A 45,824-nucleotide genomic window follows, 5' to 3' on the forward strand; every position below is an offset into this window, starting at 1 on the left:
AAACCAGGAAAAACCCATGTCGCGCTGCTGCGCCCAGTCCAGAATGGTGTTGGAAATCGCAGCCGACTGGGAAATAAATGCCAGCTTGCCGCGCTTGATGGGGACGGGGGAAAAGCTGGCGTTAAGCCCCTGCCAGGGCGCGAGAAGTCCCAGACTGTTGGGCCCCAGCAGACGTATGTTGTAGCGTGATGCACAGGCCAGCAGCTCCGCGTGTTGCGCCGTGGGAGCCGAGAGAATAATGCAGGTTTTGCAGCCTTTCTCGCCAAGTGCTTCGAGCAACGTCAGGTTGCGGCTGGCATTGGTGCACAACACGGCGAGATCGGGGCTAAAAGGCAGGCTGCTGATATTGGGCCACGCCAGTACGCCCAACACGGCTTTCCAGGCGGGGGTCACTGGTAAAACGGGGCCGTTGAACCCTCCTGCCAGCAGGTTACGCATCATCAGGTATCCTGCTCGATTGGGCTTCATTGACGCCCCAATCACGGCAATGGATTTCGGTCGCAGTAGCGCTTCCAGACCACGTTGACTCATATCGGCTTCCTTAATGACTCCAGTGACCGAATGATTTTAAACGCTTTCTGTTGAGTCTGCTGTGACGCTTCCCTGATGTTGAGTTTTTCCTGCCAGGTAGCGTGTTTTAAAGCGCGTGAAGTGCTCACCTAATCCTTCGGCTGCCTGCGTATCACCTGCCAGATCCAGTAAAGCAATTGCCACTTCGGCAGTGCAATATTGCCCCTCGGCATGGACTTCGCGCAGATGGTAAGCGGAGAGGCGTGATAAATCGACGGAGATCACCGGCAGGTTATCAAGGTACGGGCTTTTGCGGAACATTTTGCGTGCTTCTGGCCAGGTGCCATCAAGCATAATGAATAGCGGTGGTTTACCGGCTGGTGGTGTGAAAATGACCTCACGCCCCTCGTCGGCATAAGATGCCGGGAATACGACCATCGGCTGATAATCCGGATTTTTCACCAGTTCAAGCAGCGCCTGCGGTGGCTCGGTGCGTGACCACTGAAAAGCCGTTGTTTCGGGCAGGATATCGGCAATTAAACGCCCGGTATTGCTGGGCTTCATCGGTTCGGTATCAAACATCACCAGGCAAAAACAGCTTTTCGCCTGAGCTGGCGTCAGCGTTTCACACAGGCACAGTTTCAGCGGCAGCAGGCAGCGCTGACAGCGACGGATGCGATTACCTCGGGCAAGAAAAGGGCGCGTGGCGCGCGCAAGACGCTCGGCACGTAACTGGAGAACGGCGTTATTGGTCATCGGGAAGCACGTTGAAAAATGCTATTGTCTCAGAGGACAAAACGGGGCACAAGATGTGCCCCGCAGAGTTTATAATGATTCGTTAAGCCAGCTATCAAACGGAGCCTTAGGTACGGCACCATTAAGCATGTCGACGATTTCACCTTTTCTGAAGATCATGATGGTCGGGATGCTGCGGATACCGAAGCGGGCGCTGAGCTCACGTTCGGCTTCCGTATTCACTTTAACAAAACGTACTTTACCGCTACGTTCTTCCGCGACATCTTCAAAAATCGGAGCGAAGTTGCGGCATGGACCACACCAGGGGGCCCAAAAATCAACCACCACCGGGAGATCGTCTTTTAACAGTTTATCCAGTGTTTCACCGGTCGCATTGATCACCTCCCCATCAAACAGGTCGTGACCACAGCGTCCGCATTTAGCCGCTTCCTGGACACGATCGTCGGGGATGCGGTTGATAGCCTGGCAGCTGGTACAAACGGTATTCATAACTAACCTCTGGATGAGTGGAGTGGACTTCACGGCAGTAACGCCAGTATGTTTCTATTATGTTACATATTATCGGGGAGTCTGTTCTAAACAACAATGCGTTTTATTCAATGAGTACAATAGTCCTTAGCTTTTAAATGAAATAATGGCTAACGACGTGCACATCGGGTAATCTGCGCGCTTCGCGCAGAGCAGGTGGAGAAAAACATGAGCGACGAACTGAAGAACAAAAACGGCAAGGTCAAAGTGATGTACGTCCGCAGTGACGATGACTCGGATAAACGCACCCAAAATCCACGTACTGGTAAAGGCGGCGGTCGCCCCGGTACTTCCCGAGCCGAAGGCGGTCGTCGCCCTGCCCGTGATGACAGAAAGGGTCCGAACAGCGAACGAGGCCGTGAACGTGGTCGTGACCGCGATGTTGAACGCGATCGTAAACGTGAGGATTCGCCATGGCGTACCGTGTCCCGCGCCCCGAGTGATGACGCAGCGGAAAAAGCCGATCACGGCGGTATCAGCGGCAAAAGCTTTATCGATCCGGAAGTATTACGTCGCCAGCGCGCGGAAGAAACTCGCGTTTACGGTGAGAATGCCTGTCAGGCTCTGTTCCAGAGTCGTCCGGACGCTATCGTCCGCGCCTGGTTTGTTCAGAGCGTCACCCCGCGCTTTAAAGAAGCATTACGCTGGATGGCGGCAAACCGCAAAGCCTACCACGTGGTTGACGAAGCCGAACTGGCGAAGGCCTCTGGCACTGAACACCACGGTGGTGTCTGTTTCCTGATTAAAAAACGTAACGGTACCACCGTTAAGCAGTGGGTTGGTCAGGCGGGCGCGCAGGATTGCGTACTGGCGCTGGAAGATATCGCCAACCCGCATAACCTGGGCGGTATGATGCGTAGCTGCGCACACTTCGGTGTGAAAGGCGTGGTGGTGCAGGATGCGGCGCTGCTGGAATCGGGTGCGGCTATCCGTACCGCTGAAGGGGGGGCTGAGCACGTTCAGCCGATTACCGGTGACAGTATTGTCGACGTGCTGGACGATTTCCGTAACGCGGGTTACACGATAGTGATGACCTCAAGCGTGAAAGGTAAACCGCTGTTTACGACCACGCTGCCGGAAAAAATGGTGCTGGTATTAGGGCGTGAGCGTGAAGCTCTGCCGGAAGCGGCATGCTCAGCCGACGATTTGTGCGTGGCGATTGACGGTACCGGCAATGTAGAAACGCTTAACGTTTCTGTTGCGACCGGCGTGCTACTCGCGGAGTGGTGGCGTCAGAACAAAGCCTGATAATAAAAATGCCAGCGAATCGCTGGCATTTTTTTACTCGCTTTCTGCGGGTAATATCGGCATCCAGTCAATCGGTTTTTCACCTCGTTGTTCCAGCCATTCATTAGCCAGTACAAAGTGATTGCAGCCAAAGAAACCGCGATGCGCAGAGAGCGGTGATGGGTGTGGCGCTTTCAACACATGGTGACGCTGCGCATCAATAATCGCGCCTTTCTTCTGAGCATGTGAACCCCAGAGCAGGAAAACCACACCTTCCCGATGTTGGTTAATCAGGCTGATGACTTTATCAGTAAACGTTTCCCATCCCAGACTGGCATGCGAATGCGCCTGACCCGCCCGAACGGTGAGAACGGTGTTGAGTAACAATACGCCCTGGCGTGCCCAGCTTTCCAGGTATCCATGTGTCGGACGGGTAAATCCCGGGATGGTGGCTTCCAGCTCTTTATACATGTTCAGTAGTGACGGCGGAGTGGCGATGCCAGGGCGTACAGAGAAGGCGAGACCGTGTGCCTGGCCTGGGCCGTGGTAGGGATCTTGCCCCAGAATGACAACTTTAACGTCGCCAAGCTCAGTAAAGCGAAACGCGTTAAACACATCTTTTTGCGGTGGATAGATTGTCATACCCGACTGACGCTCGCCGGCAACGGTATGCAGCGTGTTAACAAAGTAAGGCTGCTGTTTCTCTTCAGCCAGCACATCGTGCCAGGTTAATTCGGTGGCCATCTCGCTCTCCTGCGATTTTTTCAATCCCCATAGCTTAACTGCTTCTTTCAACGGCGCAAAATTCTGCACGTTTCTCAAAGCGCTACCTCTTAAAGATAGTTGAAAATTTATGTAAAAAGTTTAGCTGTGTATATGGCGTAAGTTGATGTAAAACAATAAAATCCACCTATCACCACTTTTCATGTGTGGTTTTTATTGATTTAAATCAAAGATTCAAGGGTGTGTGAGGGGTATATATACACTCAAGCAACAATGGTTTTACCAATTGGCCGGATGACGGCCAACCGAGATCAAATAATTTTGCCGGGGAGGCATCAAATGATTACAGGTATCCAGATTACTAAAGCTGCAAACGACGACCTGCTGAACTCTTTCTGGCTGCTGGACAGCGAAAAAGGCGAAGCACGCTGCATCGTTGCCAAAGCAGGTTTCAATGCTGATGAAGTCGTTGCTGTCAGCAAACTGGGCGAAATCGAATACCGTGAAGTACCGGTAGACGTACAGCCGGAAGTCCGCGTGGAAGGTGGTCAGCACCTGAACGTGAACGTTCTGCGTCGCGAAACGCTGGAAGATGCAGTTAAGCATCCGGAAAAATATCCGCAGCTGACCATCCGTGTTTCTGGTTATGCAGTGCGTTTCAACTCTCTGACCCCAGAACAGCAGCGCGACGTTATTGCTCGTACCTTTACTGAGAGCCTGTAAGGGTCACGGGGAATAACCCCGTTTAGCAAAGAATCAAAAAGCGGAAGATGCCAGTGTCTCTTCCGCTTTTTTGCATCCGTTAGTAAAAGATCCTCACCGCGCAATACACCAACAGCAGCGCCAGAATGATATTCAACTGCCGGCCGTAACGGCGAAAAACGCGCTGAAAAAGATGGCCCGCCAGCGCCCAGCAGGCATTTCCGAAGGTGCCGATCAGCGCCAACAGAATACTCACTCCAATCAACCAGTGCGCGTCCTGTGTATACGGCAATACAAATGTGGATAACGCGGTAATGCCGTACAAAATGATTTTGACGTTCACAAACTGCAAACCAAAACTCGCCCAAAAGCTAATCGGTTCCGCCTGCAGCCTATCGTTTGAGGCTGGGCTGGTGGCGATTTTCAGCGCCAGCCATAAAATGTAGGCTGCCCCTGCCCAACTCAGCCAATGAATAATAGCCGGATCCATGACCGCCAGCGAAAACGAGATCCCGGCGCACAGCAGCATGACGATTAAAAAGCCCAGACTCATTCCGGCCAGAACACGCGTGCTTTGACGTAAGCCATGTGATGTCGCCGCACTCAGCGCGAGGATATTATTCGGGCCGGGTGTTAGCGCAGTAATCAGTGTATAGGTCCAGAATGCACTTAAAAGCATGGGGGTCACTTGTTATCTCCTCTGTTTTGGTAGACAGTACCCGAGACAAAACATTTAAAAAAATGAATGTTTTTGCATTCTGAATTCGATATTTTCGATGGGTTGGTGCGAATGGATTTACGTCGGTTTATTACGTTAAAAACAGTGGTGGAAGAGGGCTCATTCCTTCGGGCTTCACAAAAGCTTTGCTGTACGCAATCAACCGTAACGTTTCATATTCAACAGCTTGAACAAGAACTCTCAGTACAGCTATTCGAAAAAATTGGCCGGCGGATGTGTCTCACCAGTGAGGGCAAACGGCTGATGCCGCATATACATGACCTGACGCGTGTGATGGCATCGATCCGACAGTCAGCACATCAGGATGCGCAGCCGAGCGGCGATCTCCGCGTCGCAACCGGAGAAACGTTACTGGCCTATAAAATGCCGCAGGTTTTACAGCGCTTTAAACAACGCGCTCCCAATGTTCGGTTGTCCCTACAGTCGCTCAATTGTTATGTCATTCGTGATGCCCTGCTGGACGATGAGGTTGATCTGGGGGTGTTTTATCGGGTTGGGAATGATGAGGCGCTTGAGATGCTGTCACTGGGTGAACAGTCACTGGCGCTGGTCGCCTCTCCGGCTCTTCAGGATGTTGATTTCACTCAGCATAATCAGCATATTCCCTGCAGTTTTATCATTAATGAACCGCAATGTATTTTTAGACAGCGTTTTGAAAGTCTGCTGCGTAAGCGGCAGATAACGCTGGAAAATACTATTGAGCTATGGAGTATCGAAAGCATCAAGCAGTGTGTCTCTGCGAATCTTGGTGTCAGTTTTTTACCGCGGTTTACCGTTGAGAAGGAATTACACTCAGGAGAATTAATCGAGTTGCCGTTCAGTGAAAAGCCTGAATTGATTACCGCATTGTGCGCACATCATGCCGGAAAAGTCGTTAGCCCGGCGATACGGGTTTTTATGGAATGTATTACAGAGAGCTTTGCTGCGCATGAAAAAATGCCGGGCTAAACGGCCCGGCATTCGGTTTACTCTTTGTCAGACTGCTGGGTAGCAGCTCCGCTCGGCTTACGACGTTTGCCGATATTTTTGGCGTCGCGGTGACGTTTTTTCACCCGCGGCTTCTCTTTCTCTTTCGCTTTTTTCTCGGCGCGCTTCGCCAGCACTTTCTTGGATGGCTTACCGTTGGATTTCTCACTTGGCGCGCGCGTGGTTGGACGCAGTTCGTCGATGACGCGTGCTTTCAGCGGCTCGTCAATATAGCGGCTCGCTTTGCCGAGCAGCAGGTGGTCATGCGCTTCAACCAAAGAGATTGCAGTACCTTTACGCCCGGCACGACCGGTACGACCAATGCGGTGCAGATAGGCATCGCCACTGCGCGGCATGTCGAAGTTAAACACGTGGCTGACGTCAGGAATATCGATCCCGCGAGCGGCAACGTCGGTGGCTACCAGCACGTTCACGCGACCATCGGTCAGGCGTTTGATCGCTTCGTTACGTTTGTTCTGCACCATCTCGCCTTCGAGATAGCAGTTATTAATGCCTGCCTGGCGCAGCCAGCCAGCCAGCTCGTGCACACGTTCGCGTTTGCGTACAAAGACAATTGAGCGGGTCGCTTCCGGCTGTTTTAAAAGATGGATCAGCAGGGCAGTTTTGTGCTCGATATCATCGGCACGGTAGTAAAACTGATGGATCTTCTTGCGTTCGCGGGTGGACGGATCTGCCGAGACTTCGACAGGATCTTCCAGCAGACGCTCGGCAAAATCTTTGATCGCATCGCCTTCCAGGGTGGCGGAGAACAGCATCGTTTGCTTACGCCAGCGGGTTTCACCGGCGATATGTTCGATGTCCTGGGCAAAGCCCATGTCCAGCATACGGTCTGCTTCATCGAGGATCAGCGTTTCAACTGCATGGCAGTCGAAGTTCTCTTCTTTAATGTATTGCAGCAGACGACCCGTGGTGGCGACCACGATGTCCTGGTTTTCGCTAAAGACTTCCATGTGGTTCATGTAAGCCACGCCGCCGGTAATGGTGGCAATATCCAGATGCGTATTTTTGGCCAATTCACGGGCGTGTTCGGCAACCTGCATCGCCAGTTCGCGCGTCGGTGTCAGGATTAAAATGCGCGGTGGACCTGATTTCTTGCGCGGGAAGTCGAGCAAGTGCTGCAACGCTGGCAGCAAATATGCCGCCGTTTTACCGGTGCCTGTCGGCGCAGAACCGAGTACATCACGGCCATCGAGCGCAGGCGGAATGGCGGCAGCCTGAATGGCGGTCGGGCGAGTGAAACCTTTTTCCTGGAGGGCTTCCAGCAGGCTTTCATCGAGTTCAAGTTCGGAAAAAGTCGTTACAGTCATGTTCTACCTCTGAGTGGGGCGCTGATTATAGACGTTACGGCTGCAATCTTCATCTGTTTGTATGGATATACCTTCTCAGGTATTGTTTTTATCCTATGTTATCGTTTTTTTTCCAGGAAGGTTGTTCTTCATGCCCCAGTCTACATCCGTACTTAGACGTAATGGATTTACTTTTAAGCAGTTTTTTGTGGCACACGATCGTTGTGCAATGAAAGTCGGAACGGACGGCATTTTATTGGGGGCCTGGGCCCCCGTTGCGGGCGTAAAGCGGATCCTGGATATTGGTACCGGGAGCGGCCTGCTGGCGCTGATGCTGGCCCAGCGCACTGATGAAAACGTCATCATTGACGCCGTGGAGCTTGATGTCGACGCCGCGCAGCAGGCGCAGGAGAACATCGCGCAATCTCCGTGGATGCATCGTGTGAACGTGCATACGGAAGATGCCCAGCAGTGGATACCGCGCCAGACCGTGCGTTTTGATTTGATCATCAGCAATCCTCCCTATTATGAACAGGGCGTGGAATGTGCTACGCCGCAGCGCGAGCAGGCACGCTACACCACCACGCTCGATCATCAGGCATTGCTTACGCTGGCGGCGGACAGCATTACGGAAGAAGGCTTTTTTTGTGTAGTGCTACCGGAGCAGATTGGTAACGCATTTACTCAGCAGGCACTTGGCATGGGCTGGCATCTGCGATTGCGCACAGATGTAGCAGAAACCGAGGCCCGTCTACCGCATCGGGTATTGCTGGCATTCTCCCCGCAGGCCGGGGAGTGCTTTAGCGACAGGTTGGTTATCCGTGGGCCAGACCAACGTTACTCTGAAGGTTATACGGCGCTGACCCAGGCATTCTATCTGTTTATGTGATGACTGAGCGGCGAGAGAATTGACGGGCCCGCCTCTGGAAGCTGTTCTGGATAATCCAGCGTGTAGTGCAGGCCCCGACTCTCTTTGCGCATCATCGCGCAGCGGACAATCAGCTCGGCAACCTGCACCAGATTGCGCAGCTCCAGTAGGTTGTTCGACACACGGAAATGGGCGTAATACTCGTCGATTTCCTGTTGCAGCATGGTGATACGGCGCAGGGCGCGCTCCAGACGTTTAGTGGTGCGCACGATGCCGACGTAATCCCACATAAACAGCCGCAGCTCATGCCAGTTATGCTGAATGACAACCAACTCATCCGGGTTTTCTACCCGGCTTTCATCCCAACCCGGGAGCGAGTTAACGCCGCGGGCATAAGGCATTCTGCGGTCAATATCTTCCGCCGCAGACCAGCCATACACCAGACACTCCAGCAGCGAGTTCGACGCCATGCGGTTGGCGCCATGCAGGCCGGTATAACTCACTTCGCCGATCGCATACAGCCCGTCGACATCTGTACGACCAAAGTCATCAACCATCACGCCGCCGCAGGTATAGTGCGCGGCAGGAACGATAGGGACCGGCTCTTTGGTCAGATCGATGCCCAGTCCCAGCAATTTTTCGTAAATCATCGGGAAATGCTGGCGAACAAACTCTTCGGGCTTATGGCTGATGTCGAGGAACATACAGTCAGCGCCGAGGCGCTTCATTTCGTGGTCGATGGCACGGGCGACAATATCACGTGGGGCCAGCTCGCCGCGCTTGTCAAAGTCGGGCATAAAGCGTGAGCCATCCGGGCGTTTCAGGTGTGCGCCTTCGCCGCGAAGCGCTTCAGTCAGCAGAAAATTGCGCGCCTGTGGATGATACAGCGCGGTTGGGTGAAATTGGTTAAATTCCAGATTGGCGACGCGGCATCCTGCGCGCCAGGCCATCGCAATACCGTCGCCCGAAGAAATATCCGGATTGGTGGTGTATTGATACACTTTAGAAGCGCCGCCAGTGGCCAACACTACCGACTTCGCATGGCAGGTCTCAACGGCTTCTTTATTACGATTCCAGATCCAGGCTCCGACAACCCGACGCGTCCCCGGTAGACCAACTTTATCTGAGATGATCAGGTCCACGGCGTTACTGCGCTCCAGTACCCGAATATTCGGATGACTTTGCGCCTGGCTGACCAATGTGGTTTCGACCTCTTTACCAGTGGCATCTGCCGCATGCAGGATTCGTCGATGGCTATGGCCGCCTTCTCGGGTCAGATGATAGCTCTCTTCGCCATTGGGTTGAACCTGAGTATCAAATAAGACGCCTTGATCAATTAGCCACTGGACACACGAGCGGGCGTTACTGGCTACAAACTCAACGGCATGACGATCGCAAAGACCGGCCCCTGCAATCAGCGTGTCTTCAACGTGGGAGTCAATGCTGTCGGTTTCATCGAAAACAGCGGCGATGCCACCCTGAGCATAAAATGTCGAGCCTTCACTAACTGGTCCTTTGCTCAGGACAATGACCTGATGTTTTTCAGCCAGGCGTAGCGCCAGTGAGAGTCCGGCAGCCCCGCTGCCAATGATCAGCACGTCACAGGATAATTCGGGAGTCGTATTCATGATTTTTGTTTAATTTACTAAACAGTGTTCGCTCACCATAGCACCATACTGCGCGATGCTGCACGTTTTATTTTCAACCGTGTTGCAATGGCTAAACACAGGGGAAGGGAATGTGGATGAGTGAAAGAGCAAAAATATTTTGTGAAGCAGGCCGTTAGCATCAGATTATGAGGTGAAATAAAGTGGCTGTTGGGTTACTCTGCTGGCGGTGAAATGGGCATTTCTATACAGATAGTGCGTTGATCGGGTTATGTAGACTTATAATGAGAGATAAGACCTGTCTACAACATGACAAACAAAAACAAATGCGTAACGGAACTTTACGAAACTTGAGCACTCTAAGCTTTTGCTTGCTCATAGTGAAGCTTATGGAGTGGCGTTTCGAAAGCGCGTGGAAATTTGGTTTGGGGAGACTTTACCTCGGATGAGCGAGCAGTTAACGGACCAGGTCCTGGTTGAACGGGTCCAGAAGGGAGATCAGAAAGCCTTTAACTTACTGGTGGTTCGCTACCAGCATAAAGTGGCGAGTCTGGTTTCCCGCTATGTACCGTCGGGCGATGTTCCCGATGTTGTACAAGAAGCATTTATCAAGGCCTATCGTGCGCTGGACTCGTTCCGGGGAGATAGTGCTTTTTATACCTGGCTGTATCGTATTGCGGTCAATACAGCGAAGAATTACCTGGTCGCTCAGGGGCGTCGTCCACCTTCCAGTGATATAGATGCGATAGAAGCAGAAAATTACGAAAGTGGCGGTGCGCTGAAAGAAATTTCGAACCCTGAGAACTTAATGTTGTCAGAAGAACTGAGACAGATAGTTTTCCGAACTATTGAGTCCCTCCCGGAAGATTTACGCATGGCAATAACCTTGCGGGAGCTGGATGGCCTGAGCTATGAAGAGATAGCCGCTATCATGGATTGTCCGGTGGGTACGGTGCGTTCACGTATCTTCCGAGCGAGGGAAGCTATTGATAATAAAGTTCAACCGCTTATCAGGCGTTGACGATAGCGGGATACTGGAAAAGGTATTAGGCATGCAGAAAGAAAAACTTTCCGCTTTAATGGATGGCGAAACGCTGGACACTGAGTTGCTCAAAGAGCTGGCTCATGACCCGGAAATGCAAAAAACCTGGGAGAGTTATCACCTGATTCGCGATTCCATGCGAGGTGATACCGCCGACGTTCTCCATTTCGATATTTCCGACCGCGTAATGGCTGCTATCGCAGATGAGCCAGTACGTCAGGCGGTGCCATTGATCCCTGAGGCCCAGCCAGCACCGCATCAGTGGCAGAAAATGCCATTCTGGAAGAAAATGCGTCCGTGGGCTGCGCAGCTTACCCAAATGGGTGTGGCCGCGTGTGTATCACTTGCAGTTATTGTTGGCGTCCAGCACTATAATGGACAATCTGAAACGTCCCAGCAGCCCGAAACGCCGGTATTTAATACATTACCGATGATGGGTAAAGCCAGTCCGGTGAGCCTGGGTGTACCTTCTGACGCGACTGCCAGCGGCGGTCAGCAACAGCAGGTACAGGAGCAGCGTCGTCGTATTAATGCCATGTTGCAGGATTACGAACTGCAACGTCGACTGCACTCCGAACAGCTTCAGTTTGAGCAGGCGCAAACACAGCAAGCCGCTGTCCAGGTGCCAGGAATTCAAACTTTAGGAACGCAATCGCAGTAATGAAGCAACTTTGGTTTGCCATGTCACTTGTGGCTGGTAGCCTGTTCTTCTCTGTAAACGCCTCGGCCAATCCTGCGTCCGGGGCGTTGTTGCAGCAGATGAATCTGGCCAGCCAGTCGCTCACCTATGAGCTGTCATTTGTCAGCATCAATAAGCAGGGCGTTGAATCCCTACGTTATCGCCATGCCCGCCAGGACAACCGCCCTCTTGCACAGTTGTTGCAAATGGATGGACCGCGTCGGGAAGTGGTGCAACGTGGCAATGAAATCAGTTACTTTGAGCCAGGACTCGAACCGTTCACGCTGAATGGCGACTATATTGTTGATTCTCTGCCATCCCTGATTTACACCGATTTTAAACGTCTTGCACCCTACTATGATTTTATCGCGGTAGGACGCACGCGTATTGCCGACCGACTCTGTGAAGTTATCCGCGTGGTAGCGCGTGACGGTACGCGTTACAGCTACATCGTCTGGATGGACACCGAAACCAAGCTGCCAATGCGTGTCGATCTCCTCGATCGGGATGGCGAAACGCTTGAACAATTCCGCGTTATCGCCTTTACCGTCAATAACGGGGTTAGCGACAGCATGCAGACGCTGGCGAAAGCAAACCTTCCGCCGTTATTGTCAGTTCCTGCGGGGGAGAAAACGAACTTCAACTGGAGTCCATCGTGGTTACCGCAAGGCTTCAGCGAGGTTTCCAGCAGTCGACGCCCGCTGCCGACAATGGATAACATGCCGATTGAATCGCGCCTGTATTCTGATGGCCTGTTCAGTTTTTCTGTGAACGTGAACCGCGCGTCGCAAAACAGCGCCGATCAACTGCTGCGTACCGGACGTCGAACGGTCAGTACTACCGTGCGGGATAATGCCGAAATCACCATTGTGGGCGAGCTCCCGCCGCAAACGGCAAAGCGTATCGCGGATAATATTAAGTTCAGGGCCGCGCAATGATTAAAGAATGGGCAACAGTCGTCTCCTGGCAAAATGGTCTGGCGACGGTCAGCTGCGATGTTAAAGCATCGTGTAGCAGCTGCGCGTCGCGGGCTGGATGTGGCAGTCGTGTGCTGAACAAACTGGGGCCGCAAACAACGCATACTATCGTGGTACCCAGCGATGAACCGCTGACGCCTGGGCAGAAAGTTGAACTGGGTATTGCCGAAGGGAGCCTGTTAGGCTCGGCGATGCTGGTTTATATGTCTCCGCTGGCGGGACTCTTTATTTTTGCTGCGCTGTTTCAGGTGCTGTTTGGCAGCGATATCGCCGCACTCAGCGGGGCGATACTGGGCGGTGTGGGGGGATTCCTGATTGCGCGAGGATATTCCCGTAAGCTTGCTGAGCGCGAAGCCTGGCAACCGGTTATTCTCAACGTAGCTCTCCCGCCCGATCTGATTCGTGTTGAAACCCCGCAGTGATATCTTTGCCTGATGGCGCTGCGCTTATCAGGCCTACAGCGTCCTCAGATGCAAAGGTAGGCCGGATAAGGCGTTTATGCCGCCATCCGGCAAAAGTTTCACTGACTTTGCAAAGTTGTTTCCAGTTCCCGCTATCCTTGCTCTATGAACATTTCCTCGCCTCAGCGATGTAGTGTAGAATGCGGCGTTTCACTAAAACAGACGTTAAGCTCAGAACAGCGACTTCTCAGAGCCTGCCCAGGCAGGCGTAAGGCACAATAATTACACTATATGAAGAACATACGTAACTTTTCAATCATAGCTCACATCGACCACGGTAAATCGACGCTGTCTGACCGTATTATCCAGATCTGCGGTGGCCTGTCTGACCGTGAAATGGAAGCGCAGGTTCTCGACTCGATGGATCTTGAGCGTGAGCGCGGTATTACTATCAAAGCGCAGAGCGTGACGCTCGATTTCAAAGCATCTGATGGTGAAACCTACCAGCTTAACTTTATCGACACCCCGGGCCACGTTGACTTCTCTTATGAAGTTTCACGCTCGCTTGCCGCCTGTGAAGGCGCACTGCTGGTCGTTGATGCCGGGCAGGGTGTTGAAGCGCAAACACTGGCTAACTGCTATACCGCCATGGAAATGGATCTGGAAGTGGTGCCAGTACTGAACAAAATTGACCTGCCAGCCGCCGATCCAGAGCGTGTGGCGGAAGAGATTGAAGATATCGTCGGTATTGATGCGGCTGACGCTGTCCGTTGCTCGGCGAAAACCGGTGTTGGCGTGACCGACGTTCTTGAACGTCTGGTGCGTGATATTCCGCCGCCAGAAGGCGACCCGGAAGGCCCGTTACAGGCGCTTATCATCGACTCCTGGTTCGACAACTATCTCGGTGTGGTCTCGCTGGTGCGTATTAAAAACGGTACCATGCGTAAAGGCGACAAAATCAAAGTGATGAGTACCGGTCAGGTCTACAACGCTGATCGCCTGGGTATCTTTACGCCGAAACAGGTTGACCGTACAGAACTGAAGTGTGGCGAGGTAGGTTGGTTAGTTTGCGCCATTAAAGACATCCTCGGCGCGCCGGTAGGCGATACCCTGACGCTGGCTCGTAACCCGGCAGATAAACCCCTGCCTGGCTTTAAAAAAGTGAAGCCGCAGGTATATGCGGGTCTGTTCCCGGTCAGCTCCGACGACTACGAAAACTTCCGTGATGCGCTTGGTAAGCTGAGCCTCAACGATGCTTCCCTGTTCTACGAACCGGAAAGTTCTACCGCGCTGGGCTTCGGTTTCCGCTGTGGCTTCCTGGGGCTGCTGCACATGGAGATCATTCAGGAGCGTCTGGAACGTGAATACGATCTGGATCTGATCACCACTGCGCCGACCGTAGTGTACGAAGTGGAAACCACGGCGAAAGAGACTATCTACGTCGACAGCCCGTCCAAACTGCCGCCGCTGAATAACATTTACGAACTGCGCGAGCCGATTGCTGAATGTCATATGCTGCTGCCGCAGGCATACCTCGGCAACGTTATTACGCTGTGTATCGAGAAGCGTGGCGTCCAGACCAACATGGTTTACCACGGTAACCAGGTTGCGTTGACCTATGAAATTCCAATGGCGGAAGTGGTACTCGACTTCTTCGACCGTCTGAAGTCGACTTCTCGCGGCTATGCGTCGCTGGATTATAACTTCAAACGTTTCCAGGCCTCCGACATGGTACGCGTTGATGTCCTCATCAACAACGAACGCGTCGATGCACTGGCGCTGATTACCCACCGCGATAACTCCCAGAGCCGTGGCCGTGAACTGGTCGAGAAGATGAAAGATCTGATCCCTCGCCAGCAGTTCGATATCGCAATTCAGGCGGCCATTGGTACGCACATCATTGCGCGTTCAACGGTTAAGCAACTGCGTAAAAACGTTCTGGCTAAGTGCTACGGTGGCGATATCAGCCGTAAGAAAAAGCTGCTGCAAAAACAGAAAGAGGGTAAAAAGCGAATGAAGCAGATCGGTAACGTCGAACTGCCGCAGGAAGCCTTCCTCGCTATTCTGCATGTCGGTAAAGACAGCAAATAATCTTAAGGAGTTGGCATGGCGAACATGTTTGCCCTGATTCTGGTGATTGCCACACTGGTGACGGGCATTTTATGGTGCGTAGATAAGTTTGTCTTCGCGCCAAAACGCCGGGAGCGCCAGGCTGCGGCACAGGCCGCTGCAGGCGATTCACTGGATAAAGCAATGCTGAAAAAAGTTGCCCCTAAGCCGGGTTGGCTGGAAACCGGTGCGTCCGTTTTCCCGGTACTGGCTATTGTGCTGGTGGTGCGTTCATTTATTTATGAACCGTTCCAGATCCCGTCGGGTTCGATGATGCCAACACTGTTGATTGGTGATTTTATTCTGGTAGAGAAATTTGCCTACGGAATTAAAGATCCGATTTATCAGAAAACGTTGATCGAAACTGGCCACCCGAAACGCGGTGATATCGTGGTATTTAAATACCCGGAAGATCCGCGTCTGGACTACATCAAACGCGCTGTCGGTTTACCGGGAGACAAAGTGACGTACGATCCGGTGGCGAAAGAGGTGACGATTCAGCCAGGATGCCGTTCCGGTCAGGCTTGTGAAAACGCGCTGCCGGTAACGTACTCTGATGTTCAGCCAAGTGATTTTGTGCAGACGTTTGCTCGCCGCAACGGCGGGGAAGCGACCAGCGGTTTCTTTGAAGTTCCGCTGAACGAAACGAAAGACAACGGTATTCGCCTGACCGAGCGTAAAGAAACGCTGGGTGAGGTAACTCACCGCATTCTGATGGTGCCAATCGCGCAGGATCAGGTGGGGATGTATTACCGTCAGCCGGGTCAGCAGTTAGCCACCTGGATCGTTCCACCGGGGCATTACTTCATGATGGGCGATAACCGTGACAACAGCGCGGACAGCCGTTACTGGGGATTTGTACCGGAAGCGAATCTGGTAGGTAAAGCGACCGCAATCTGGATGAGTTTCGACAAACAAGAAGGTGAGTGGCCAACCGGTGTTCGTTTGAGTCGCATTGGCGGCATCCACTAATTGCTGATAATGGTTCACGCTGTCGTCTTAATAACGACAGCGTGAATTATTTCTCGGATTAATTCCCTCAGACTAACGACATCCCTTGTCGTTGTGTATAGAATATTCCCCCGAAGTTTTAGGTTGGCACCGTCAGGTTGCCACGGCACACGAAACAGCATTGGTCTCTCTAATGACGGGTGTATATCAGGTCTGTTTCGTGTGCTGAATTGTTGACGCATTCATTTATTGGTATCGCATGAATCCCATCGTAATTAATCGGCTTCAACGGAAGCTGGGCTACACTTTTAATCATCAGGAGCTGTTGCAGCAGGCATTAACTCACCGTAGTGCCAGCAGCAAACATAACGAGCGTTTAGAATTTTTAGGCGACTCTATTTTGAGCTTTGTTATTGCGAATGCGCTGTATCACCGTTTCCCTCGAGTGGACGAAGGTGACATGAGCCGCATGCGCGCCACGCTGGTGCGTGGAAATACGCTGGCTGAATTAGCCCGTGAATTTGACCTCGGTGAATGTTTACGCCTGGGACCGGGCGAGCTGAAAAGCGGTGGTTTTCGTCGCGAATCAATTCTGGCGGATACCGTCGAAGCGTTGATCGGCGGCGTCTTCCTCGACAGCGATATTCAAACCGTTGAACAGCTGATCCTGAACTGGTATCAAACGCGTCTGGACGAAATTAGCCCAGGCGATAAACAAAAAGATCCGAAAACGCGCCTGCAGGAGTATTTGCAGGGTCGCCACCTGCCGCTGCCGTCTTATCTGGTGGTGCAGGTTCGTGGTGAAGCACACGATCAAGAATTTACTATCCACTGCCAGGTTAGCGGCCTGAGTGAACCGGTGGTTGGCACAGGTTCGAGCCGTCGTAAGGCTGAGCAGGCTGCCGCCGAACAGGCGTTAAAAAAACTGGAGCTGGAATGAGCATCGACAAAACCTATTGCGGATTTATTGCCATCGTCGGTCGCCCGAACGTCGGCAAATCCACCCTGTTGAATAATCTGCTTGGGCAGAAGATTTCCATTACCTCACGTAAGGCTCAGACAACACGTCACCGTATTGTTGGCATCCATACTGAAGGCGCGTATCAGGCGATTTATGTCGATACCCCGGGCCTGCATATGGAAGAGAAACGTGCCATCAACCGCCTGATGAACAAAGCGGCCAGCAGCTCGATTGGTGATGTTGAACTGGTTATTTTCGTTGTGGAAGGCACCCGCTGGACGCCGGACGACGAAATGGTGCTCAACAAGCTGCGCGACGGTAAAGCGCCGGTAATTCTGGCCGTGAACAAAGTAGACAACGTTCAGGAAAAAGCCGATCTGCTGCCGCACCTGCAGTTCCTGGCAAGCCAGATGAACTTCCTCGATATCGTGCCGATCTCTGCCGAGACCGGTCTGAATGTCGATACCGTTGCGGGCATCGTACGTAAGCATCTGCCGGAAGCTATCCATCACTTCCCGGAAGATTACATCACTGACCGTTCTCAGCGTTTTATGGCTTCTGAAATCATCCGCGAAAAGCTGATGCGTTTTCTGGGGGCTGAACTGCCGTATTCCGTTACTGTGGAAATTGAGCGTTTTATCTCCAACGAGCGCGGTGGTTACGATATTAACGGTCTGATCCTCGTTGAACGTGAAGGGCAGAAAAAGATGGTTATTGGCAACAAAGGGGCCAAAATCAAAACCATCGGCATCGAAGCGCGTAAAGACATGCAGGAGATGTTCGAAGCGCCCGTTCACCTCGAACTGTGGGTGAAAGTGAAATCCGGCTGGGCCGATGACGAACGCGCGCTGCGTAGCCTCGGTTACGGCGACGACGTCTAAACCCATCTTCTGAAACACGGCGAGTATATGGAAGGATGGCAACGAGCCTTTGTCTTGCATAGTCGCCCCTGGAGCGAAACCAGTCTCGTGCTGGACGTCTTCACGGAAGAGTCGGGTCGCGTGCGCCTGGTGGCTAAAGGCGCACGTTCTAAACGTTCTAATCTCAAAGGCGCACTCCAGCCTTTTACCCCGTTGTTACTTCGCTTTGGCGGCCGCGGTGAGGTCAAAACCCTGCGTAGCGCTGAAGCCGTTTCTCTGGCGCTCCCTCTTAGCGGTATCACGCTGTACAGCGGCTTGTATATCAACGAACTTATCTCCCGCGTCCTCGAGTACGAGACCCGTTTTTCTGAACTCTTTTTCGATTATCTGAATTGTATCCAGGCGCTGGCTGGTGCGACGGGTTCGCCAGAGCCTGCGCTGCGTCGCTTTGAGCTGGCCTTACTTGGACATCTGGGGTACGGCGTCGATTTTACCCATTGTGCGGGCAGCGGCGAGCCGGTAGACGACACTATGACCTATCGTTACCGGGAAGAAAAAGGGTTTATCGCCAGCGTAGTGATCGATAATTCCACTTTTACCGGACGCCATCTCAAAGCACTTGAGTCGCGTGAATTTCCTGATGTCGATACGTTACGCGCCGCGAAACGCTTTACCCGCATGGCGTTAAAGCCGTATCTTGGTGGTAAGCCGTTAAAAAGCCGGGAACTGTTCCGGCAATTTATGCCAAAACGCGCGGTAAAAACAAATAATGATTAACGAGGATTGTCATGGCTGAATTACTGTTAGGCGTCAATATTGACCACATTGCCACGTTACGTAATGCACGCGGCACCGCATACCCGGATCCGGTTCAGGCGGCGTTTATCGTTGAGCAGGCGGGTGCGGACGGTATTACCGTACACCTGCGTGAAGACCGTCGCCATATCACCGACCGTGACGTGCGTATTTTGCGCCAGACGCTGGATACGCGCATGAATCTGGAAATGGCAGTCACCGAAGAGATGCTGGCAATCGCCGTCGAGACGAAGCCGCATTTTTGCTGCCTGGTGCCGGAAAAACGTCAGGAAGTTACCACTGAAGGTGGTCTGGACGTCGCCGGTCAGCGTGACAAGATGCGCGATGCCTGCAAACGCCTGGCGGACGCAGGCATTCTGGTTTCGCTGTTTATCGATGCTGACGAAGAACAGATTAAGGCCGCTGCGGAAGTTGGCGCGCCGTTTATTGAAATTCACACCGGCTGTTACGCCGATGCGAAAACCGATGCGGAACAGGCCAGCGAACTGGCGCGTATCGCCAAAGCGGCGACTTTTGCTGCCAGCCTGGGCCTGAAGGTGAATGCGGGTCACGGCCTGACGTATCACAACGTTAAAGCCATTGCGCGGATTCCGGAAATGCACGAGCTGAATATTGGCCATGCCATTATCGGACGCGCGGTGATGAGCGGTCTGAAAGACGCCGTGGTGGAAATGAAACGCCTGATGCTGGAAGCGCGTGGCTAATGGCTATTCTGGGATTAGGCACGGATATCGTGGAGATTGCCCGCATTGAAGCGGTGATCTCCCGTTCCGGTGACCGTCTGGCAAGACGCGTGCTCAGTGACAACGAATGGGCAATCTGGGAGACGCATCAGCAGCCGGTGCGTTTTCTGGCAAAGCGCTTTGCGGTCAAAGAGGCGGCAGCAAAAGCCTTTGGCACGGGTATTCGCAATGGGCTGGCGTTTAATCAGTTTGAAGTCTTCAACGATGAACTCGGTAAGCCGCGTCTGCGGTTATGGGGGGAGGCGTTAAAACTGGCGGAAAAACTGGGTGTCGCGCATATGCATGTGACGCTGGCCGATGAGCGTCACTACGCCTGCGCCACGGTGATTATCGAGAGTTAGATTCTGCACGTTGCCGGATGGCGACGCGGTTAAAGTTTATCGGCGTAGTGCATCAGCACAAACTTATCCCACAACTGCTCTTCCGTTTCGACATGTGCCGGATCTTTCAAAATAGTATTGGGGATCGGGCACACCTTCTGGCAGGTTGGCGTGTCGTAATGGCCAACGCATTCCGTACATTTGTCGCTGTTAATCTCGTAAATGCTGTCACCCATCGAAATTGCCTCATTCGGGCATTCGGGTTCGCACATATCGCAATTGATACACTTTTTAGTGATTAACAGGGCCATCAGGAAACTCTCAAAACATCACAAATCGGGCGGGCATTATACGCGCATTCTTTGCTCAGACCAGTTTTTTTACCAGTGCTTCGCTGTGGCGAATGCGTTCCGGAGCATGTTCTAAATCTTGCTGAACCAGCGCCATAAACAGTAAATCCGTGAGCATCATCTGCGCGTGCGTCGATGAAATTGCCGCGCTGCGTGTTGCTTGTTCTTCGGCAATCGTATACAGGCAATGGCTTGCTCGCTGTTGCAGGGCGTTCGGTGTAAATCCAGTGATGGCGAGGATTTTCGCGCCGGTGCGCAACGTTTCATCCGCAGCCAGGTTGAGCTCGCGGCGCTCTCCGGTATACGAAATCGCCAACAGGAGATCGCCCGGCGAAAGCGCCTGTACCGTTGCCAGCAGGGCGTGCATATCGCGTTCCACTACCGCGTTAAAACCTATTTTCAACAGTTTCCAGGCAAAATTCTGTGCTACCAACCCCGATGCACCAATTCCGGTCAGGACAATGCGTCGGGCGGAGCGTAACAATGCGACGCTTTCCATCAGCTTTTCTTCGCTGTTGATATCCAGTGTGGCGTGCATGGCCGCCACGTTCTCCTGAATCAGTTTTTCACCCACCAGACGCATAGGGTCGTCGCCGCGAATCTGATTATGCACTGGGATAGAGTGGGGATTGGGATTACTGGCCAGTGCTTCACTGATCGCCAGTTTGAGTGCAGGAAATCCTTTGAAACCCATCTTTTGCGCGAACTTCACCACGCTGGACTGGCTGACGCCCGCTTCAAAGGCGAGTTGCTGTGAACTGAGATGACGCGCAGTATCCGGCTGTGCGAGGAGGTAATCCGCAAGCTTTTTATCGCTTTGCGCGAGGTCCGGGTAACGCTGACGAATGCGAATCAAACAGTTCATGCTGTCTCCTGGCGAAAACGTGATGGCGATTACAAAACAAAATTTCACTCGCCTGGGTGAATATTATATTCCATTATAACGGATTACTATGAATTAAAAATTCCTAAGGAACAAAAAATGAATCTCGGTGCGTTAGTGTCAGAAAGCCGCAATCCTCAGACCATGGATCTTGATGCGTTATCCACACTTGAGTTGGTTCATCGTTTTAATCAACAGGATACGCTGGTAGCCGTTGCTGTAAAAGCAACGCTGACTGAAGTTGCGCTTGCGGTCGATGCAGCGGCTGACGCGTTAAAAGCGGGTGGACGGATTATCTACATGGGGGCGGGGACCAGTGGGCGTCTTGGCGTACTGGATGCGTCTGAGTGCCCACCGACTTTTGGTGTACCGCATGGACGGGTTGTTGGCCTGATTGCTGGTGGGCCGGGCGCATTGCTGAAGGCCGTTGAAGGTGCAGAAGATAACCCGCAGCTGGGTGAAGATGATCTTCGTTCGCTCAACCTTACGGCTCAGGATGTGGTGGTGGGTCTGGCTGCATCCGGGCGTACACCGTATGTGATTGGCGGCTTGCAATATGCCCGTTCCGTTGGCTGCACCACGGTGGCGATTTCCTGTAATCCGGATTCCCCCATCGCGCGTGAAGCGGACATCGCCATATCACCGGTTGTTGGCCCGGAGGCTCTGACAGGGTCAACGCGACTGAAGTCCGGTACTGCGCAAAAACTGGTACTCAATATGATTTCTACCGGCGCAATGGTGAAGTTTGGCAAGGTGTATCAGAACCTGATGGTGGATATGAAAGCGACCAACGTTAAGCTGGTAGACCGGGCTTGTCGCATGGTCGTGGAAGCTACCGGTATTGCGTATGACCAGGCGCAAGCTCTGCTGAAACAGACCGATTTTGATGTTAAGCCCGCCATTCTGATGGCTCTCACGGGGCTCGATGCCGCTGCAGCCCGCGAAAAGCTTGCCGCTCACCAGGGTTTTTTACGCGCGGCGTTAGAACACTAAGAGGTGTATATGGATAAGACGGCGGTGCTGGCCAGCGATATCCTGCTGGGCGTGGGCGGAGAGAAAAATATTCTGCGCCTGGAAAACTGTATGACCCGCGTCAGAGTGGAGGTACAGGATGACGCTCAGCTCGATATTTCCCGACTCAAGCAACTGCCGGGCGTTAGCGGCTACGTGAAGCAAGGGGCGCAGCACCAGATCATTGTCGGCCCCGGCAAAGCCGCGAAAGTGGTCGATGCCATGCGTTCCCTGATTGCCGATGGCGGCGAACGTTCCAATGTGGGGGATATTGAGCGAACAAAATCAGAGGCCAAAGCGAAGTACAAAGCGCCGATGAGTGACGCGCTACGCAAGCTGGCTAACGTTTTTATCCCGCTTATTCCGGCGTTTATCGCCTCCGGTTTGATTACCGGCATCATTAACATCCTTAAGCGACCGGATATCGTTGGGGATTTTGCGACCCACTATCCAAATATGCTTGGGCTGATGGGAATATTTGGCAGCGCCGTGTTTGCCATCATGAATATTCTGGTCGGAGTGAATACCGCCAAAGTATTTGGCGGTTCGCTGGCGATGGGCGGGGTGATGGCCGGTATTCTCTCCAGCCCGCAACTGGCGCAAATTACCTTGTTTGGCGAGGCATTGCAGCCGGGACGCGGTGGAGTGATCGCAGTGCTGCTGGTGGTGGCGTTGATGTGCTGGATCGAACGCAAATTCCGCGAAGTGCTGCCGGAGTCTCTCGAACTGATCCTCAATCCACTGCTGACCACCCTTATTACCGGGACAATCGCCATTGTGGCGCTGCAACCGCTTGGCGGCTGGATTTCTGAATCGATTGCTCACGGCGCATCCTGGGCTATCGATCGCGGCGGTTTCCTGGTGGGAGCCGTGCTGGCTGGGACTTTCCTGCCGTTGGTGCTCACCGGACTTCATCAGGGGTTGGTGCCGATCCACGTTGAACTGGTACAGGCGCATGGTTATAACGCGCTCTTTCCTATTCTGGCGATGGCAGGAGTGGGGCAAATCGGTGCGGCTATTGCGGTACTGATGAAAACCCGTAACGCACGGCTGAAAAAAGTGATTAAAAGCGCGCTGCCGGTTGGATTGCTGGGCATTGGTGAACCGCTGATTTTTGGGGTGACGTTGCCATTAGGCAAGCCGTTTATCGGTGCCTGTCTCGGTGGTGCAGTCGGTGGGGCGCTGATCAGCTACTGGAAGGTGGCGACGGTCATCACCTTTGGCATCTCGGGATTGCCGCTGGCACTGACGATTGTTGCCGGAAAAGTGATGTTCTATCTGTTAGGCTATCTGGTAGCGGTTATTGCCGGGTTCCTGTTTACCTGGCTATTGGGGTTCAACGATCCAGAGGAATAAGGTTTGACCAGTCACCAGCGTCGCGTTGTTTTTTTTGATTTGGATGGCACGTTACACCAGCAGGATATGTTCGGTAGTTTCTTACGTTTTCTGCTGCGTCGCCAACCGCTAAATGCGTTGCTGGTGCTGCCCCTGTTGCCAATTATTGCGCTGGCAATGTTAATTAAAGGGCGCGCCGCCCGCTGGCCCATGAGCCTGCTGTTATGGGGCTGTACCTTTGGTCGCAGCGAAGCGCGTCTGAAAGCGCATCAGGCCGATTTTGTGCGCTGGTTTCGCGGGCATGTGACGGCATTTCCGGTCGTGCAGCAGCGTCTGACGACGTACCTGTTAAGCTCCGATGCTGATATCTGGCTTATCACCGGTTCTCCGCAGTCGCTGGTCGAGCAGGTTTACTTCGACACGCCGTGGCTACCGCGTGTCAATCTGATCGCCAGTCAAATGGCGCGGGGATACGGTGGCTGGGTATTGCCGCTACGCTGTCTGGGGCATGAAAAAGTCGCGCAACTGGAACGGCAGATTGGCGCACCGCTGTCTCTTTACAGCGGCTACAGCGATAGTAAGCAGGACAATCCACTGCTCTCTTTTTGCCAGCATCGCTGGCGCGTCACGCCGCGCGGAGAGCTGCAACAACTCGAATAGAGTAAACGATAGCGTCTGTGTATAATGCGCCCGCTTTGATTACTGGAGTTACCCCTTTGTCTGAAGTTGAATTTAGCCACGAATACTGGATGCGTCATGCTTTAACGCTGGCTAAGCGCGCCTGGGATGAGCGTGAAGTCCCGGTGGGTGCGGTATTGGTACATAACAACCGCGTTATTGGCGAAGGCTGGAACCGACCGATTGGCCATCATGATCCTACCGCCCACGCTGAAATCATGGCGTTGCGCCAGGGCGGTCTGGTGCTACAAAACTACCGTCTGCTGGATGCAACGTTGTATGTAACACTGGAGCCGTGCGTGATGTGCGCAGGCGCGATGGTCCATAGCCGTATCGGTCGGGTGGTTTTTGGCGCACGCGATGCGAAAACGGGCGCTGCCGGGTCATTAATGGATGTGCTGCATCACCCTGGAATGAATCATCGGGTTGACGTGACCGAAGGGGTGTTACGCGATGAATGCGCCACGCTGCTCAGTGATTTCTTTCGCATGCGTCGGCAGGAAATCAAAGCGTTGAAAAAATCTGCCAATCAGTAAATACCAATCAGACTACTTGTCCTCTTTCTTCTGTGCTGAAAACAGCAGAGAAGGGGAGTGCGACAGATAGTTTGACGACGTCTGAGTCAGAAACGCTGAAAGCGGAAATTTATCTTTACCCAACAGCTCAGCCGGTGACACAGCCGGGTAATCCTGTGCCAGTTGCTGCGTTTCCTGCGCCTGTTTTTCTTTCTCCTGCAGATACCCCACCAGGCTAATCTGGTATTTACGGATGTTTTCCACATAGGCGTAGGCTTCGTGACCGCGCGCATAGCCATAGGTCAACTTGTTGTAATACGGCTTTTGGCTGAGCAGCGGCAGACGCTGTTTTACGTCGGACCAACTGTTCGGATTACCTTTGGTTTTCACCGTCAGCGCCCGGGCATCCAGCATGTGCGCATAACCCATGTTGTAGGCGGCAAGCGCAAACCAGATACGTTCCCCTTCGGGGACGGTATCCGGCACTTTGCTCATCATGTCCTGCAAATACCGCGCGCCGCCGCTGATGCTCTGCTCGGCATCGGTACGGTCAGTTAGCCCGAGACTCTGGGCGGTATTTTTGGTCAGCATCATCAGCCCGCGTACACCGGTCGGGGAAGTCGCCTGCGCGTCCCAGTGCGACTCCTGATAGGATATTGCGGCGAGCAGTCGCCAGTCTATCTCTTGCGCATATTTCTCAAACAGCGGCTTCAGGTCCGGCAACACGCTGTCTACGGCGCGCAAAAAGGTGCGGGTATCAACATAGTCAAAATCATCGCCATGCCCAAGGTACTTTTCTTCCAGTCGCGCAAGCGAGCCGTCTTCATTCATGGTATTGAAGAAATCCAGCAGGGCAGCAGACAGCGTATTGTCATCGTCCAGACGACTGAACCAGGTCACCGGCTGTTCGTCAGAGACGTCCAGCGCCACGGCCAGCTCAGGATGAACGCGCTGATATAAGCTGATGGCAACGGAATCGGCAATGGTGTAATCCAGCTTACCGGCGATGACATCATCAAGCAGTTCAGTGGTGCCCTTTTTCTCATCAACTTTCCAGCTCAGATCGGGGAATTTTTTCTCTTTTAGCTGCTGGAGGTCGTTAACCACTACGTGCCCCGGGGCGATAGTCAGTTGGTTTTCGTTCACGGTGGCAAGCGTGCGCGGGCGGTATTGCCCAACCCGATACACCAGTTGTTGCGATACGGAATAGTAGGTCGGACCCGGCTGATAATTTTTAACGCGCTCGCTGTTATACACCAGACCAGCGGCTAACAGATCGGCATTACCGTTATCCAGGTCGTCAAAAAGCTGGCTGATGTTCTGGCGTACGGTGATTTTCAGCTTCACACCCAGGTAGTTGGCGAAGGCTTTGGTCAGTTCGTAATCCAGGCCAAACTTTTTCCCATTAAGCGCGGCGTAAGTGAGCGGAGAGTCGATGGTACTGACGCGCAGCTCTCCCCGCGACTGAATGGCGGCGATACGATTGTCGGCTTTACCGAACCAGGGGATAGATGGCCAGAGGGCCGCTGCCAACAACAGCGTCAAAATACCGATGAACAGATAATTAATCTTTAATTTTTTCAATTAGTTAATTCTCTGAACCGTACGTTGTCTCTGCGTGCTGTGGTATTGATTAAGAAGTGAAGTCGTCATTAATGAGCGGCATTTTGCTTAAACTTGCGCCAGTTGGCAACTTATTCAGAAACCAGACCGCATTTGATGATAAGAAGAGGCCGTGATTTTATTTCGACGCAAACGGTTTCGTCGGCGCGCCAGATTCTTTATAATGACGCCCGTTTCCCCCACTTGGGCACACTGAAAGCTTAGAAGACGAGAGACTTATGATGGAAATTCTGCGTGGTTCACCTGCACTGTCTGCATTCCGTATTAACAAACTGCTGGCACGTTTTCAGGCTGCCAACCTCCAGGTCCACAATATTTACGCCGAGTACGTCCATTTTGCTGATCTGAATGCACCATTGAATGAGGATGAGCGCGCGCAACTTGCACGTCTGCTGAAATATGGTCCTGCTCTTCACAGCCACGCCCCTGAAGGCAAACTGCTGCTGGTCACGCCTCGCCCGGGTACCATTTCCCCGTGGTCTTCTAAAGCGACTGATATTGCCCATAACTGCGGCCTGCAACAGATTAGCCGCCTGGAACGTGGCATTGCCTGGTATGTTGAGGCCTCCACGTTGACCGCTGAGCAGTGGCTGACGGTTGCCGATATTTTGCACGACCGCATGATGGAAACGGTTTTCTCTGCGCTGAGCGATGCTGAAAAACTGTTTGTTCATCACCAGCCTGCGCCGGTTTCCAGCGTTGACCTGCTTGGTGAGGGACGCCAGGCGCTGATCGACGCTAACCTGCGTCTGGGCCTGGCGCTGGCGGAAGACGAAATCGACTATCTGCAGGATGCGTTTACCAAACTGGGACGCAACCCGAACGACATTGAACTGTACATGTTCGCGCAGGCTAACTCCGAGCACTGCCGCCACAAGATTTTTAACGCCGACTGGGTTATCGATGGTAAACAACAGCCTAAGTCGCTGTTCAAGATGATCAAGAATACCTTCGAAACCACGCCGGACCACGTGCTGTCTGCCTATAAAGACAACGCCGCGGTAATGGAAGGTTCTGAAGTGGGCCGCTATTTTGCCGACCACAAAACTGGCCGCTACGATTTCCATCAGGAACCAGCCCACATCCTGATGAAGGTAGAAACTCATAACCACCCGACGGCTATCTCTCCGTGGCCAGGCGCGGCAACCGGCTCTGGCGGTGAAATTCGCGATGAGGGTGCAACCGGTCGTGGTGCAAAACCGAAAGCCGGGCTGGTAGGCTTCTCCGTCTCCAACCTGCGTATTCCTGGCTTTGAACAGCCGTGGGAAGAAGATTTTGGTAAGCCGGATCGTATTGTCACCGCACTGGATATCATGACCGAAGGCCCGCTGGGTGGTGCTGCGTTTAACAACGAATTTGGTCGTCCTGCGCTGACGGGCTACTTCCGTACCTATGAAGAAAAGGTTAACAGCCATAACGGCGAAGAGCTGCGCGGTTACCATAAACCGATCATGCTGGCAGGTGGGATCGGCAATATCCGTGCCGATCACGTACAGAAAGGCGAGATCGTGGTGGGTGCTAAGCTTATCGTCCTCGGCGGTCCGGCGATGAACATCGGTCTTGGCGGTGGGGCTGCATCATCCATGGCTTCCGGTCAGTCTGATGCCGATCTTGATTTCGCTTCTGTACAGCGCGACAACCCGGAAATGGAACGTCGCTGCCAGGAAGTTATCGACCGTTGCTGGCAGATGGGCGATGCCAACCCGATTCTGTTTATCCATGACGTTGGTGCGGGCGGCCTGTCTAACGCCATGCCGGAGCTGGTCAGCGACGGCGGCCGCGGTGGTAAGTTCCAGCTGCGTGACATCCTCAGCGACGAGCCGGGTATGAGCCCGCTGGAAATCTGGTGTAACGAATCTCAGGAGCGCTATGTGCTGGCGGTTGCCGCCGACCAGCTACCGCTGTTTGACGAACTGTGTAAGCGTGAGCGCGCGCCGTATGCGGTGATCGGTGAAGCCACCGAAGAACAGCATCTGACTCTGAGCGATAGCCACTTCGACAATCAGCCGATCGACATGCCACTCGATGTGCTGCTGGGTAAAACGCCGAAAATGACCCGCGATGTGCAGACGCTGAAAGCCAAAGGCGATGCCCTGAATCGTGGCGAAATCTCGATTGCAGATGCGGTTAACCGTGTGCTGCATCTGCCGACTGTTGCTGAAAAAACGTTCCTCGTGACTATCGGCGACCGTACCGTTACCGGTATGGTGGCGCGCGATCAGATGGTTGGTCCATGGCAGATCCCGGTCGCCAACTGCGCGGTCACTACTGCAAGCCTTGATAGCTACTACGGCGAAGCGATGTCTCTCGGCGAGCGCGCGCCAGTCGCATTACTCGACTTCTCAGCCTCTGCGCGTCTGGCGGTCGGTGAGGCACTGACCAACATTGCGGCAACGCAGATCGGCGATATCAAACGCATTAAACTGTCGGCCAACTGGATGGCGGCTGCGGGTCACCCTGGCGAAGACGCCGGACTGTACGAAGCGGTAAAAGCCGTTGGAGAAGAATTATGTCCGGCGCTTGGCCTGACCATTCCGGTGGGCAAAGACTCTATGTCGATGAAAACCCGCTGGCAGGAAGGCAACGAACAGCGTGAAATGACCTCGCCGTTGTCGCTGGTGATCACCGCCTTTGCCCGCGTGGAAGATGTGCGCCACACGATTACCCCGCAACTGTCTACTGAAGACAATGCGCTGCTGCTGATTGATCTTGGTCTTGGCCACAATGCGCTGGGTGCGACGGCGCTGGCGCAGGTTTACCGTCAACTGGGCGATAAGCCTGCCGATGTGCGTAACGTAGAGCAGCTGAAAGGCTTCTACGACGCCATTCAGGCGCTGGTGGCACAGCGTAAGCTGCTGGCCTACCACGACCGCTCCGACGGCGGCCTGCTGGTTACGCTGGCGGAAATGGCCTTCACCGGCCACTGCGGCGTTGAAGCAGACATCGGCACTCTGGGCGATGATCATCTGGCGGCGCTGTTTAATGAAGAGTTGGGGGCTGTCATTCAGGTTCGCGCCGCTGACCGTGAAGCGGTTGAGGCGTTGCTGGCTCAACATGGCCTGGCCGATTGCGTGCACTATCTGGGTAAAGCCGTGCAGGGCGACCGCTTCGTGGTCGAAGCAGATGGTCAGGCGGTGTTCAGCGAAAGCCGTACTACTCTGCGTATGTGGTGGGCGGAAACAACCTGGCAGATGCAGCGTCTGCGCGACAATCCAGAGTGCGCCGATCAGGAACATAACGCTAAAACCAACGATGCCGATCCTGGCCTCAACGTTAAACTGTCGTTTGACATCAACGAAGATATTGCGGCTCCGTATATCGCTACCGGTGCGCGTCCAAAAGTGGCCGTGCTGCGCGAACAGGGCGTTAACTCCCACGTAGAAATGGCGGCCGCTTTCCACCGTGCGGGTTTTGACGCTATCGACGTGCATATGAGCGATCTGCTGGGCGGACGCATCGGCCTGGGTAACTTCCAGGCGCTGGTAGCCTGCGGCGGCTTCTCTTACGGCGATGTACTCGGCGCAGGGGAAGGTTGGGCGAAGTCGATTCTGTTCAACAACCGCGTGCGTGATGAGTTCGAAACCTTCTTCCACCGCCCACAAACGCTGGCACTCGGCGTGTGTAACGGTTGTCAGATGATGTCTAACCTGCGCGAGCTGATCCCAGGAAGCGATCTGTGGCCACGCTTTGTGCGTAACCACTCCGATCGCTTTGAAGCGCGTTTCAGCCTGGTCGAAGTGACACAAAGCCCGTCTCTGCTGCTTGCCGGTATGGTTGGGTCACAGATGCCAATCGCAGTTTCTCACGGCGAAGGTCGCGTAGAAGTGCGTGACGATGTACATCTGGCAGGACTGGAGAGCAAAGGGCTGGTGGCACTGCGCTACGTTGATAACTTCGGTAAGGTGACCGAAACCTATCCGGCTAACCCGAACGGTTCGCCAAACGGTATCACTGCTGTTACCACCGAAAATGGTCGTGTAACCATTATGATGCCACACCCGGAACGCGTGTTCCGTACCGTGAGCAACTCCTGGCACCCGGAAAACTGGGGCGAGGATAGCCCGTGGATGCGTATCTTCCGTAATGCGCGTAAACAGCTCGGTTAATTGGCCTGCAATCATCAAGCCCCTCTTCGTGAGGGGCTTTTTTTATATCACAGGCCGGATAAGGCGTTTACGCCGCCATCCGGCAATAAACTCAGCGCTTATGCCACAAAATTAAAGTGTCGGGAAATCCCGACATTGGCAGGGTTGGCTTGTCGCCAAAAAGAGACACTTAATGATTTGATTTATAATGATTTTGTTTTTAAGTACAGCGAGTGTTGCTGATTAGCGACAGAATGAACAAAAAACACTCAACTCTTATTTTTACACAATTATTCATATTTCTTATATTTATCATTGTGTTAATAAAGTGTTTTGAATATTGGCACAGATGCTGCATAATATTAACCAGTGGCTCATTCACCTTCTTATGTCAGCCCCTTCGGGACGTGCTACATAAACTTCGAATGACGCACAACAAGGTGCCTGCCGTCCAACATCTGATATTAGCGAAGCTCATATCAACCTTCGGGCGAAACGTCGAGTTAGGCACCGCCTTATTCCATAACAAAGCCGGGTTAATCCCGGCTTTGTTGTATCTGACGTTCCCCTCAGTTAGCATCGTCTTATTCCCGTCCATTGAGAGTAACGCCTTGAAGCGCTGGTCTGTTTTCCCCCGATCATTACGTCAGCTGGTGACACTGGCATTTTTGCTGATCCTGCTCCCTTTGCTCGTACTGGCCTGGCAAGCGTGGCAGAGCCTGAACGCCCTGAGCGCGCAGGCGGCGCTGACTAACAGAACCACGCTCATTGATGCCCGACGCAGTGAGGCAATGACCAACGCCGCGCTGGAGATGGAACGTAGCTACCGACAGTATTGTGTGCTGGATGACCCGACGCTGGCAAAGGTTTACCAGAGCCAGCGTAAACGTTATAGCGACATGCTGGATGCGCATGCGGGCGTGTTGCCGGACAACAAGCTCTACCAGGCGTTGCGGCAGGATCTCAACGATCTCGCCCAATTGCAGTGTAATAACAGTGGTCCTGACAGCCAGGCGGCAGCCCGCCTGGAAGCCTTCGCTAATGCGAATACCGACATGGTGCAGGCCACACGTACCGTGGTCTTTTCGCGTGGTCAGCAGTTACAACAAGAAATTGCCGAACGAGGTCAGTTCTTTGGCTGGCAGGCGCTGGTGCTGTTTCTCGTTAGTCTGGCGATGGTGCTGCTGTTTACCCGTATGATCATCGGTCCGGTGAAGGGCATCGAGCGGATGATTAACCGTCTGGGGGAAGGGCGCTCGCTGGGTGATAGCGTATTATTTACCGGGCCCCGGGAGCTGCGGTCCGTGGGGCAGCGCATTATCTGGTTGAGTGAACGTCTCTCCTGGCTTGAGTCGCAACGGCATCAGTTTTTACGCCATCTTTCCCATGAGCTGAAAACACCGCTTGCGAGCATGCGCGAAGGTACCGAATTGTTAGCCGATCAGGTAGTTGGCCCGTTAACGCCGGAGCAAAAAGAGGTAGTCGGGATTCTGGATGACAGCAGCCGTAATCTGCAAAAGTTGATTGAGCAATTGCTTGATTACAACCGCAAGCTGGCGGATGACGAGGTTGAGCTTGAAACTGTAGAAATCGCGCCGCTGGTGGAAAGCGTGGTTTCAGCACATAGCCTGCCTGCTCGCGCCAAAATGATCCATACTGATGTTGCGCTGGCGGCGAACGCTTGTCTGGCCGAACCCATGCTGTTAATGAGCGTGCTGGACAATCTTTATTCCAATGCGGTGCACTATGGCGCTGAATCCGGTAACATTTGGATCCGCAGCAGTTTGCATGGCTCAACGGTATATATTGATGTCATAAATACCGGCACACCGATTCCAGAAGCAGAACAGGCGATGATCTTCGAGCCTTTTTTCCAGGGCAGCCATCAGCGAAAAGGGGCAGTCAAAGGAAGCGGGTTGGGACTGAGCATCGCCAAAGACTGTATCCGCCGTATGCGGGGAAAACTGTATCTGGTTGATGAGCATGCGCAAAGCGTTTGTTTCCGCATAGAACTGCCGCTATCTGCATCGAAAAACCACTAAAATGAACCTAAGTCTGGTGAGTATGCCACACGTTGTTGCCCGAATGCTTAAACGAGATTTTATTCGCCGCGTCTTACTCGCAAGTCTGCCATGCCTGGCGCTGGTCGGCTGCGTTCCAAATGCGGTGAATCACATTATCGGCGATCCTTCGCAGGAGAAAATCCCGCCGCATCAACTCGCTGATTACCTTGCCACCGAATGTACGGATATCTGGTCGCTAACGGGTCAGTCCACGGATACCAACCCGTTGTATTGGCTGCGGGCGATGGATTGCGCCGATCGCATGATGCCAGTGCAGGCGCGCAGTGAAGCCAGTAGCCAACTTACGGATACCTGGCAGGGCGCTTTTAAGCGTGGGATCCTGCTCGATAACGCCCGTATTACCCCGCCTGAACGGCGGGAGGTCGTTACGCGTCTCGACGCGTTAAGTCCACAAATTCCGACTCAGGTTCGACCGCTTTATCAGGCCTGGTTCCGTAACCAAATGTTGCAGTTACAGCTTGCCGAAGAACGCATGCGTTACAGTAAGCTCCAGCAGTCGTCAGATAGCGATCTCGATACGCTGCGTCAGCAGCAACAGCATTTGCAGAGTCAGCTCGATCTCACCACCCGTAAGCTGGAAAATCTGACCGATATTGAACGACAACTGTCCACCCGTAAACCTGCCGGCAGCTATAATCCCGATGCGTTGCACGGTACTGATAAACTCACGGCGCCCGATGATGGGGAGGCCATGCCATGATAAGCCGCAAGCCCGCGCATCTGCTGCTCGTCGATGACGATCCGGGGCTGTTGAAATTGCTCGGTATGCGACTGACCAGCGAAGGTTACAGCGTCGTAACCGCAGAAAGTGGGCAGGAAGGATTACGGGTACTGAATCGTGAAAAAGTGGATCTGGTCATTAGCGACCTGCGCATGGATGAAATGGACGGCATGCAGCTGTTCACTGAAATCCAGAAAGTGCAGCCGGGGATGCCGGTTATTATCCTGACAGCGCACGGCTCCATTCCTGATGCTGTCGCGGCAACGCAGCAGGGTGTTTTCAGCTTTCTCACCAAGCCGGTCGATAAAGATGCGCTCTACAAAGCGATTGACGGTGCGCTGGAACAGTCCGCGCCTGCTACCGATGACAGCTGGCGTGAATCAATTGTTACCCGTAGCCCGTTAATGTTGCGTTTGTTAGAACAGGCGCGGATGGTCGCGCAATCGGATGTCAGCGTATTGATCAATGGTCAGAGCGGCACCGGGAAAGAGGTGTTTGCCCAGGCGATTCACAACGCCAGCCCGCGCAGCCATAAGCCCTTTATTGCCATTAACTGTGGCGCGTTGCCGGAACAACTGCTGGAGTCTGAACTGTTTGGCCATGCGCGCGGCGCTTTTACCGGCGCGGTGAGTAATCGTGAAGGGCTGTTTCAGGCCGCGGAAGGCGGCACGCTTTTTCTCGATGAGATTGGCGATATGCCTGCACCGTTACAGGTGAAACTGCTGCGCGTATTGCAGGAACGAAAAGTCAGACCGTTGGGCAGTAACCGCGATATCGACATTGATGTGCGGATCGTTTCTGCGACCCACCGCGATTTACCCAAAGCGATGGCTCGGGGCGAATTTCGCGAGGATTTGTACTATCGCCTCAACGTGGTGAGTCTGAAGATCCCGGCGCTGGCCGAGCGTACGGAAGATATTCCGCTGCTGGCGAACCATCTGCTGCGCCAGTCTGCTGAACGGCACAAACCGTTCGTACGCGCCTTTTCAACCGATGCCATGAAGCGGTTAATGACCGCCAGCTGGCCGGGCAACGTGCGTCAGTTAGTCAACGTAATTGAGCAGTGCGTGGCGTTGACCTCTTCGCCAGTGATCAGCGACGCGCTGGTGGAGCAGGCGCTGGAAGGGGAAAACACCGCGCTGCCGACATTTGTTGAGGCGCGTAACCAGTTTGAGCTCAACTATCTGCGTAAGCTGCTGCAAATCACCAAGGGCAATGTGACTCACGCAGCAAGAATGGCGGGGCGCAACCGCACCGAATTCTATAAGTTGCTTTCTCGACACGAGCTGGATGCAAACGATTTCAAAGAATAAATCTGCGGATTATGTTAGCTTTATTCGATCAAAAGACAGGCGACCTTTTCAAGGAATAGCATGAAAAAGATTGATGCGATTATTAAACCCTTCAAGCTGGACGACGTCCGCGAAGCGCTGGCAGAAGTCGGTATCACCGGGATGACGGTAACGGAAGTGAAAGGCTTTGGCCGTCAGAAAGGCCATACCGAGCTGTACCGTGGCGCGGAATATATGGTGGATTTTCTGCCGAAGGTAAAAATTGAAATTGTGGTTACCGACGACATCGTCGATACCTGCGTCGACACCATTATTCGTACTGCCCAGACCGGCAAAATCGGCGACGGTAAGATTTTTGTCTTCGACGTGGCTCGCGTGATTCGTATTCGTACCGGTGAAGAAGACGACGCGGCAATCTAAGCCGCGCCTTGCTTGCCGGATGGCGGTGTAAACACCTTATCCGGCCTACAATATCTCGTAGGCCTGATAAGCGCAGCGCCATCAGGCATAACGTAATTACAGAACTTTATGCGGGCCAAAGCATTCGTAATGAATGTTCTCGTTTTTCACGCCCAGGCCGACCAGCTGCTTTGCGGCAAACTGCATAAAGCCAACCGGACCGCACAGATAAAACTGCATCGCCGGATCGCTGATTGCGCTTTCCAGCTTGTTCAAATCCATCAGACCTACGCTATCAAACGCGCCTTTCGCGCGATCGGCTTCGGTTGGCTCACGATACCAGGTGTGTGCGCTAAAGCGTGGCAGCGTTTTGCCGAGTTCATTTACTTCATCAGCGAAGGCATGGACATCACCGTTTTCAGCCGCATGGAACCAGTTAACCTGCGCCGTATGGTTTGCTTTCGCCAGCGTATCCAGCATTGCCAGCATTGGGGTCTGACCTACGCCTGCGGAAATCAGAGACACAGGGGTATCGGTCGCGACGTCCATAAAGAAATCGCCCGCAGGTGCGGCCAGGTGAACAACGTCGCCAACATTTGCATGGCTGTGCAGCCAGGTGGAAACCTGACCACCGTCTTCACGCTTAACGGCAATCCGATAGCCTTTGCCATCAGGTTTACGGGTCAGTGAGTACTGACGAATTTCCTGATGCGGGAAACCTTCCGGCTTCAGCCAGACGCCCAGGTATTGCCCCGGATGATATTCAGCTACTGCGCCACCGTCGACAGGCTCAAACTCAAAGCTGGTAATCAGTGCACTTCGCGGCGTTTTTGCCACGATGCGGAAAGGACGGGTACCTTCCCAGCCGCCATTTTTATTGGCATTTTCGCTATAGATTTGCGCTTCACGGTTGATGAAAACGTTCGCCAGTACGCCATACGCTTTACCCCACGCATCCAGGACTTCCTGGCCTGGGCTGAACATTTCGTCCAGCGTTGCCAGCAAATGACCACCCACGATGTTGTACTGCTCTGGTTTAATCTGGAAACTGGTATGCTTCTGCGCGATTTTCTCAACCGCCGGCAACAGCGCCGCCAGGTTTTCGATATTGCTGGCATACGCGGCAATCGCGTTAAACAGCGCCTCGCGCTGATCGCCATTACGCTGGTTACTCATGTTGAAAATTTCTTTCAGCTCTGGGTTATGCGTAAACATGCGATCGTAGAAATGGGCGGTCAGCTTCGGACCTGTTTCAACCAGCAGGGGAATAGTGGCTTTCACTGTAGCGATGGTTTGTGCGTCAAGCATACGGTCTTCCTTTATCTGAGACTTTAATGATGTATGTCAAATGCATCTTATAAAAAATACCCCTGCATTGTAAATGGTTCTTTGTAACTTTGCGTTGTAAAGGTTACATCGTGAAAAATCTGCATCACAAACCTGAAAAGAAATCCGTTGAAATTCAGCAGACCTTTGTTCTCCAAAGCCTTGCGTGCCGTAAAGGTAATCGTTTGCGTAAAATCCTTTGTCAAGACCTGTTATCGAAGAATGATTCGGTTATACTGTTGGCCGAAGTCCTAGGGACTGCCTTTTTAGGCCGAAATTCTATTGTTAGCTGAGTCAGGAGATGCGGATGTTAAAGCGTGAAATGAACATTGCCGATTATGATGCCGAACTGTGGCAGGCTATGGAGCAGGAAAAAGTACGTCAGGAAGAGCACATCGAACTGATCGCCTCCGAAAACTACACCAGCCCGCGTGTTATGCAGGCGCAGGGTTCTCAGCTGACCAACAAATATGCTGAAGGTTATCCGGGCAAGCGCTACTACGGCGGTTGCGAGTACGTTGATATCGTTGAGCAACTGGCTATCGATCGTGCCAAAGAACTGTTTGGCGCTGACTACGCTAACGTACAGCCGCACTCCGGCTCTCAGGCTAACTTCGCTGTTTACACCGCTCTGCTGCAACCGGGCGATACCGTTCTGGGTATGAACCTGGCACAAGGCGGCCACCTGACTCACGGCTCCCCGGTTAACTTCTCCGGCAAACTGTACAACATCATCCCTTACGGTATTGATGAGTCCGGCAAAATTGACTACGAAGACATGGCGAAGCAGGCCAAAGAGCACAAACCGAAGATGATCATCGGTGGCTTCTCTGCTTACTCCGGCGTTGTTGACTGGGCAAAAATGCGTGAAATCGCTGACAGCATCGGCGCATACCTGTTCGTCGATATGGCGCACGTTGCGGGGCTGATTGCCGCAGGCGTTTATCCGAACCCGGTTCCACACGCACACGTTGTCACCACCACCACCCACAAAACTCTGGCGGGTCCGCGCGGCGGCCTGATCCTGGCGAAAGGCGGTGACGAAGAGCTGTACAAAAAACTGAACTCTGCGGTGTTCCCAAGCGCGCAGGGCGGCCCGCTGATGCATGTGATCGCGGCGAAAGCTGTGGCGCTGAAAGAAGCGATGGAGCCTGAGTTCAAGGTTTACCAGCAGCAGGTTGCTAAAAACGCCAAAGCGATGGTGGAAGTGTTCCTGAACCGTGGCTACAAAGTGGTTTCTGGCGGGACTGAAAACCACCTGTTCCTGCTGGATCTGGTTGATAAAAACCTGACCGGTAAAGAAGCTGATGCCGCGCTGGGCCGTGCTAACATCACCGTTAACAAAAACAGCGTACCGAACGATCCGAAGAGCCCGTTTGTGACTTCCGGTATCCGTATCGGTTCTCCGGCAATCACTCGCCGTGGCTTCAAAGAAGCGGAAGCGAAAGAGCTGGCTGGCTGGATGTGTGACGTGCTGGACAACATCAATGACGAAGCCGTAATCGAGCGCGTCAAAGGTAAAGTTCTGGATATCTGCGCACGCTTCCCGGTGTACGCGTAAGCGTCAATTGTTAGCTGTGAAAAAGGCCGCGAATGCGGCCTTTTTTATGTCCGATGGCGGCTTTGCCTTATCAGACAACGATCATAACGATTTTAGTGCCACGCCTTCATCACACAACGCTTCCTCGCTCATGGCTCGCCCTGACTGAATCAGCTTACGTAGTACACGCACTTCGCGCCCATTGTTGAGCGCGGCTGCGCCAATTATCGCTCCATCGCGCAGCTGGAACCAGATAGCCTTGCCGTCCTCCGGGTTTCCACGACACAGCCAGCTTTCTCCCTGCATCTCACCGACAAACTGTAAGTTATCGCTGTACTGATCGGTCCAGAACCAACCTGGCGTGGCAGTGGGCAGCGGCAAACCGAGCATCGCCGCGGCAGCAATCTGCGCCTGGAAGTTAGCATTTTCCCAGCTTTCTACCCGGCGCAGTGAACCGTCCGGTTGGCGAGTGAGCGCAACGTCACCGGCGGCGAAAATGTCCGGGTCGGCGGTGGTGCAGGTGGTATCAACGATAATACCGTTAGCCGTCTCCAGACCGGCGTCGCGGGCCAGCGTATCATTCGCCACGATACCGATGCCATAGATCACCGTATCAGCGGTGAGAGTTTCACCGTTTTGCAGCGTCAGTGAGAGAAACTCTCCCGCTTCGGCGTGTTCAATGGCGCTGTTGAGTAACACCCGTACGCCCGCCTGCTGGTGGCGGGCAAGCAGGTAGTCGCGCACCGGAGCAGGCGCATTGCGGCCCATCACCGTTGGCGCCTGCTCCACTACGGTTACCCGGCAGCCGCGCTGGGTCGCGCTGGCCGCCAGTTCCAGACCAATGGTGCCCGCCCCGACTATCACAATCGATTTACCGGGGAGTAAAGCGTCTCGCAGACGAGTCGCGTCGTCAACGTGGCGCAGGGTAAAGCATCGATCGCCCAGTTTATCCAGCAGCGGAAGAGGACGGGCCGCGGCACCGGTGGCAATCAGTAGCTGATCCCACGGATAAACCTGGCCATCAGCCAGCACCAACTGATGCGTTTGGCGGCCGAGCGTCTGCACAGTAACGCCCAGATGCAGCTGTACGTTGTGTTCCCGCCACCAGGCCGTGTTTAGCACCGGCTGTAGCTGCGGGGCGTCGTCCAGCAGCATGGCTTTGGACAATGGCGGGCGTTCGTACGGCAGATACGGCTCATTGGAGAACAGATGTATCTCGCCGTCAAACCCTTGCTGGCGCAGTGCTACCGCCGCCATCGCTGCGGCCTGTCCACCGCCGACGATAGCAATAATTTTGTTGTGCATAACGCCTCCTCAGAGATCCAGACCAGCGGCGACGTGGCGAATACCGCGAATACCCAGCCCGGCATCGGCATTGATCATCACGCCGCTTAAGGTGCGGTTGTTGCGACGCGACGCCAGCATCACGTATGGCCCGGTAAAGTCGGCTGGGTCGGGGAAGAACTGTAGCGGCAAAATAGCGGCGATTTTTTCCGGCGTCAGTGACTGCATAATTGAGGTATCGCTTTGCCCCAGCGCCTGTGGGCCGCGCAGATCGGTGGCCATACCGCACGGACCGACGCCGTTCACCCGCACTTTAGGCGCTAGCTCGTAGGCCAACTGGCGAATCAGCCCGGTAGCAGCGTGTTTACTGGCGGTGTACAGCGGCCCGCCGCCGCCGGGATACCAGGCAGCGTTTGACAGGGTAAAGATGATGCTGCCTTCGCTGGCGATCAGCGCCGGGGCACAGGCTTTCGCCCCCAGCAGATAACCCAGCACATTGATGTTAAATAACTCGTGAAAGCCGCTCTCCAGCGCTTCAGCAGAGGTGTTCACCAGCGTTGCGTTGTGATCCCAGATGCCCGCATTGCCAATAAAACAGTCCAGCTTGCCAAACACGGTGAGGATCTGATCGACCGCACGCTGATAGTCGGCGTAGCAGGTGACGTTGCCCTCTACCGCCAATACATGTTCGCCAAAACGCTGGCGCAGGCTGGCGACTTTGGCTGGCGACAGTTCGAGCGTGGCGACCTTCGCGCCTTCTTCAATTAAGCGCTCGACCAGCGCCAGGCCGAGGCCGGAACCGCCGCCGGTAATAAAAACCACGTTATCGCGTAAATCGCTCATCGGGCGTCCTCTGGAATATCAACAAATACATCGCTACCGTCCACATATACTGCGTAGGTGGTTAGCGGATCGGTGGCAGGTAAGCACAGCGCTTTGCCGGTTTTCAGACAAAAACTGGCCGCATGCAGCGGGCATTCCACGGTGGCATCGTCTTCCAGATAACCTTCCGACATCGAGGCGTTGCCGTGGCTACAGCGATCGTTAATGGCATAAAACTCGCCGCCAACATTGAACAGTGCGATGACGGGAGAGGTGTCGAGCCGGAGGGCTTCACCCTCCGGCAAATCCCCTACGGGGCAGGCATAAATACGACTCATCAGAACAGTACACTCAGGTTATGGGAGGTAATAACCGCCTGATCCAGCACGATCTCGCGCGCCAGTAAGCGCCACTCGTTGCCCGGCAAACGACGGACTTTATCCACGCGCATGCCGACGTAAAACGTCTCGTCCCGCTCTTTTTGCGCGCGATACAGCAGATAGTTGAGGCGCACGGCGAAGACGTCGGGCACGTCGGTTTCACTGACCTGCAGGTTGCTAATCAGATGACGGGTACGCGACGGCGGCTCTTCTGCCCAGGCCATGCCGGTTTCCAGCCGCGCGATGCGGCGTTCGAGCTGGTCTTTGTTGTCGTTGAAAATCCACGTCGTCGGCGGTTGTACGCCTTTGCGACGGTCGCGGGTCTGAGCATTGACCGTGGTACGCATAGTGTAGCGAATGTCATCATCCAGCTGCGCCAGCCAGTCGCGAAACTGCCAGTCGTCCAGCAGACGCGCTTCTTCATACAGAAACTGGCTGATGCGATGATGCAGTTCGAGAGAAACTAACGCGCTCATTTCATCACCTCCTGCTGGTACGCGGCGGTTTTCTCGTGCACGTCCTGCCAGCTTTCGCTGCTGAGCAAATCGGCCCAGCGCTGGTACATACCGCGCGCCGCAGTTTCCGAAAAGATGTAGTTGGTGATCCCCGGAATGCCGTCTTCACGACGTTTCTCCTGGCCAAGCCCCATTTCCAGACACAATTTCGTGTTGCGTGCGCGGTGGCCTTTGAGCAGTTTTTGAATTTCACACCAGTTTTCCGAGTCGTCCTGCTCCAGGAACCCGGCGGGGCCAAAAGCCCGCGTGGCGCTGTTTTCAAACGCGGCTTTCACTTCATCAGAGGCGGCTTTATCGGTAATACAGAACGCCCACACTTCAACCCGATCCGGCCCACGCGGGTGCCAGACGCGCAGCGTGGCGGTACCGTTGAGCCAGGAAAGCGTGGGGAAGATGTTGTTGTGACCAGCCAGACGCAGGGCGCGAACCTTGCCCAAACGCTCTTCGGCTTCCGCGTAGGTGTCGCGGTAGTAGCTGGAGACTTCACCGTCGACCCACACGTTGGCGTCCGGTTTCTCGGTAAAGAAGAAGCCGCTGCCGTGGCCGTCCTGGCCGAATTGTAGTGCGTCTTTGGCGGTTTCCCACACCGGGCGGGCGGTCTGACCGTCGCCGAGGCGCTTATCGCTGCCGTCGTCTTTCGCCCCCAGCACCTGCACCGCAGAGGCATGGCTGAACAGCGCGTGATACTGGTCGCTGGCAAACTGTTCGGCGGGGAATTTCCAGTTGCAGTCGATGGTCCATTTCTGGACGCCGCCGACGATTTCGGTGCCACCTTCACGGCGGTCGAGTACGCCGTCGAGATACCAGGCGATGTCGCCGAGGTAGTCGCGCAGGTTTGGTGCGCTGGTATCCCAGTTGCCGAAAATCAGCCCTTTATAGCTCTCGACGCCAGGCACTTCGTTCAGTCCCCAATGCGATTTGCATAAACCTTGCGGATAAGCGCGCGGCTCCAGTGGGACGTCGATCAGCTCGCCGTTAATACCGTAAGACCAGCCGTGATACGGGCAGGTGAAGGCGCGGGTATTGCCGCAGTCAGCGTAGCTGACGCGCATCGCGCGGTGGCGGCACTGGTTGAGAAACGCTTTAATGCTGCCGTCTTTCTGGCGAACCACCACCACCGCATCCTCGCCCATGTAGGTGTTAAAAAAATCACCGGGTTTGGGGATTTGGCTTTCGTGGGCGAGAAATAGCCAGCAGCGTCCGAAGATGCGTTCCAGCTCCAGTTGGTAAATTTCAGGGTCGGTATAAATTCGTGGGGTTACGCGACCGTTTTGCGTGTCGATCAGTTGGTAGATGTCTAAATTTGAGGGTGTGGTCATATTTTTTAATCCTGAAAGCTAAGATGTATTGACCTTCATTTTTTGTGCCATAAGGATGTTGCTGGTTAGTTATCAATCTGTGAAATAGTAAATTTCTACCAGTTGAGACATTTTTTCGATAACAAGGAGCAGGGCATGGAACTGAGGCACTTACGCTATTTTGTGGCGGTGGCGCAGGCGCTGAATTTCACCCGGGCGGCAGAAAAATTGCATACCTCCCAGCCATCGTTAAGCAGTCAGATCCGCGATCTGGAAACTTGCGTAGGCGTTTCGTTACTGGTGCGCGATAAGCGAAAAGTTGCGCTGACGGCGGCCGGTGAGTGCTTTTTACAGGATGCGCTGGCGATCCTCGAGCAGGCGGAAAACGCCAAAGTTCGCGCTCGTAAAACGGTGCAGGAAGACAACCATTTTGCCATTGGTTTTGTCCCTTCCGCAGAGGTGAATTTGCTACCGAAGGTGCTGCCCTTGTTTCGTTTAAAGCAGCCGGATACGCACATTGAACTGGTGAGTCTGATAACCACCGAGCAGGAAGAGAAGATCCTGAGTGGGGAGCTGGATGTTGGCTTAATGCGCCACCCGGTGTACAGCCCGGAACTGGAGTATCTGGAGCTCATTCATGAGCCGCTGGTGGTAGTGCTACCGGTTAACCATCCGTTAGCCAGTGAACAGGCGATATCGGCACAGCAACTGAACGGTGTCAATTTTGTCAGCACCGATCCCGCTTATTCCGGCGTATTAGCGAAGATTGTCAAAAACTGGTTTCAGCAGCAGAAAAGCCAGCCCAATATTGTGCAGGTGGCGACCAATATTCTGGTGACGATGAACCTGGTCGGTATGGGGCTGGGGGTCACTTTGATACCCGGTTATATGAATAATTTTAATACCGGACAGGTGGTTTTTCGCCCTATTGCTGGCGATGCCCCGACTATTGCGCTGCTGATGTCGTGGAAAAAAGGATCGCTCAAACCGGCACTGACCGATTTTATCGCCACGGTGCATGAACGTTTAGCGGTGAGCCTTGCGGAGTAATGGTTACAACTCGCTGAGCTGTGACTCGACATAAAGATAGCCAATTCCCATGAGTTGCTGGGCGCGATTGAGCTGGCCGAAACTTATCTGAGTCGCCCTGGCGCGCGGGTTATCACCGTGATCAAATGGGTTAAACCCCGTTTGCTGCACCAGCGTATTAAGCCAGCTATCGCCGAAAGCGCAGCTACGGCCGTACAACCATATCTGGTTAATATTCAGTATATTCAGAAAGTTATATAAACTTAACCCGATGGCGCTGGCGGCATGTTCGGCCCAGGCCTGAATACGAACATCACCGTTCTGCCAGGCTGTAATAAGCTGGTCGGTGGTGAGTGTTTCCGGATCGTAAAGGGACGTCGGCTGCGATTTCATCCACACGCGGGCCTGTTTTTTCAACGCGCTCAATGACGCCACCGTTTCCAGACAGCCATAGCGACCGCAGTCACAGGCAATTCCATCGGGATGAACGATGGTGTGTCCAATCTGGCCGCTGCCATACAGACTACCGCGCCAGATATTGTCGTTAATCACAAACGATGAGCCAATGCCGTAATCAACGTTAATCACGCAAAAATCACCGTTAGCCGCTGGGTTTTGCCATTTTTCGGCCAGCGCCAGCATCACGCAGTCATTGTCCAGGCGGACCTGAACGCCGAGCATCTCCTCCAGCAGATATTTTATTTCCACCGGTGTTTTCCACGGTGCCTGGGGCATGGTTTTTGATGCGCCGGTGATTGGATCAACCTGGCCGTGAACGCCGAGCGCCAGATTAATCGTGACCTCGGGAAATTGTCGACGGTATTCCCGCCAGTGTGTAGCCAGGGCCGACAGCAGCGCTTTGGGCGTTTCCGGCTTGATGACCTCATGACGCCAGTCGCCGATGGCAACCAGCCGTGCGTCTGCCAGTTGACTGGTGATGCTGGTAGGGGTGACGTTGATACATAGCGTCCATGCGCCTTTTTCTGGCAAATGATAACTGCCGCTGCTCAAACCGCGCTGGCTTAAGGTTTCTCGCGAGTGGCTGATTCTCCTTTCATCCATCAGCTCTTCGAGGATATTGCTGACCGCCGGGATCGACAGACTGGTGAGCTGCGCCAGCTGTGACTTGCTGAGCTGCTTTTCCCGCCACAGGTGCGACAAAAAGATCTGTTTATTCGCCTGACGAACCCTGGCGTTGTTGAACCCCGAACGCTGCATTCACTTAACTCCCTTAACTGTATTGCGTGAGCATTGCGCATTTTAGCGCCACTTAACTGCCGCAGAATAGCATCAAGTTGAATTTTTACTTTTGTTTATTGAGTGGAGAGCGGCATGTACGGTTCAGTTAAAGTCTGGCAAGAAACGATCACCCTCCCAACGTGGACGGCGGGTGAAGAAGACGCTAACCCCATGTTTCTGGAGAAAAGGGTTTATCAGGGATCTTCTGGCGCGGTGTATCCGTATGGCGTGATTGATACGCTGACCGGCAAACGTGAAATGCGCGACTACAAGGCGGTGTGGATGGAGAATGACTTCATTCGCGTCATGCTGTTGCCGGAGCTAGGCGGGCGTATTCATCGAGCGTATGACAAAGTACAGCAGCGCGATTTTGTCTACTACAACGAAGTGGTGAAGCCCGCTTTGGTTGGTTTGCTTGGGCCGTGGATCTCTGGTGGCATTGAATTTAACTGGCCGCAGCATCATCGCCCAACCACTTTTATGCCGGTGGATTTTACGCAGCAACAGGGTGAACACGGCGAATATACCGTATGGATGGGTGAGGTAGAACCTATGCGCGGTTTACAGGTGATGACCGGATTTACGCTGTATCCGGATCGCGCCCTGATCGAGATAACCGGGAAGGTGTTTAACGGTAACGCTACGCCGCGCCATTTTTTATGGTGGGCGAATCCAGCGGTGAAGGGCGGCGACGACCACCAGAGCGTGTTTCCGCCGGATGTGACCGCAGTATTTGACCACGGTAAGCGTGATGTTTCTGCGTTTCCTATCGCCACCGGCACATACTATAAAGTGGACTACTCGGCTGGCGTGGATATCTCGCGCTACAAAAACGTGCCGGTACCGACCTCCTACATGGCTGAAAAATCAGATTATGATTTTGTTGGTGCATGGCATCACGGTGAGCGAGGCGGGCTGCTACATGTGGCTGACCACCACGTTTCGCCAGGGAAAAAACAGTGGACCTGGGGCTATGGCGACTTTGGCGTTGCCTGGGATCGTAACCTTACCGATGACAACGGTCCTTATATTGAACTGATGACCGGGGTCTTTACCGACAACCAGCCGGATTTCACCTGGCTTGCGCCGTACGAAGAGAAAGTCTTCGTACAAAACTTCCTGCCCTACAGCGAACTGGGCATGGTGCAAAACGCCAGTACGCAGTTGGCGCTTCGTCTGGTACGTGAGAGTAACCAGCTTTCTGTGGGCGTTTATGCGATTGCGCCGCTGCACGACGTGCAGATTACGCTTTCTGCCGATGGACAACCGTTCTATGAGCATACGCTGACCCTGGAGCCCGGACAAAGCTGGCTGGCTGATGTGTCTGACGATAACCATGCGCGGGTAACGATGACTGTCACTGGCGCCGATGGCACTACGCTTTTGCAGTACGAAGAGCACATCGCGCAAGAGTTACCACTGCCATCGGCGGCCGTCGCGCCAGCGCTGCCAGAAGTGCTTTCTAATACCGATGAACTCTATTTTATTGGTCAGCATCTGGAGCAGTACAACCATGCCAGTCGCTATGCCGAAGATTATTATCGCCGCGCGCTGGACGTTGATCCGCTGGATTACCGCAATAATGTGGCCCTGGGGACGCTGGCGTTAAACCGCGCCGACTGG

At 53.8% G+C, this 45,824-nt stretch carries 45 protein-coding genes and 1 pseudogene; 28 read left to right on the plus strand and 18 right to left on the minus strand.

Features of this window, described 5'->3' with window-relative positions; genetic code table 11:
• The 3 genes from EHN13_RS22120 to trxC form a co-directional block, all read right to left on the minus strand.
• Nucleotides 1-531, minus strand: a 531-nt coding sequence (locus EHN13_RS22120; RefSeq protein ID WP_148085790.1) for a CoA-binding protein, incomplete at its 3' end; no start/stop codon positions are given.
• Nucleotides 532-567: 36 nt separating this feature from the next.
• On the minus strand, nucleotides 568-1,266 hold the full coding sequence (gene tapT, locus EHN13_RS22125; RefSeq protein WP_124022086.1) for a tRNA-uridine aminocarboxypropyltransferase: 699 nt from the start codon (nucleotides 1,264-1,266) through the stop codon (nucleotides 568-570).
• 69 nt (nucleotides 1,267-1,335) lie between these two features.
• Nucleotides 1,336-1,755 (minus strand): thioredoxin TrxC, encoded by a 420-nt coding sequence (gene trxC / locus EHN13_RS22130; protein WP_003037559.1) that lies wholly within the window; start codon nucleotides 1,753-1,755, stop codon nucleotides 1,336-1,338.
• A gap of 207 nt (nucleotides 1,756-1,962) precedes the next feature.
• Between trxC and EHN13_RS22135 the strand changes: the two genes are divergently transcribed.
• A complete protein-coding gene (locus tag EHN13_RS22135) occupies nucleotides 1,963-3,042 on the plus strand; it encodes a tRNA/rRNA methyltransferase (RefSeq protein ID WP_048210880.1) in 1,080 nt (359 codons plus the stop codon).
• Between the two features lie 33 nt (nucleotides 3,043-3,075).
• On the opposite strand, the gene ung is transcribed toward EHN13_RS22135, so the two are convergent.
• Nucleotides 3,076-3,765, minus strand: coding sequence for a uracil-DNA glycosylase (gene ung, locus EHN13_RS22140; RefSeq protein ID WP_124022087.1), 690 nt, complete (start codon nucleotides 3,763-3,765; stop codon nucleotides 3,076-3,078).
• 318 nt (nucleotides 3,766-4,083) lie between these two features.
• Between ung and grcA the strand changes: the two genes are divergently transcribed.
• Entirely contained in the window at nucleotides 4,084-4,467 is a 384-nt protein-coding gene (gene grcA / locus EHN13_RS22145) for an autonomous glycyl radical cofactor GrcA (protein WP_003037563.1), read from the plus strand.
• A 79-nt stretch (nucleotides 4,468-4,546) separates the two neighbouring features.
• Here grcA and eamB read toward each other — a convergent pair whose 3' ends face one another.
• The gene (gene eamB, locus EHN13_RS22150) at nucleotides 4,547-5,134 is read right to left on the minus strand and encodes a cysteine/O-acetylserine transporter (RefSeq protein WP_124022088.1); all 588 of its coding nucleotides are present in this window, start codon (nucleotides 5,132-5,134) and stop codon (nucleotides 4,547-4,549) included.
• Between the two features lie 102 nt (nucleotides 5,135-5,236).
• Here eamB and EHN13_RS22155 point away from each other — a divergent pair, with 102 nt between their 5' ends.
• Nucleotides 5,237-6,133 carry a LysR family transcriptional regulator gene (locus EHN13_RS22155; protein ID WP_121585497.1) on the plus strand — a complete coding sequence of 299 codons (897 nt, stop codon included), beginning with the start codon at nucleotides 5,237-5,239 and terminating at the stop codon, nucleotides 6,131-6,133.
• Nucleotides 6,134-6,150: 17 nt separating this feature from the next.
• On the opposite strand, the gene srmB is transcribed toward EHN13_RS22155, so the two are convergent.
• Nucleotides 6,151-7,479 carry an ATP-dependent RNA helicase SrmB gene (gene srmB / locus EHN13_RS22160; protein WP_061068367.1) on the minus strand — a complete coding sequence of 443 codons (1,329 nt, stop codon included), beginning with the start codon at nucleotides 7,477-7,479 and terminating at the stop codon, nucleotides 6,151-6,153.
• A 130-nt stretch (nucleotides 7,480-7,609) separates the two neighbouring features.
• On the opposite strand from srmB, the gene trmN reads away from it, so the two are divergent.
• Nucleotides 7,610-8,347, plus strand: coding sequence for a tRNA(1)(Val) (adenine(37)-N(6))-methyltransferase TrmN (trmN, locus tag EHN13_RS22165; RefSeq protein WP_124022089.1), 738 nt, complete (start codon nucleotides 7,610-7,612; stop codon nucleotides 8,345-8,347).
• Here trmN and nadB read toward each other — a convergent pair.
• Nucleotides 8,332-9,954 (minus strand): L-aspartate oxidase, encoded by a 1,623-nt coding sequence (gene nadB, locus EHN13_RS22170; RefSeq protein ID WP_061068365.1) that lies wholly within the window; start codon nucleotides 9,952-9,954, stop codon nucleotides 8,332-8,334. The two genes, trmN and nadB, sit on opposite strands and share 16 nt — an antisense overlap.
• 263 nt (nucleotides 9,955-10,217) lie before the next feature.
• On the opposite strand from nadB, the gene rseD reads away from it, so the two are divergent.
• The 12 genes from rseD (at nucleotide 10,218) to acpS (ending at nucleotide 19,813) form a co-directional block, all read left to right on the plus strand.
• Entirely contained in the window at nucleotides 10,218-10,382 is a 165-nt protein-coding gene (gene rseD, locus EHN13_RS22175) for a rpoE leader peptide RseD (RefSeq protein WP_124022090.1), read from the plus strand.
• Entirely contained in the window at nucleotides 10,379-10,954 is a 576-nt protein-coding gene (rpoE, locus tag EHN13_RS22180; RefSeq protein ID WP_003037573.1) for an RNA polymerase sigma factor RpoE, read from the plus strand. The genes rseD and rpoE overlap by 4 nt, the downstream gene beginning before the upstream one ends.
• 31 nt (nucleotides 10,955-10,985) lie before the next feature.
• Nucleotides 10,986-11,636: an anti-sigma-E factor RseA gene (rseA, locus tag EHN13_RS22185; protein ID WP_005130332.1), complete on the plus strand. Its 651-nt coding sequence runs from the start codon at nucleotides 10,986-10,988 to the stop codon at nucleotides 11,634-11,636.
• Nucleotides 11,636-12,592 (plus strand): sigma-E factor regulatory protein RseB, encoded by a 957-nt coding sequence (gene rseB / locus EHN13_RS22190; RefSeq protein WP_048210886.1) that lies wholly within the window; start codon nucleotides 11,636-11,638, stop codon nucleotides 12,590-12,592. Before rseA ends, rseB begins: the two co-directional genes overlap by 1 nt.
• Nucleotides 12,589-13,053 carry a SoxR-reducing system protein RseC gene (gene rseC, locus EHN13_RS22195; protein WP_048210887.1) on the plus strand — a complete coding sequence of 155 codons (465 nt, stop codon included), beginning with the start codon at nucleotides 12,589-12,591 and terminating at the stop codon, nucleotides 13,051-13,053. Before rseB ends, rseC begins: the two co-directional genes overlap by 4 nt.
• Before the next feature lie 270 nt (nucleotides 13,054-13,323).
• Nucleotides 13,324-15,123 carry a translation elongation factor 4 gene (gene lepA / locus EHN13_RS22200; RefSeq protein WP_005130327.1) on the plus strand — a complete coding sequence of 600 codons (1,800 nt, stop codon included), beginning with the start codon at nucleotides 13,324-13,326 and terminating at the stop codon, nucleotides 15,121-15,123.
• A gap of 15 nt (nucleotides 15,124-15,138) precedes the next feature.
• Nucleotides 15,139-16,113, plus strand: a complete 975-nt coding sequence (gene lepB / locus EHN13_RS22205) for a signal peptidase I (protein ID WP_124022091.1) — start codon at nucleotides 15,139-15,141, stop codon at nucleotides 16,111-16,113.
• A gap of 238 nt (nucleotides 16,114-16,351) precedes the next feature.
• The gene (rnc, locus tag EHN13_RS22210; protein WP_003037579.1) at nucleotides 16,352-17,032 is read left to right on the plus strand and encodes a ribonuclease III; all 681 of its coding nucleotides are present in this window, start codon (nucleotides 16,352-16,354) and stop codon (nucleotides 17,030-17,032) included.
• A complete protein-coding gene (era, locus tag EHN13_RS22215; protein ID WP_048210889.1) occupies nucleotides 17,029-17,934 on the plus strand; it encodes a GTPase Era in 906 nt (301 codons plus the stop codon). Before rnc ends, era begins: the two co-directional genes overlap by 4 nt.
• 27 nt (nucleotides 17,935-17,961) lie before the next feature.
• Nucleotides 17,962-18,690: a DNA repair protein RecO gene (recO, locus tag EHN13_RS22220; RefSeq protein ID WP_061068364.1), complete on the plus strand. Its 729-nt coding sequence runs from the start codon at nucleotides 17,962-17,964 to the stop codon at nucleotides 18,688-18,690.
• An 11-nt stretch (nucleotides 18,691-18,701) separates the two neighbouring features.
• Complete coding sequence (gene pdxJ / locus EHN13_RS22225; protein ID WP_003838383.1) at nucleotides 18,702-19,433, plus strand: pyridoxine 5'-phosphate synthase; 732 nt, start codon at nucleotides 18,702-18,704, stop codon at nucleotides 19,431-19,433.
• Nucleotides 19,433-19,813, plus strand: coding sequence for a holo-ACP synthase (acpS, locus tag EHN13_RS22230; RefSeq protein ID WP_003037588.1), 381 nt, complete (start codon nucleotides 19,433-19,435; stop codon nucleotides 19,811-19,813). Before pdxJ ends, acpS begins: the two co-directional genes overlap by 1 nt.
• Nucleotides 19,814-19,842: 29 nt before the next feature.
• Here acpS and EHN13_RS22235 read toward each other — a convergent pair whose 3' ends face one another.
• Nucleotides 19,843-20,103 carry a YfhL family 4Fe-4S dicluster ferredoxin gene (locus EHN13_RS22235; protein WP_124022092.1) on the minus strand — a complete coding sequence of 87 codons (261 nt, stop codon included), beginning with the start codon at nucleotides 20,101-20,103 and terminating at the stop codon, nucleotides 19,843-19,845.
• Between the two features lie 55 nt (nucleotides 20,104-20,158).
• Nucleotides 20,159-21,007, minus strand: a complete 849-nt coding sequence (locus EHN13_RS22240) for a MurR/RpiR family transcriptional regulator (protein ID WP_048210891.1) — start codon at nucleotides 21,005-21,007, stop codon at nucleotides 20,159-20,161.
• Nucleotides 21,008-21,124: 117 nt separating this feature from the next.
• On the opposite strand from EHN13_RS22240, the gene murQ reads away from it, so the two are divergent.
• From murQ to tadA, 4 genes are read left to right on the plus strand one after another with little or no spacing between them, the layout of a single operon-like run.
• Nucleotides 21,125-22,018, plus strand: coding sequence for an N-acetylmuramic acid 6-phosphate etherase (gene murQ, locus EHN13_RS22245; protein WP_061068362.1), 894 nt, complete (start codon nucleotides 21,125-21,127; stop codon nucleotides 22,016-22,018).
• A 9-nt stretch (nucleotides 22,019-22,027) separates the two neighbouring features.
• Complete coding sequence (locus EHN13_RS22250) at nucleotides 22,028-23,392, plus strand: PTS transporter subunit EIIC (RefSeq protein WP_048210893.1); 1,365 nt, start codon at nucleotides 22,028-22,030, stop codon at nucleotides 23,390-23,392.
• A gap of 3 nt (nucleotides 23,393-23,395) precedes the next feature.
• The gene (yfhb, locus tag EHN13_RS22255) at nucleotides 23,396-24,031 is read left to right on the plus strand and encodes a phosphatidylglycerophosphatase C (protein ID WP_061068361.1); all 636 of its coding nucleotides are present in this window, start codon (nucleotides 23,396-23,398) and stop codon (nucleotides 24,029-24,031) included.
• Between the two features lie 17 nt (nucleotides 24,032-24,048).
• On the plus strand, nucleotides 24,049-24,585 hold the full coding sequence (gene tadA, locus EHN13_RS22260) for a tRNA adenosine(34) deaminase TadA (RefSeq protein ID WP_101742030.1): 537 nt from the start codon (nucleotides 24,049-24,051) through the stop codon (nucleotides 24,583-24,585).
• 12 nt (nucleotides 24,586-24,597) lie between these two features.
• On the opposite strand, the gene mltF is transcribed toward tadA, so the two are convergent.
• Nucleotides 24,598-26,148: a membrane-bound lytic murein transglycosylase MltF gene (gene mltF, locus EHN13_RS22265; protein ID WP_124022093.1), complete on the minus strand. Its 1,551-nt coding sequence runs from the start codon at nucleotides 26,146-26,148 to the stop codon at nucleotides 24,598-24,600.
• A 257-nt stretch (nucleotides 26,149-26,405) separates the two neighbouring features.
• On the opposite strand from mltF, the gene purL reads away from it, so the two are divergent.
• From purL to glnB, 5 genes are all read left to right on the plus strand, one after another.
• Nucleotides 26,406-30,293 (plus strand): phosphoribosylformylglycinamidine synthase, encoded by a 3,888-nt coding sequence (gene purL / locus EHN13_RS22270; protein ID WP_124022094.1) that lies wholly within the window; start codon nucleotides 26,406-26,408, stop codon nucleotides 30,291-30,293.
• A gap of 590 nt (nucleotides 30,294-30,883) precedes the next feature.
• Complete coding sequence (gene qseE, locus EHN13_RS22275; protein WP_124022102.1) at nucleotides 30,884-32,314, plus strand: two component system sensor histidine kinase QseE/GlrK; 1,431 nt, start codon at nucleotides 30,884-30,886, stop codon at nucleotides 32,312-32,314.
• A 22-nt stretch (nucleotides 32,315-32,336) separates the two neighbouring features.
• Entirely contained in the window at nucleotides 32,337-33,056 is a 720-nt protein-coding gene (qseG, locus tag EHN13_RS22280) for a two-component system QseEF-associated lipoprotein QseG (RefSeq protein ID WP_124022095.1), read from the plus strand.
• On the plus strand, nucleotides 33,056-34,390 hold the full coding sequence (gene glrR, locus EHN13_RS22285) for a two-component system response regulator GlrR (RefSeq protein WP_305764056.1): 1,335 nt from the start codon (nucleotides 33,056-33,058) through the stop codon (nucleotides 34,388-34,390). The genes qseG and glrR overlap by 1 nt, the downstream gene beginning before the upstream one ends.
• A gap of 60 nt (nucleotides 34,391-34,450) precedes the next feature.
• Entirely contained in the window at nucleotides 34,451-34,789 is a 339-nt protein-coding gene (glnB, locus tag EHN13_RS22290) for a nitrogen regulatory protein P-II (RefSeq protein ID WP_002914032.1), read from the plus strand.
• Here the strand turns inward: glnB and EHN13_RS24620 are convergent.
• Nucleotides 34,786-34,881, minus strand: a pseudogene (locus EHN13_RS24620) (hypothetical protein); the annotation flags it as partial. The gene glnB and the pseudogene EHN13_RS24620 overlap by 4 nt on opposite strands.
• 4 nt (nucleotides 34,882-34,885) lie before the next feature.
• A complete protein-coding gene (hmpA, locus tag EHN13_RS22295) occupies nucleotides 34,886-36,076 on the minus strand; it encodes an NO-inducible flavohemoprotein (protein ID WP_124022096.1) in 1,191 nt (396 codons plus the stop codon).
• Between the two features lie 325 nt (nucleotides 36,077-36,401).
• On the opposite strand from hmpA, the gene glyA reads away from it, so the two are divergent.
• The gene (gene glyA, locus EHN13_RS22300; RefSeq protein WP_003037627.1) at nucleotides 36,402-37,655 is read left to right on the plus strand and encodes a serine hydroxymethyltransferase; all 1,254 of its coding nucleotides are present in this window, start codon (nucleotides 36,402-36,404) and stop codon (nucleotides 37,653-37,655) included.
• 81 nt (nucleotides 37,656-37,736) lie between these two features.
• On the opposite strand, the gene hcaD is transcribed toward glyA, so the two are convergent.
• The 5 genes from hcaD to hcaE are packed head-to-tail and all read right to left on the minus strand — an operon-like array spanning nucleotide 37,737 to nucleotide 41,954.
• The gene (hcaD, locus tag EHN13_RS22305) at nucleotides 37,737-38,939 is read right to left on the minus strand and encodes a phenylpropionate dioxygenase ferredoxin reductase subunit (protein ID WP_124022097.1); all 1,203 of its coding nucleotides are present in this window, start codon (nucleotides 38,937-38,939) and stop codon (nucleotides 37,737-37,739) included.
• A 9-nt stretch (nucleotides 38,940-38,948) separates the two neighbouring features.
• Nucleotides 38,949-39,761, minus strand: a complete 813-nt coding sequence (gene hcaB / locus EHN13_RS22310; RefSeq protein WP_124022098.1) for a 3-phenylpropionate-dihydrodiol/cinnamic acid-dihydrodiol dehydrogenase — start codon at nucleotides 39,759-39,761, stop codon at nucleotides 38,949-38,951.
• Nucleotides 39,758-40,078, minus strand: coding sequence for a 3-phenylpropionate/cinnamic acid dioxygenase ferredoxin subunit (gene hcaC, locus EHN13_RS22315; protein WP_061068352.1), 321 nt, complete (start codon nucleotides 40,076-40,078; stop codon nucleotides 39,758-39,760). Before hcaC ends, hcaB begins: the two co-directional genes overlap by 4 nt.
• Nucleotides 40,078-40,596: a 3-phenylpropionate/cinnamic acid dioxygenase subunit beta gene (gene hcaF, locus EHN13_RS22320; protein WP_048210905.1), complete on the minus strand. Its 519-nt coding sequence runs from the start codon at nucleotides 40,594-40,596 to the stop codon at nucleotides 40,078-40,080. The genes hcaC and hcaF overlap by 1 nt, the downstream gene beginning before the upstream one ends.
• The gene (gene hcaE / locus EHN13_RS22325; RefSeq protein ID WP_048210906.1) at nucleotides 40,593-41,954 is read right to left on the minus strand and encodes a 3-phenylpropionate/cinnamic acid dioxygenase subunit alpha; all 1,362 of its coding nucleotides are present in this window, start codon (nucleotides 41,952-41,954) and stop codon (nucleotides 40,593-40,595) included. Before hcaE ends, hcaF begins: the two co-directional genes overlap by 4 nt.
• Nucleotides 41,955-42,089: 135 nt before the next feature.
• Between hcaE and hcaR the strand changes: the two genes are divergently transcribed.
• The gene (gene hcaR / locus EHN13_RS22330) at nucleotides 42,090-42,983 is read left to right on the plus strand and encodes a DNA-binding transcriptional regulator HcaR (RefSeq protein ID WP_124022099.1); all 894 of its coding nucleotides are present in this window, start codon (nucleotides 42,090-42,092) and stop codon (nucleotides 42,981-42,983) included.
• A gap of 3 nt (nucleotides 42,984-42,986) precedes the next feature.
• Here hcaR and EHN13_RS22335 read toward each other — a convergent pair whose 3' ends face one another.
• Nucleotides 42,987-44,180: an ROK family protein gene (locus EHN13_RS22335; protein WP_124022100.1), complete on the minus strand. Its 1,194-nt coding sequence runs from the start codon at nucleotides 44,178-44,180 to the stop codon at nucleotides 42,987-42,989.
• A 114-nt stretch (nucleotides 44,181-44,294) separates the two neighbouring features.
• On the opposite strand from EHN13_RS22335, the gene EHN13_RS22340 reads away from it, so the two are divergent.
• A partial coding sequence (locus tag EHN13_RS22340; protein WP_124022101.1) for a DUF5107 domain-containing protein occupies nucleotides 44,295-45,824 on the plus strand: 1,530 nt, incomplete at its 3' end.

Origin of the sequence: Citrobacter youngae, from assembly GCF_003818115.1 — a bacterium.
In the GTDB taxonomy this organism is placed as follows: domain Bacteria; phylum Pseudomonadota; class Gammaproteobacteria; order Enterobacterales; family Enterobacteriaceae; genus Citrobacter; species Citrobacter youngae.

Coding starts and splice junctions, on each gene's coding strand:
- rpoE (WP_003037573.1), top strand. CDS start 10,379: ATGAGCGAGCAGTTAACGGACCAGGTCCTGGTTGAACGGGTCCAGAAG.
- recO (WP_061068364.1), top strand. CDS start 17,962: ATGGAAGGATGGCAACGAGCCTTTGTCTTGCATAGTCGCCCCTGGAGC.
- lepA (WP_005130327.1), top strand. CDS start 13,324: ATGAAGAACATACGTAACTTTTCAATCATAGCTCACATCGACCACGGT.
- era (WP_048210889.1), top strand. CDS start 17,029: ATGAGCATCGACAAAACCTATTGCGGATTTATTGCCATCGTCGGTCGC.
- rseD (WP_124022090.1), top strand. CDS start 10,218: ATGAGAGATAAGACCTGTCTACAACATGACAAACAAAAACAAATGCGT.
- hcaB (WP_124022098.1), bottom strand. CDS start 39,761: ATGAGCGATTTACGCGATAACGTGGTTTTTATTACCGGCGGCGGTTCC.
- EHN13_RS22335 (WP_124022100.1), bottom strand. CDS start 44,180: ATGCAGCGTTCGGGGTTCAACAACGCCAGGGTTCGTCAGGCGAATAAA.
- nadB (WP_061068365.1), bottom strand. CDS start 9,954: ATGAATACGACTCCCGAATTATCCTGTGACGTGCTGATCATTGGCAGC.
- rseB (WP_048210886.1), top strand. CDS start 11,636: ATGAAGCAACTTTGGTTTGCCATGTCACTTGTGGCTGGTAGCCTGTTC.
- grcA (WP_003037563.1), top strand. CDS start 4,084: ATGATTACAGGTATCCAGATTACTAAAGCTGCAAACGACGACCTGCTG.
- EHN13_RS22155 (WP_121585497.1), top strand. CDS start 5,237: ATGGATTTACGTCGGTTTATTACGTTAAAAACAGTGGTGGAAGAGGGC.
- srmB (WP_061068367.1), bottom strand. CDS start 7,479: ATGACTGTAACGACTTTTTCCGAACTTGAACTCGATGAAAGCCTGCTG.
- EHN13_RS22235 (WP_124022092.1), bottom strand. CDS start 20,103: ATGGCCCTGTTAATCACTAAAAAGTGTATCAATTGCGATATGTGCGAA.
- acpS (WP_003037588.1), top strand. CDS start 19,433: ATGGCTATTCTGGGATTAGGCACGGATATCGTGGAGATTGCCCGCATT.
- murQ (WP_061068362.1), top strand. CDS start 21,125: ATGAATCTCGGTGCGTTAGTGTCAGAAAGCCGCAATCCTCAGACCATG.
- purL (WP_124022094.1), top strand. CDS start 26,406: ATGATGGAAATTCTGCGTGGTTCACCTGCACTGTCTGCATTCCGTATT.
- ung (WP_124022087.1), bottom strand. CDS start 3,765: ATGGCCACCGAATTAACCTGGCACGATGTGCTGGCTGAAGAGAAACAG.
- trmN (WP_124022089.1), top strand. CDS start 7,610: ATGCCCCAGTCTACATCCGTACTTAGACGTAATGGATTTACTTTTAAG.
- tapT (WP_124022086.1), bottom strand. CDS start 1,266: ATGACCAATAACGCCGTTCTCCAGTTACGTGCCGAGCGTCTTGCGCGC.
- glyA (WP_003037627.1), top strand. CDS start 36,402: ATGTTAAAGCGTGAAATGAACATTGCCGATTATGATGCCGAACTGTGG.
- hcaD (WP_124022097.1), bottom strand. CDS start 38,939: ATGCACAACAAAATTATTGCTATCGTCGGCGGTGGACAGGCCGCAGCG.
- hcaC (WP_061068352.1), bottom strand. CDS start 40,078: ATGAGTCGTATTTATGCCTGCCCCGTAGGGGATTTGCCGGAGGGTGAA.
- glnB (WP_002914032.1), top strand. CDS start 34,451: ATGAAAAAGATTGATGCGATTATTAAACCCTTCAAGCTGGACGACGTC.
- rseC (WP_048210887.1), top strand. CDS start 12,589: ATGATTAAAGAATGGGCAACAGTCGTCTCCTGGCAAAATGGTCTGGCG.
- trxC (WP_003037559.1), bottom strand. CDS start 1,755: ATGAATACCGTTTGTACCAGCTGCCAGGCTATCAACCGCATCCCCGAC.
- pdxJ (WP_003838383.1), top strand. CDS start 18,702: ATGGCTGAATTACTGTTAGGCGTCAATATTGACCACATTGCCACGTTA.
- lepB (WP_124022091.1), top strand. CDS start 15,139: ATGGCGAACATGTTTGCCCTGATTCTGGTGATTGCCACACTGGTGACG.
- hmpA (WP_124022096.1), bottom strand. CDS start 36,076: ATGCTTGACGCACAAACCATCGCTACAGTGAAAGCCACTATTCCCCTG.
- hcaR (WP_124022099.1), top strand. CDS start 42,090: ATGGAACTGAGGCACTTACGCTATTTTGTGGCGGTGGCGCAGGCGCTG.
- hcaE (WP_048210906.1), bottom strand. CDS start 41,954: ATGACCACACCCTCAAATTTAGACATCTACCAACTGATCGACACGCAA.
- rseA (WP_005130332.1), top strand. CDS start 10,986: ATGCAGAAAGAAAAACTTTCCGCTTTAATGGATGGCGAAACGCTGGAC.
- EHN13_RS22135 (WP_048210880.1), top strand. CDS start 1,963: ATGAGCGACGAACTGAAGAACAAAAACGGCAAGGTCAAAGTGATGTAC.
- EHN13_RS22250 (WP_048210893.1), top strand. CDS start 22,028: ATGGATAAGACGGCGGTGCTGGCCAGCGATATCCTGCTGGGCGTGGGC.
- hcaF (WP_048210905.1), bottom strand. CDS start 40,596: ATGAGCGCGTTAGTTTCTCTCGAACTGCATCATCGCATCAGCCAGTTT.
- EHN13_RS22240 (WP_048210891.1), bottom strand. CDS start 21,007: ATGAACTGTTTGATTCGCATTCGTCAGCGTTACCCGGACCTCGCGCAA.
- rnc (WP_003037579.1), top strand. CDS start 16,352: ATGAATCCCATCGTAATTAATCGGCTTCAACGGAAGCTGGGCTACACT.
- qseG (WP_124022095.1), top strand. CDS start 32,337: ATGCCACACGTTGTTGCCCGAATGCTTAAACGAGATTTTATTCGCCGC.